Below are 57671 nucleotides of genomic sequence, written 5' to 3'. Positions count from 1 at the left end.
AACATCGTTCCCATCCGGTCTGTCTTTCCGGTCCGGTCTGCTTTCTGCACAATCTCCCTTTTTTATTCAATCTGGTTAGCGTCGGTGTACAAGGGGGAAAACGGTCGACCCTTGTACATTGACGCTAGACATTCTTTACACGTAAAAGACTGAATTGAATATATCTTGTATCGTAGAACTCCCGATCCAGCATGACCAGTTTGTTCTCCTGATTGTAATTCTTTCCCCGAAAAACCAGAACACTGTCACATTCCATCTCTTTTCCGGAAACTACGCTTTTTTCCATCTCCTCGCGGTTCATCGTCTCCATGCTTATCTTATCTCTCGCAATAAAACAACCGCCATATTGATGAAGCACTTCAAAAATCGATCGACCTGCCATAAACTCACATGTCAGATCAATTCCTATCAGATCACACGCAAAACAATCCACACTGATAATCGCAGGATGTCCATCTGCAAAATATACTTTTTCTACTTCGTATATTTCTTCTCCTGGTTCCAGTCCCAAAAGTTTTCCTGTCTCCAAATCCGCTTCTTTACGCCGAACCGCTTTCACCTCTACCGATGCATGATACCCGCAATTCTCGATCAAACGTGAAAATTCTTCACCCGGCATTAAATTTACCTGAATAGTCAGCGCTTCCGGATTCACGAAAGTTCCTCTGCCTTGTATGCGCAATATGATGCCTTCGTTTTCCAGTTCATCCAATGCGCGGCGTACCGTCACTCTGCTCACACCCAGTTTTAACGAAAGTTCACTTTCCGGCGGAAGCTTCATATTACCGGTCTGTTCAAGACTGCGGATATATTGATACAGGTAGTTTTTCACGGAACTGCTTAGATTCACTTTAGACATCGGACAAATATCCATACTCATGAGCTCGATCCATACCTTTCTAAAAGTATTACCATATTATGATAGTAACAATACATTTTTATTTTGTCAATAAAATTTTGAAGCCTGTTCAGTGCGTTTTAAGATAGTTTTTGGATTGAGTGCTTTTTACGAAAGATACCACTTAGGTATTAAGGGTGTCTTTTTAATGCTACTTTATGTCATATCAAGGCTCATTCAATCGTAGTAAATCCGTGGTAAAACGAATGGTTTTCTATACTTCAAAATGCTTGAAAATATAGTGTCTATGCGGATAATCGAAAATTGAATATAAAATTTACACTGAAATATATTTTTTAATTGTTCTTTCCTAAAAATGATCTTTATCCGACGGCTTAGAATCCTTTCATAATTTAACGACTGGAATACTGATATTCTCCATGTATACATATTCATAATAATACTCATCATCTGCATTTTTTACAAGAGCCCACGTATTGGTCGCATCAGTCCCATCATATTCCACTATCAAAACCACAAGATGACCACTTTCTGAAATATAACTCCATTTTCCGGCATTGTTATCTCCGCTAACGGAAGATGACCAACTATTATCAGCATTTATAGATAAGGAAGCAGCAAATTGTTTTTCTTCCCCCGACTTATAAGTATAAACAGTAGCCCCTTGCCAATCACCTAACATTTGATCCTTAGATTCTTTCTCCATCTTTGTCATTTCAATCGGTATAGTTTCCAAGAATACATAATCGTAATAAAATTTCCCATCTGCTTTCTTTTCAAATGACCATGTATTAGTTACACCACTCCCTTCATATTCAACAGTCAAGGCAATACGCTTCTTTGATTCAGTTACAATCTCCCAGGTCCCTTGATTCACATCTCCATTAACACAGGATGCCCACCGTCCATCAGAATTAATTGATAATACAGCTTCAAAAAGTCCATCATTATATTCAGAATGAACTTCTGCCACTCCATACCAGTCACCTACAATATCTATCTCTTTACTTTCATCCTTAATTTCACTCGTTTCATTGCTGATATCTGTATTACTTCCATTTGATCCACAACCAGCTAATAGTAAAGTCATTATCCCCAACAGTAAAAAAAATCTCTTTTTTATCATATTATAGTCCCCATTCAACTTATTCTATTTCCAATAATTTCTCATTGATGCGTGTCTGAACTTCCAAATAGTATGCCATTTCCGCTGTATTCATTTCTTCGTTCCCCAAAGCCTCAAAATCTCCCATTACATCTGTGTATTTACTCATATACTCAGTGTAATCAGCAAGTAAATCTAAATCTGTTCCATTTGATTCTGCATATTTCTTCATGAAATCACAATATTCATTCATAAACATCTCATAGCTGTCCATTGCTTCCTTAAATTCTGGATGCATGCCATCTATTAATTGTGTCTCCGTACTTAATTTTTCCTCCCCCTCTTCCTGCTTCGGTTCTGCAGACGTTTCTGTACCTGCATTTGTTTCTTCTACTTCAGTTTCTTCGATTTTTCTAATCTGAACAATCATTACATTATTTCCCTGATAAGACAGCGAAAGTTGATTTCCATTCTCATCTTCTGCATTGTAGAATTTATCTCCTCTTTCATAATCGACAGAAAAACCAATTTGGGAACATTCATCCGCATAAATATTAAAATCATCTATTGACGTTTCCCCAACATAGATACAACATCCCTCGGCAGTATCAGTAGAAATTTTTCCAACTGTAGATTTGGGCATTGGCAACAAGCCTGCAATTTCGCTCTTCGGCCAATTCAAGGTTCCCATTTCTGTCGGTGCTTCCAGTTCAATATACATTGTTCCCCCAATATAATCCAAAGACAAAGCATACCCATCAACATCAAAAGCATCATAGCATTCTCCATCATTTTCACTTTCAACAGTATATCCCATAAATTTACACTCTTCTACATATGCTTTATAGTCACTTTTGGATGTTTTCTCTACCTGTATGCTTAATGTATCATTATCGTTGCTGTATATTGTTCCAACATTTGATTTTGGTTTTGGCAACCTCTCACAAAATTCCACTTCATTCCAATCAAATTTTTCCCTTTTATTTTTTCCGATAAAACTGATTACTCCAATTACTAATATAATCATAAGCAAAATAAACCCTGTTCTCTTATAGAATGGTTTTTTATTTTTTGCTCCGCATGACGGACAATTTTTTGCATCCTTTGCTATTTGAGCATTACAGTTCCTACATATTGTCGTTTTTGATTTCATTAACATCTTCTCTCCTCCTTTTTCTCATCATATCATTTATTGCATTCTCGTGCAATTATTTTTTCTAAAATCAACATAAAATATTGCATGGAGGTGCAATATAATGAAGAACTGCGAGAGCATTGACCGTATTATCCAAGTAAATAATATAGATATAGGAAAAAACATCGCAAAACTGCGTAAGTCTATGAATATAAAGCAAACAGACATGGTCGCAAGACTGCAGATTAACGGAATAGAGATCTCTATTTACTCATACAACCGTATCGAAAAAGGCACGCAAAACCCTACCGTATCTTTTTTATTTACCTGTTGTCATATTCTCGAATGTGACATGAATACAATATTTAATTTCAAAACAATAAAATAATTTTACGGAATAGTCGGGAATACACTTTCCCGCCTATTCCTCTTACCTCAATTTATAAATAAATCATTACTCTTTCCACAAAGCTCAGCAAGCCTGCTTTTATATGTACCCTCGGAGTTTTTATCCGGCATTTGCGGCAATCCTTTCTCTATAATTAAAGAAATAAATTTTTTATGGCTCTTTAATTTTTTAATTTTTTCTTCGATCAGTTCTATATACGCTCTATAGAATTCTTTCTTTTCGTTTTCATTCATCTCTAACAATTGTTTGATTTCTCCGATTTTCATCCCCATTTCCTTGTAGATTATAATTTCCCATAAAGTTTCTAAGGTTCTTTCGTCATATAATCGATAGTTGTTTTCAGATCTTTCCACTTTAATCATCCCCTCATCGTCATAAAATTGCAATGTACGTTTGCTTATGCCCACAATTTTACTTATCTCGCTTGTTTTCATCACACGGTCTTCCCTTTCCCCGTATAAAGAGTATAATCTATCACGTTAACGTGATAGCAATACTCTTTTTTCGGAAATATTGATAATTTGTTTCATAAAAGACCATGCAAATTTCGCGAGTTTTCCCAATAAAAAAGGTCTTGCTGTTCATTCAGCAAGACCTTTTTCTTTTCATTTATAACGATATGTCATTTAAAAAGTGCAAAAACATTTTCCTTATTTGACAAGCAGGGATGTTCCCGTCATCTCTTTCGGCTGTTCCATTCCCATCAGTTCGATCAGAGTCGGAGCGATATCTGCAAGGCAGCCGCCCTCTCTCAATTTGTAAGCCGGATCTGCATTGACAAGGATAAACGGAACCGGATTAGTCGTATGTGCGGTAAATGCATCTCCGGTCACATCGTCGATCAGCTGTTCCGCATTTCCATGGTCCGCACAGATGAACATCTGTCCGTCCACTTCTTTGATCGCTTCCACGGTCTTTCCGACACACTCGTCCACCGCCTCGATTGCTTTGATCGCTGCCGCTTCCACACCGGTATGTCCTACCATGTCCGGATTTGCAAAGTTGATGATGATCACATCATATTTACCGGAACGGATCGCATCTGTCAGTTTGTCACATACTTCGTAAGCGCTCATCTCCGGTTTCAGATCGTATGTTGCAACTTTCGGAGATTTCACAAGGATTCTGTCTTCCCCCTCATTCGGCTCTTCCACGCCGCCGTTGAAGAAGAATGTTACATGCGCATATTTCTCTGTCTCGGCAATACGAGCCTGTTTCAGTCCGTTTGCTGCGAGGAACTCTCCGAATGTGTTGGTGATCTCCTCTTTTACAAATGCAACCTGTTTGTTCGGAATCGTCACGTCATACTCTGTGAAGCAGACAAATGTAGTTTTTACACGCTCTCCTCTTTCAAACCCGTCAAATGCGTCGTCACAGAATGTTCTTGTGATCTCTCTTGCACGGTCCGGGCGGAAGTTAAAGAAGATCACAGAGTCGTCATCTTTGATCGTTGCAACCGGAGCTCCGTCTTTCACTACAACTGTCGGAAGAACAAATTCGTCCGTTGTATCCGCATCGTAAGAAGCCTGGATTCCCGCCGGTCCGGATTCTGCCGTTTCTCCGACTCCGTTCACAAGCGCCTGATATGCTTTCTCCACACGATCCCAACGATTGTCACGATCCATTGCATAATAACGCCCCATCACGCTTGCTACTTCGCCGACGCCAAGTTCTTTCATCTTCGCTTCCAGCTTCTCCACATATTCTTTTCCGGATGCCGGAGGTGTGTCACGTCCGTCCAGGAAGCAGTGTACATATACTTTTGTAAGTCCCTGTTTTTTTGCCAGTTCCAGAAGTCCGAAAATATGCTCGATATGACTGTGCACGCCGCCGTCGGAAACAAGTCCGAACATATGAAGTGCGGAATCATTCGCTTTTGCATTTTCACACGCTGCAAGAAGCGCTTTATTTTCAAAAAAGTCGCCGTCTTGGATCGCTTTCGTGATCTTTGTCAGATCCTGATATACAATTCTTCCGGCTCCCATATTCAAATGTCCGACTTCAGAGTTTCCCATCTGTCCGTCCGGAAGACCGACTGCCATTCCGCTCGCGTTTCCTTTTACAAACGGACACTCAGCCATCAGCTTGTCCATAACCGGAGTCTTTCCCTCTAAAACGGCGTTGCCCTCTTTATGATCATTCAATCCATATCCATCTAAAATCATTAAAACGGTTGGTTTTTTGCTCATCTTTTTTCTCCTTTTATTTCGCTTTTTTCATGTAATCCTACATGAACTATATCCGTTCCTATTGTACTCGTTTTGATGGGATTTTGCAAGATTCCATTGGAAAGTCCCCTCAAAATTCCGCCGGATACTCCAATAAAAATTTCCAAAAGTCCGAAATGCCACGGCAGGTCATTGCATAATCGCCGGACACACAATACACAAAAGGAATCCGGAAAATTCCGGATTCCCCTATATCTGCTTCATGATCCCGTCGGATTATTTGTAGTTTACGATCTTTCCGAAATCAGCTTTCAAAGATGCGCCTCCTACGAGTCCTCCGTCAATGTCCGGCTGCGCAAACAATTCTGCTGCATTTCCCGCATTGACAGATCCGCCGTACTGGATACGGATTGCTTCCGCTGTTGCTTCATCGTATACTTCAGCGATGCATGCACGGATTCCCGCACAAACTTCTTCTGCCTGTTCTGTGGTAGCTGTCTTTCCTGTTCCGATCGCCCAGATCGGCTCATAAGCGATCACTGCTGTTTTTGCCTGATCTGCCGTTACGTTCTGGAATCCGACTTTTACCTGCTGACGGATAAAGTCCATTGTCACGCCCTGTTCTCTCTGCTCCAGAGTTTCTCCGCAGCACATGATCGGTGTGATTCCGTGCTCGAATGCTTTCAGCACTTTTTTATTTACGTCTTCATTTGTCTCGCCAAAGTAATCTCTTCTCTCAGAATGTCCGAGAACCACATATTTTACGCCTGCATCAACAAGCATGTTCGGAGCGATCTCTCCTGTGTATGCTCCGCTCTCTTCAAAATACATATTCTCAGCGCCAACCTGGATATTGCTTCCTTTGACTGCTTCTACTACCGGCACGATGTCGATTGCAGGAACACAGAATACAACGTCTACCTCTTCATTTGCTACGAGCGGTTTCAGTTCTTCCACAAGAGCTACTGCCTCGCTCGGAGTTTTGTTCATTTTCCAGTTACCTGCGATAATTTTCTTTCTTGCCATGATTTTGTTCTCCCTTTACCCTATTTGTCTCTGTGCATATTCAGTTCAATACTGCCTCGCCAAGCTTTTTACTTATCGTTTGCCGCTGCAACACCCGGCAGTTCTTTTCCCTCCAGAAATTCCAGAGAAGCTCCGCCGCCTGTGGAAATATGTGTCATCTTATCACCGTATCCAAGCTGGTTTACTGCTGCTGCGGAATCTCCGCCTCCGATGATCGTAACAGCATCTGTCTCAGCCAGTGCTTTTGCAACTGCCTCTGTACCTGCTGCGAACTTCGGCATCTCGAATGCACCCATCGGTCCGTTCCATACAACTGTTTTCGCTTCTTTTACAGCTTTTGAGAAAATCTCTGCTGTTTCCGGTCCGATATCCAGACCTTCCCAACCGTCCGGAATCTCTCCACGTTTTACAACCTTTGTATTTGCATCGTTAGAGAAATCATCTGCAATTACGTTATCTACCGGAAGAAGCAGTTTCACACCTTTCTCTTCCGCTTTCTTAAGCATATCCAGCGCGTACTGGCAGTAATCTTCTTCCAGAAGAGAAACGCCAACACTTCCGCCCAACGCTTTGCTGAATGTGTAGGACATTCCACCGCCGATGATCAGTGTGTCTACTTTGTCAAGCAGGTTCTCGATTACAGAAATCTTACTGGATACTTTTGCTCCTCCGAGGATTGCCACAAACGGTCTCTCCGGATTGTTTACTGCGTTTCCGAGGAAATCGATTTCTTTCTGCATCAGGTATCCTACAACTGCAGTATCGACAAACTGTGTTACTCCTACGTTGGAGCAGTGTGCTCTATGTGCTGTACCAAATGCGTCGTTTACAAATACGTCGCAGAGAGATGCAAGGTCTTTGCTGAATGCCTCGCCGTTCTTTGTCTCTTCTGCTCTGTAACGTGTGTTCTCAAGTAAGATGATCTCACCGTCATTCATTGCCTCAACAGCTGCCTTTGCGTTCGGTCCTACTACTTCCGGATCCGCTGCAAATTTCACTTCCTGTCCGAGCAGTTCGGAAAGTCTTACTGCTACCGGTGCCAGTGACAATTCCGGTTTCGGCTCTCCTTTCGGTTTGCCAAGGTGAGAACAAAGAATGATCTTTCCGCCGTCAGCTACCAGTTTTTTAATCGTCGGAAGCGCTGCAACAAGACGGTTCTCGTCTGTGATCTTTCCATCGATCAACGGAACGTTGAAATCACATCTTACAAGTACGCGTTTTCCTTTTACATTAATATCATCAACAGATTTTTTATTCAGCATATCTACTTATCTCCTTTTTATATACCCCGCTTAAAATATAATATTTTCAGTGGGACAAGATGAAAAAAGAGCCCGGTCCACATAAGACCGGACCCTTTCCTGAGTCTATTTCAGAATGTAATTGTCTGTCTAAGACTTCGATTTACAGTAATGTTCCGAAGTATTTGATCGTTCTTACCATCTGGCTTGTGTAAGAATTCTCATTGTCATACCAAGATACAACCTGTACCTGTGTTGTTCCATTATCAAGCGGAAGAACCATTGTCTGTGTTGCATCGAACAGAGAACCGAATCTCATTCCTACGATATCGCTGGATACGATCTCGTCTGTGTTGTATCCGAAGGACTCGTTGGAAGCAGCTTTCATAGCTTCGTTGATCTGATCAACTGTTACGTTTCCTTCAACAACTGCTGTCAGGATTGTTGTAGATCCAGTCGGGGTAGGAACACGCTGAGCAGCTCCGATCAGTTTTCCGTTCAGTTCCGGAATAACAAGACCGATCGCTTTCGCTGCACCTGTGCTGTTCGGTACGATATTAACTGCTGCTGCACGAGATCTTCTCAGATCGCCTTTTCTCTGCGGTCCGTCCAGAGTCATCTGATCTCCTGTGTAAGCGTGGATCGTGCACATGATACCTGTCTTGATCGGTGCCAGGTCGTTCAGAGCCTTAGCCATCGGTGCCAGACAGTTTGTTGTACAGGAAGCTGCGGAGATGATGTGATCATCTTTTGTCAGTTTCTCGTGGTTTACATTGTATACGATTGTCGGCAGATCGTTTCCAGCCGGTGCGGAAATAACAACGTATTTAGCGCCTGCATCGATATGAGCCTGTGCTTTCTCTTTGGATGTGTAGAATCCTGTACACTCCAGAACTACGTCTACACCGATCTCTCCCCATGGAAGCTCAGCTGCATTCGCCTTTGCGTAAATTTTGATTTCCTTTCCGTCTACAATAATGGAATCCTCTCCAGCTTCTACTTTATCAGCCAGTTCATATTTTCCCTGTGAAGAGTCATACTTCAGCAGGTGAGCCAGCATCTTCGGAGATGTAAGGTCGTTGATCGCTACGATCTCAAATCCCTCTGCTCCGAACATCTGTCTGAATGCAAGACGTCCAATACGTCCAAATCCATTAATCGCTACTTTTACTGCCATGATTAATTCCTCCTAAAAGTTTAATTGTGAAACTGCTGTGCAGTTTACATGGTGAATTTCCCACAAAACACATGGTTTGTTAAAGATTCATCAACTAGAAATTATTGTACTAAATCAAGAACAAAAATTCAAGTACTAAATACATTTTTTCCGTCTTCCCGACGCATTTTTGGCAAAAACTGTCTATTTTACAGAATCGGATAAAATTCAGGATGACGATTCCGGTATTCTGCATAATATCGGAACCCGCATTCCTGCAGGATCTCCGCTATTTTTGCAAATTCATAAGCAATATGTTCCGGACGATGCGCGTCAGATCCGACCGTAATGATCTCCCCGCCCAGCTCCCGGTAACGCTTCAGTATATCCGGATGCGGATGTGCAAACGGCAGTCCGTATTTTAACCCCGCCGTATTGACTTCCAGACCTTTTCCCCTTTCGATCAGAATCTTTAGGATCTCATCGATCTCATCCGCAAATTTCCGGTAAGAATATTCCTTTTCCTGCTCTATCCCATAGCGTACGACATAATCCAGATGTCCCAGCACATCAAAATCCCCGATCTGCCGGACATTCTGAACGGTCTGTCTCCAAGTCTCCCGGTATCCCTCTTCGTCACCAAGTTCCCGGAACAGTTCTCCAAAATAAGGATCGCTTCCATTTACAAGATGTACGGATCCGATCACAAAATCAAACGGATACCGTTTTACGAACTCTTTGTAAAATGTTCCGAGATGCGGCTGAAGTCCGATTTCCACTCCAATCCTGAGATCCAGTTTATCCCGGTATTCATCCCGGAGCTTTTCCAGTGTCTTCCCATACGCATCCAGATCAAACCGAAACGGTATCCCCGGAGTTTCTTCCAGCCCTTTCGGATAATCTTCATCCCAGTGATCCGTAATGCAAAGAGTCTTCAAACCACATTCTGCTGCCTGTTCGATCATCTCCCGCACCGGAGTTTCGCTGTCTGTGGAAAAACAAGTATGTGTATGAAAATCTGCCCTGATCATAGGATCGTTCCGCCTCCCAGTACATAATCGCCGTCATAGAATACAACTGCCTGTCCCGGCGTCACTGCACGCTGTGGTTCCTCAAACGTACAAAGTACCTCGTCTTCTCCCACCTTTTCAACAGTCGCCCAGACACCTTTATGATTATATCTGATCTTCGTAAAAACCCGTTTCGGCTCCGTCAGCTCTTCCACCGACATAAAGTTCAGATGGTTTGCACGCAGGGAATCCGCCATAGATTCGGCATGCGTTCCGATCACGACCTCATTTGTATCCGGTCGGATCTCCAACACAAACGCCGGATAGCCGAGCGCCAGTCCCAGCCCTTTTCTCTGTCCGACCGTATAATGCGTGATCCCTTTATGTCTTCCGATCACGGTCCCGTCTGTCAGAACAAAATTCCCCTCAGGCATATGCACTCCCGCCGTTTCTTCTATATAAGAAGCATAATCCCCGTCCGGTACAAAACAGATATCCTGACTGTCCGGCTTCGACGCCACCATAAGCCCGATCTTTTCCGCGATTCCACGAATTTCTTCTTTGGAATACGCGCCTACCGGCATCAACGTTCTCTTCAGTTGTTCCTGTGTCAGATTATAAAGTGCATACGTCTGGTCTTTTGCAAGATTTGCAGAGCGCTGCAATGTATAACGCCCATTTTCCAGACAGACGATCCTTGCATAATGTCCGGTCGCGATATAGTCCGCTCCAATCGCCAGGCTCCGGTTCAAAAGAGATTCCCATTTTACATATCTGTTGCATGCGATACATGGATTCGGTGTTCTTCCCTGACGGTACTCTTCCACAAAATAGTCGATCACATGATGTTTAAATTCCTCTTTAAAATTCATAACATAATAAGGGATCTCAAGCTGTGCCGCAACGCGCCGCGCGTCATCCACCGCGCTCAATCCGCAGCATCCGCCGTTTTCTTCCTGTACCGCCTGCTCTTCATCCTGCCAGATCTGCATGGTGACTCCGATCACTTCATATCCCTGCTCTTTCAGAAGATATGCCGCAACCGAAGAATCCACGCCGCCGGACATTCCGACCACTACTTTCTTCATCAATATTCCTCTTCTTCCTCTTCTTCATCCTCATGAATATCTGATTTCGGTTTCTCCAGCCCCTCGATCGTAATTCCATGCTTCTCCGCATAATCCCAGAGCGCCGCATGGATCGCCTCTTCTGCAAGCAGGGAACAATGTACCTTTACCGGCGGAAGTCCATCCAGCGCTTCCATTACCGCTTTATTGGTCACCTGCATCGCTTCCCGGATATTCTTTCCTTTCACAAGCTCGGTCGCCATGCTGCTTGTAGCAACTGCCGCGCCGCATCCAAATGTCTTAAACTTCACATCCCGGATGATCTCATTTTCATCGATATCCAGATAAATCCTCATGATATCGCCGCACTTCGCGTTTCCCACTGTGCCGACTCCGCTGGCGTTCTCGATTTCTCCTACGTTTCTCGGATGCTGAAAATGATCCATAACTTTCTCTGTATACATAACTGTAACCTCCAACTCTTTTTGATATTTCCGTTTCGTATTTCTATTTTTTATTTCTGTTTTTTTACAAAATCCTCATACAACGGCGACATGCTCCGCAGATTGCTCACAATTTCTTTTAAATTCTCTACTACATAATCCAGATCCTCTTTTGTCGTCTCTTCGCTCAATGTCATCCGCAGAGATCCGTGTGCGATCTCATGCGGCAGGCCGATCGCCAAAAGCACATGGGACGGATCCAAAGAACCTGACGTACAGGCCGATCCGCTTGACGCGCAGATTCCTTTCATATCCAGCATAATCAGCAACGATTCTCCCTCGATAAAACGGAAACTGAAATTCACATTGTTCGGAAGACGTTTTGTCCGATCGCCGTTCAATCTGCAATATGGGATTTCTTTTTCGATCCGTTCGATCAGATAATCCCGCAGTTCACGTTCTTTCTTTGTGCGTGCTTCCATTGTGGAAACCGCACGTTCCACAGCCTTTCCGAATCCAACGATCCCCGGTACATTTTCCGTACCCGCCCGTCTTCTTCTCTCCTGCGCTCCTCCGTGGATAAACGAACGGATTTTCACGCCTTTGCGGATATAAAGAAATCCGATCCCTTTCGGTCCGTTCAGCTTATGTCCGCTCGCGCTGAGCATATCGATCTGATCCTCGTCTACGTTGATCGGGACCTGTCCAAACGCCTGCACCGCATCGGTATGGAACAAAATGCCATGTTCATGCGCGATCGCTCCAATTTCCCGGATCGGCTGGATTGTTCCGATCTCATTGTTCGCATACATAATGGAAATCAAGATCGTATCCTCCCGGATCGCAGATTTCAGCTGTTCCAGATCGACGATCCCGTTTTCGTCCACATCCAGATAAGTGACCTCAAAACCTTTCTTTTCCAGATATTCGCATGTATGCAGGATCGCATGATGCTCGATCTTACTTGTGATCAGATGTTTCCCCTTGGATGCATATGCCTCCGCTGTCGCGATCAGCGCCCAGTTATCCGACTCACTTCCTCCTGCCGTAAAATAAATCTCATTGCTTTTCGCGCCAAGCGTATCTGCAATGATCTCTCTCTGTCTTGTGATCACTTCCTTGTTTGCCGCTGCAAATCCATACACACTGGATGGATTTCCAAAATGCTCCGTAAAATATGGAAGCATCGCCTCCACCACTTCCGGTGCGGTCTTTGTCGTCGCCGCATTGTCAAGATATATCAATCTTTCCATCTTCTAATCCTCCTTTAACAAGCTGATCCAGCCTGATCTCATCTACGGTCCTGTTGATACTGTCATTGATCCGTTTCCAGACATATTTCGTCACACAACTGTCCGCCGATTTGCATCCCTCTTCTAAAAGTCCCGGACAATCCACCGGATCCAGACTGCCCTCCAACGCACGCAGTATATCTCCCACTGAAATTTCTTCCATCGGTCTGGCAAGAATATAGCCGCCGGCAGCTCCCCTGATACTCTTCACAATCCCGCTCTTTTTCAATTTGGACATCAGTTGTTCCAAATACCGTTCGGAAATTTCCTGCCGTTCTGCAATACTCGTGATCGAAACCGGCTCTTCTGTACTGTTCTGTGCCAGATCGATCAAAGCGCGCAGACCATATCTGCCTTTTGTCGATAGTTTCAAATTATCACCTTCTTAATCCCTATTATTTTACTAGGATTTATCCGTTTGTAGAATAGCATTCTTATCCGTGTTCTGTCAAGTCTATTTTCAGAATATGTTATAAAAATCCTTTCTTTCAGGAGCAGTCTATGGCAAAAAAATCTTCCATCATCCGCGGTACACTGATCCTTACCATGACCGGTTTTTTAAGCCGGTTTATGGGATTTTTTTATCGTATTTTTATGAGTCATTCTTTCGGGGAAGAGGGTGTCGGGCTGTATCAGCTTATATTCCCTGTCTATGCACTTTGTTATTCTCTCACAACGGCCGGCATTGAAACTGCCATTTCACGGACAGTAGCCTGCAAGGTTTCACTTGGGAAAGAGCAGGAAGCCCATCACGTTCTTTATACAGGTCTTCTCTTCTCGTTTTTCCTTTCCTGTATCAGCACGATCTTTCTTCAAGACCATGCGGCATATATTGCCAATCAATTATTAGGAGATGCACGCTGTCAACAGCTTCTTGTAATCCTCTCATACACCATGCCATTCTCCGCAGTCCACAGCTGCATCTGCGGATACAGTTTCGGAAAGAAGCAGACAAAAATCCCGGCGCTCTCACAATTGATCGAGCAGACCGCCCGGATCACCTCGGTATTTTTCTTCTGTTTCATGATCCAAAAACAAGGCGGTACCGCCTCGATTGCCGTTGCGGTCGGCGGACTCGTACTTGGTGAAATGGTTTCCGCCCTCTACACACTGCATACATTTTTCCGCCCTTTTTCCCGCCCCGAAAAAAAGAACGCTACACGCTCACACCTTTCGCTCTCCGGGCTCTTCTGCGGACTCAAAGAACTGCTGCCGCTTTCCCTGCCTTTAACTGCAAACCGGGTACTGCTCAATCTTCTCCAAAGTATTGAAGCGATCTCGATCCCCGGAAAGCTCCGGCAATATCATCTCAGCACTTCCGAAGCTTTGAGCCTCTACGGAGTTTTAAACGGAATGGCGCTTCCCTGTATTTTATTTCCATCCGCCATTACCAATTCCCTCTCCGTCATGCTCATGCCGACCATCGCTGAAATACAGACGTCAAAAACGAAAAAAGAGCTCGCAGACCTGATCAAAAAAGTCACTGCCGCTTGTTTTATTCTCGGTCTCTCGTGCTGCCTGTTTTTCCTGCTTACGGGTTCTTTCATCGGCATGACGCTTTTCAACAGCCGGACAGCCGGAAAGTTCATCGTAACTTTAGCATGGATGTGCCCGTTTTTGTACACCAACAGCGCTCTGCTCAGCGTGATCAACGGTTTCGGAAAGACCGGCTCCACATTCCTGATCAACGCCGCCGGTCTCGCGCTACGGATCGGAAGTGTTTTTTATGGGATCCCGCGATTCGGTATCCGCGGCTATTTATGGGGTCTGCTTCTCAGCCAGTTTACCGTCACTCTGTTTGCCGTGTTCGTCATATCCGCTTCCGTTTCACATTGCAAAACAAAATAAATAGCAGAATGCCGGTAAAGTCCCGGGATTTTATCCCGCTTCTTTCTCCGGCACTCTGCCGCTTTCCGCTCTCTTTATGAAAAAATCATCTTTACAAACACCGGGTTCACGTATGCTTCCAAAATCAGTCCCGTCAACATCATTCCGATCACAAATATCGTTTTCTGGTGATTCCACCGACTCTGGGGATAAGTCATCCCGTACCACAGCACGACCACATATGCCGGAATATAAAACAAAAACTGCGGAAAGATCCCAGCTATACAAAAAACAATCCCTTTCAAACCCATATAGAATACTGCCATCGTCAGCAGAGTCCCTAAAGAAAAGCCCGTCCATGCAAGAAATACAAACGAGATGATCCTGCGCATACGCGTCAGCACCAGTCCGGTCAGTATTCCAAATGGAAGCAGCCGGATTCCCGTCAGATATAGTAAATATTCTTTTGCCACAAACTCTGTCCCTGTATACTGTTCCAGAAATTGCAGGTTAAAGATTCCCATATCGGTCATATATTGTTTTAATGCAAAATTCACATATAAGATCCCACACAGAAAGCCCGGCATAAAAAGAGCAAACATCTGCTTTCTCGTTCGAAATGTCTTCACCGGCATTCCTCCCCTCTGATAGTTCAATATATGCCGGCTTACTCCTATTTATACGGAATCAGCAGCCGTATTTCACGGCATATGCCATCAATGCCGCAACAGTCTTGGAATCCTCGATTTCCTTTGAGAAAATTTTCTGTTTTAATTCCTCCATCGTATATGCTTTCAGCTCAATAAACTCATCTTCATCCAGATGCTGTTTGGACGGTGTCAGATTTCTCGCCACAAACACTTCGATCCGCTCGTCGCAGAACGCCACCGTCGTACGCAAAGTGATCAGATGTTCCAATGTGTCGTCACGGTATCCCGTTTCCTCTTCCAGCTCCCGCATCGCACAGACAATCCCCGGCTCGTCCGCCGCATCCAGCGCTCCGGCCGGTATTTCTAACGTCTCGCGCTCCAGTGCATTGCGGTACTGACGCACCATCAGGATCCGCCCGTCTTCCAGTACCGGAACTACCGCTGCAGCCCCCTTGTGATGGATAAAATCCCATACTGCGGTGTGATCCCCGTTGATTTCCATCGTATCCTGATAAAATTCCAAAATAGAGCCTTTAAATTTCAGCTCACGGTTGATCCGCTTTATATTTTCACTCATGTCTCTTCTCCTTTTTCTCATTTTTCCACAGAAAAACCCTTGTCCGAAACGGACAAGGGTCATACATTTAAAAACCGGTCTGATCTACTTACTTGGCATAATCTGAAACTCGTGATTCACGAATCACATTGACTTTGATCTGTCCTGGATATTCCAACTCAAATTCGATCTGCTTTGCAATATTTCTCGCCATAAGTACCATATCATCATCAGATACCTGTTCCGGAACTACCATTACTCGAATCTCTCTACCTGCCTGAATAGCAAAAGACTTATCAACGCCCTTAAACTGGTTGCTGATCTCTTCTAACTGTTTTAATCTGTTTGTATATGTTTCGATGGTCTCTCTTCTCGCACCCGGACGCGCTGCCGAAATCGTGTCAGCTGCCTGTACAACACAGGCGATCAATGTCTCCGGCTCCACGTCGCCGTGATGCGACTCTACTGCATTGATCACGATCGGGGATTCTTTGTATTTTCTGCAAAGATCCGATCCGATCTGAATATGGGATCCCTCTACATCATGATCGATGGATTTTCCAATATCATGGAGAAGTCCCGCACGTTTCGCCATACGGACATCCAGCCCGATCTCTCCGGCAAGCAAACCGGAAAGCTGCGCCACTTCCACAGAATGCTTCAATGCATTCTGCCCATAGCTTGTTCTGAATTTCATACGTCCAAGCAGACGGATCAACTCCGGATGGATTCCCGGAACACCAACTTCAAGTGCTGCCGCTTCTCCCTCTTCCCGGATCATCGTCTCGACTTCTTTCTGCGCTTTCTCAACCATCTCCTCGATTCTGGCCGGATGGATTCTTCCATCTACGATCAGACGCTCGAGGGCAATCCTAGCAACTTCCCTGCGGATCGGATCAAATCCGGAAAGTACAACTGCTTCCGGCGTATCGTCAATGATCAACTCTACACCTGTCAGTGTCTCCAGGGTCCGGATATTCCGTCCCTCTCTTCCGATGATTCTTCCTTTCATCTCGTCGCTCGGAAGCTGTACTACGGAAATCGTAGTCTCTGCCACATGGTCGGCAGCACATCTCTGGATTGCGTTCACGACGTATTCTTTCGCTTTTTTGTCCGCTTCTTCCTTTGCCTGTGCTTCCAGTTCTCTTACCATCTTGGCTGTGTCATGCTTCACATCATCTTCAACAGTTTTCAACAGATATTCTTTTGCCTGTTCGGAGGTAAGACCTGAGATTCGTTCCAGTTCCTGTAACCTTTTTTGACTGAGCTCTTCCACTTTTTCTTCGCGATGTCTCAGTTGCTCTTCCTTTGCTGTGAACTTAGCTTCACGCTGCTCGATCGCCTCAGACCGTTTATCAACAGTCTCTTCTTTCGCCAGCACTCTTTTTTCATAGCGTTGCAATTCCGAACGACGTTCTCTGGATTCCCGCTCAAGTTCATTCTTCGTCTTGATCGACTCTTCTTTCACTTCCAGCAGAGCTTCCTTTTTCGTCGTCTCAGCAGTCTTTACGGCATCATCAATAATCTCTCTTGCCTTTGCTTCCGCATTCCCGATCTTTGATTCCGCATTCTTCTTCAAATTGGAAATCGTAACAAAGCGAGTAACAACACCAACGATCAACGCGAGGGCCACAGCAATAACGATGTACATTATCGGCACAGGAGCACCTCCTTATTCAATTTTCATTGTACATTCTTACATAAATACAACAGTTAAATTTTATACTGTTTTCACAACGATGTCAAGCATTCTCATTATAATTTTGTATTACTTGACGGACGTCCTCAAAACGGAATCCTTTGCGCCCGAAAAAGCCGTATAAACGCTGTATTTCCAGGTCTGACGCCTGTGAAAGATCCACTCTTTTTTTACGGATCAGTGCACGGATCGCCTCTGTCGAATCCTCTTCCTGCCAGCATTTTTCCAGTGCCTGATCGATTTTCTCTGCGCAAATGCCTTTTTGAAGCAGAAGCGCACGGATCTCTTTTTTACTTTTGGTTCCTTTTCTTGACTCGACAAACTGTTCCGCATAACAGTCGTCATCCAGATATCCAAAGGACTTCACATAGTCGATCGCCGCATCGATCAGATCCTCCGGATACATCCCCTGCTTCAGCTTTTCGCGCAGTCCCCGCTCTGTCCGCGCCATATCAGTCAAAAGGTGCATTGCACGAAGCTTGGCACGTTTCAGGATCACTTCAGTCCGGATCTTCTCGTACTGTTCTTCCGGTATTTCTTCCATTTCCCGAATGCTAAATTTCGCCAATTCCCCTTTATAGAGAACGAATGCAAACTGCTGATCCAGTTCCACGCGGTACTTTGTCTTTGTCACTGGCTCCACTTTTGTCACAAGCATCTTATGCCTGCTCCGTCTTATCTGCCGTTTTTCCATTCTGTGCGTCTGCCTTATCCGATGATTTGTCGGCTGATTTCGAATCTGCTTTTGCTGTCAGTTTCAGATCATCTGCACTTTCTTTTTCCCGGTACTCTTCTCCGAGATGATAATGTGCGCGAACTTTCTGCTCGATCTCATCCATCATCTCCGGATGGGATTCGAGGTAGCTCTTTGCATTCTCCCGTCCCTGTCCGATCTTTTCTCCCTCATATGCGTACCAGGAACCACTCTTCTTTACTACATCGATCCCTGATGCAAGATCCAGGATATCTCCGGATTTTGAAACGCCTTTTCCGAACATGATATCAAATTCCGCCTCTTTAAACGGCGGCGCGATCTTGTTCTTTACGATCTTGATCCTTGTACGGTTTCCAACCATCTCGCCACTCTGTTTCAATGTCTCGATCCTGCGCACATCCATACGCACGGAAGCGTAGAACTTCAGCGCGCGTCCTCCGGTCGTCGTCTCCGGACTTCCGAACATTACGCCGACTTTCTCCCGAAGCTGGTTGATAAAGATCACAATACAATTAGACTTGCTGATGACCGGCGTCAGTTTACGGAGCGCCTGCGACATCAGTCTTGCCTGCAGACCCACATGGCTGTCTCCCATATCCCCCTCGATCTCCTGCTTTGGCACAAGCGCTGCAACGGAGTCGATCACGATGATATCGATCGCGCCGGAGCGCACCATCGTCTCTGCAATCTCAAGCGCCTGATCCCCACTGTCCGGCTGTGAGATATAAAGTTCGTCGATATCCACACCGATATTCTTCGCATATACAGGATCCAACGCATGCTCTGCATCCACAAATCCCGCAATACCGCCGCGCTTCTGTACCTCCGCGATCATATGCAGGGCGATCGTCGTCTTACCACTGGATTCCGGTCCGTATACTTCGATCACACGTCCTTTCGGAACACCGCCCAATCCCAGCGCAAGATCCAGACTCAGACATCCGGTCGGCACAGTCTCCACATTCACATGTGCTCCCGACTCCCCGAGCTTCATCACGGCTCCCTTTCCGAAGTCTTTCTCTAATTTTGCGATCGCTGCATCCAGCGCTTTCTTCTTCTCTTCACTTGTATTCGCTACACCCAGCGTTTTCTTCTTTTCTTCACTTGTATTCGCCATAATTGCTCTCCTTTTACACGAACAGTTGTTCGTTTCCTGAATGTAATAGTATTATACTTCACTGCAAATGTCAACCTTATTTTCTTTCATTCTGGAATGTTCCGGAACCCGGACAAACAGGAATCTTAAGAAACTTTGACTTGTTATGCTGGCGGAACCGCCATGCCGACCCCGCCGGATCCTTGCGGGTTATGTATATCATATCATAACCTCCTCCGGCTCCGCAAGAAAAAAGCATCACAGAACCGATCAAAATCATTCCAGATCGATCTTCTGCGATGCTGTTTCCCTGTCTGCTATTTCATCTGTTCCACACGGTCGTTCACCGTCTTGTTAAAATTCTGGATCCGTCTGCTGTATTCCTCGGACATAAATCTTGAATTCAGCATAAAATCTGCAGTTGCAAGATTATTTGCGATCGGAATGTCATAAACAACTGCGATCCGAAGCAGTGCTTTTACATCGGGGTCGTGCGGCTGCGCTTCCAACGGATCCCACAAAAAGATCATAAAATCAATCTGTCCCTCCACGATCTTCGCACCAATCTGCTGATCTCCGCCAAGCGGACCGCTGCAGTATCCTTTGACCGGAAGTCCGGTCTTCTCTGAGATCAACCGCGCTGTCGTTCCTGTTCCGCAGAGGAAGTGACTTTTCAGTATCTCTTTATTCCGGTCACACCACTCTACCAGTTCTTTTTTCTTCCCGTCATGTGCTACCAGTGCAATATGTTTTGCTTTTCCTATTTCAACGGTTACATAATCTTCATTCAGCATTGTCTTCTACCTCCTCGGATTGTCTCTGGTGAAATATATTTTACACCATCTGTTCCATCGAGTCAAATCGGATTGCCGCAAGAAGCCCGACCAGAGTTGTCACGATCAGACTATATATAAGAAGAATCGGAAAGACCAGATCCGGATCGATCAAAAGTCCGACAAGCACCGCGATTCCTGCTCCCAGACCAAGGATCACCATCTGCATCAGACCGCGGATCAGTTCCTGTCCGGTTTTCCCGAGCAGTTCGCCAACCATCCACTGTGCGATCACTTTCAGATACAGTTTGTTCGCCTGAAGCACCGTATAGATCAGAATACACTGCACGACATAGACCGGCCGGATCCCCCACACGAATCCCACCGGCACACAGATCAGGATCCCATCCGCCAGCGCTTTCACATGTTCCATCAACGTCGCATACCAGATTTTCTTAAACGGGCTGTCCGGGATCAGGAAAAGATATGGATTTTTCAATTCCGTCTCCCATTTTCCGAGATACCCGGTCATACACAGCGTCACATAAGCAAGTACTCCAAGCAAAAACAATTCCGGATGACCGGTCTTTTGTGCAGCGCTCCGCATCACAAAAGACATGATCGCCGCCAGAAATAAACTGGTCAGTGTCATCTTCGAGAAAATAAAATACTTTTCTTTTTTATATTCCAAAAGCTGGCGGTAAAATACGGCTCTTGCCCCATGAGCCGAAAATTCACCCTCTACTTTTCGGAATTTCCGTTTTTTCTTTCCAATTCCCATGACCATTTCGCCGTTTTTGCTGCGCTTGCGCATCTCGGCATAATCATCGGCAAATTTCGCCGCTTCCTCATAATAACCGCCGCCGCATTTCATACGAAATGCCGCCGCGAATAAAATTACCGCGCATCCGATATAAAGCACGGAGCAGATCGCATTCAGCATAGTCGGTCCTAAAAGAAGCAGTCGGTACAATGCGATATTCCATCCAACGACCGGAATGATCTGAAGAATCTTCCAGTCAAAAAATGCAAACACCGTCTCCAGAGTGATCCCATTTTTCCAAAAATAATATACGATCAGCAGAGTGATCCCGATCAAAAACACTTTGATCCCTATACAGATTCCCTTTAATACTTTCGCCGGAATCTGTTCGTTTGTGTAAAGGATCACCATCGTACTGCATTCCAGAACGATCTCAAGTCCGCACCCCAGGAAGAAAAACAGTACCATTTTCCACCATGCCACACCAAATACCGTCGCGCCCGCGATCGCAAACAGCAAGTTCACTCCAACGGAAAAAATATAGTTCATCCAGGCACTGTATACGAGAACCAGTTTCGGACTGATCGGAGCCGGGAAGACAAAATGTGTCTGTCCTTTTTTAAACAAAACCCCTTTTTTCGATGCATAACTTAAAAAATCGGCAAAAAATACATAAAGAGCCCAGATCGTCACAAGAACAACCAATCCTTTTGCTGAATCAAACCGCAGTTTTCTCGCCGCCGTGATTCCGATCTGGATCAGAAAAATCGCATATCCGATACAAAACAGGATCAGAAATAATGTTGCCGGTTTTCTCACCGCACGCTTCAGGTTATTCATCAGACTTCGTTTTGTCACATACAACAATGCTTTCATTTCTCATCACCGCCTGTCATCTCAAAGAACAGATCATCGAGATCTTTCTCGCCTGCTTCTGATTTGCGGTAGGAACCGATGATCTTCCCCTTTTCCATCACAAACATCACATCCCACAGATCTTCCACCATCTCCAGCATATGGGTACTGATCAGCACAGTCACTCCCTGATCCCGCAATTCGCGCACGGTCTCTTTTAATTCCTTGATCGCACGCGGATCCAGACCGACCATCGGTTCATCCAGCAGGATCACTTTCGGTCGGATCGCCAGCGCGCAGCAGATACTGACTTTCTGCATCATTCCTTTGGAAAGTTCATTTCCGAGCTTGTCCTGCTTGTCTTTAAGTTCAAAACGTTCCAGAAGCGCTTCCACTTCCTCGTCTGTGATCGAACTGGCATATGCTTTCCGGATATACTCGATATGTTCCCGCACCGTCAGTGCTTCAAACATTGCCGGAATCTCCGGCACATATCCGAAAATCCGCTTTGCCTCCAACTGTCTTGCCGGAATCTCCTGGATCCCGATCTGCCCCTGATAACGGAGCAGTCCTGCAATACTCTTGATGATCGTCGACTTCCCGGCTCCGTTCGGTCCCAACAGGATTCCGATCTGTCCGTCAGGCACAAAAAAACTGACTTCATCCACTGCCAGATTCCTGCCATATGATTTTCTCAGATTTCTTATCTCTAACATAAATGCCCCTCCATTACTGTACTATTCTTTTAGTACAATAATATAAGAGGGGCATCTGTTTGTCAACTGATTTTTAATGGATTCTATCCAGATCCGTCATTCCAAATATATATTTCAGTACCGGCATCAAGATCAGCTGCAGCACTGTCACACCGTTACATACAATGAAAAATAAAAGGAACTGCATAAAAACCGGATGTTTTTCCCTGAGTTCTTTCAGAACCGTATGACCGGCTCTCCCTTTTTCTGCCATCTCCTGCATCCTCCGTTTCTATCTCTCCTCAAACTTCCATTCCAAAAAATCAAGCGCCCCCTCCCCGATATACTCAAAATATACCGGATGTATCCCTTGTTCTATGTTTTTCCGTCCCGAATACCACCGGTAATCGGAAGTACAGTTCAGAGGAATACAGTCGGCAGCCTGCTTCCTGTCTGCATCCTGATATACACGCATCATCCCGTTTGCAGTCCCCCGTACTTTGACACTGATTTTCACATCCCTGTCTATTCTGAAATACTTAAATCCTGCCACGCTTCCGTCCTGCATATTTGCAATATACTGTCTTGCTCCGCCATCCCCTTTTGCTTCCTGTGTAAAATACGGGTGACTTTTATACCGTTGTTTTGGCCGCTGACAGTCGTAACGACCGGTTCCCTCCCTGGACCATAGATTGCAGGCAATCCTTGCGCCATAGACTCCGCGTCCCTCCAGCGGTCCGCCGTTCAATCCGCAGCTCGTCATCTCCGCCTGCAGAAACGTTCCGTTTTCGTCAACCGGGATACGCTCCGCGCAAACCTGTCTGGAATAAGAACTCCGGTTGGTTTGTCTGTGATAAAAGATATAATATTCATTTTTTAGTTTCAACAGACCTCCATGATTGTTCCCGATATAATTTGCCGCGTGTTCTTCATCCGTATTGCCATTCAGGAACAGATCGCCGTTGCTGATCAACGTTCCCGCAAACCGAAATCCCTCCATCGGACGATCGCTTACCGCCAGGCACAATTCATGATTGTGCCTGGAAGAATAAACGAAATAATATGTCCCGTCGTATTTTCTGATCGAACTTGCCTCAAAAAACTCATGTTCCTGAAAAGAATCTTCCCCATGATTCGGAAAAAGCAATTTGGGTTCTCCTTTTATCGTGAGCATATCTTCTTCCAGTTCCATAGCATATCCGCCTTGAAACTCCAGTTTTTTCCCTCCTGTCACGATCGCAGGAACCGCAGTTCCGAATCCCGCGTAAAGATAGATCCTTTTGTCATCGTCTACAAGAACCGCCGGATCAAATGGGAAGCCGTCTCCTTTTTTCCGCCCGTAAAGGGTTCCGTCCGCATGGCGGATGTGTCCGAGAAACCGGAACACACCGCACGGACTTTCGCAGACTGCCACTCCCATGATCCCCATAAAATCAAATGCATAATACAGATAATAACGTCCGTCTGTTCCTCTGACCACATCAGGTGCAAACAACAATCTCAATCCCAGACGGTTTTTCGGATCCTGATTTTTCCGGTATATCACACCTTCATATTTCCAGTTTCCAAGATCATCCAGCGGCGCAGACCAACAGACATAATCATTCATGCAGAACATCGGTGCGCCGAATCTGTCATGAGAGCCGTACAAATATACCCGGTTTCCAAAAATATATGGTTCCACATCTGGTATATATTCATTTTCCGGCAGGCATGGGTTCAACACCTGTTGTCTCACTTACATCCTCTCCTTTTCACCAAATCTCACAACTGACAAAAATACACAGATACATCAGCGCCATCGCCGGAATCCACAATTCTACCGACCAGATGCCGATCCCCGTCTGGAGCATACAGAAAGCGAGTAAAAAACCCGCCAGGATCCCTGCCGTTTTTCCACGAGAAAATCTGTTTTTCAATACGACAGCGAAGACCACGCATGAACTCCACTCCGCAACCACGGTAAATAATTTCGATATCTCCTGCATCTTATTTGCCTCCCAGATAATTCGTCAGCGCTTCCATCAGACCTTTTCTTCTTGATCTGCTGATCTGAAGCTGTTCTCCCCCTACACTCACCGTATTTTTCTCTTTCATCGTCTTCCGGAATCTGTACTCTCCCTCCGGTGTATGTACGATGATATTGTGTCCCTGACTTTCAAGGAACCGGATATTTCTTGTATCCATCCGCTTCACGCCCTGATCCTGACATGTTTTTTCGTCTTCTACGATTCCGATATGCAGCATAACCCAATCCCATCCTTTTATTTAATCCACCGTCCATGCGCGGACCGCTTCTTTATAATACACCCGGTTCTCAAATACGATCTCCGGCTTTTTATTCTCCACTTCCACCAGTGTCACCGCGCAGTTCGGCGGCACGCCCTCTTTCCAGAAATCTGCCGTCTCCAGATTCCCTTTGACATGGTTGACCAGAGCCGTCATCGCAGCGCCGTGTGTGGACAGCAAGATCGTCTTCTCCTTATTCTCTTCGGAGGCGCACAATTCCTGTAAAAATGCGCCTGTACGCGCCAGAAGTCCCTCCACGCTCTCTCCGCCTCTGGCAGGTATAAAATGTGCAGTGTCGGTAAAAAATTTATTAAATTCTGCGCTCTCCCGCGCTTTCGCTTCCCCACTGATACACATTCCCTCATAAACGCCAAATCCCATCTCTTTGATCGCGGCGTCTTCTATAAGCGGCGTTTCCCTGCTGCCCAGGATCACTTCCGCCGTCTTTTTCGCCCGGATCAACGGACTTGTATAAGCGAGGTCAAACGCAACGTCCCGAAGCCCTTTTGCAGTTTCCCCGGCCAGATAGATGCCGTAGTCATTCAGCGGAATATCGGAAAATCCCTGCACCCGCCTTGATTTATTCCAGTCAGTCTCCCCATGCCGTACGATATATAATTTCATCTGTTCTCTCCTCCCGTTTCTATTCCAAACAAAAATTCGTTCTTTCGTATATCCAGTATAAGCATTCTCTCTGTCGTCGTCAACACTTCTCCTCCCCAGGATCTTTGCTTTCTCTCCGCTTGCCATTTGACCCGATTTCCGCTATAATAAGAGACATTCTACGACAGGAAAGGACGATTTTTATGGAAAAGATCACAAGTTTCACCATTGACCACAACAAACTTGTTCCGGGAATCTATGTTTCCCGAAAAGACAATGCCGGAGATACCGTCGTCACCACCTTTGACATCCGTATCACCAATCCGAATGAGGAGCCGGTCATGAATACCGCCGAGATCCACACCATCGAACATTTGGGCGCTACCTTTTTAAGAAATCATGACGATTACAAACAGAATGTCCTGTATTTCGGACCGATGGGATGCCGCACCGGTTTCTATCTTCTTCTGACCGGCGATCATTCTTCCCGCGAGATCCTCCCGCTGATCAAAGAAATGTTCACATTTATCGCCGGGTATACCGGAGATATTCCCGGTGCAAGCGCGCGCGACTGCGGCAACTATCTGGATATGAACCTGCCGATGGCGAACTATATCGCCAAAAAGTTCATAAAAGAAGTGCTCACCGACACACAGGACCATCAGCTCTATTATCCGGACTAAACAACAGACAAAAACAGCAGCCAGAATCCCTTTTCTCTGACCTCCGTCAGTATTTCGGAATTCTGACCGCTGTTTATTTTTCCTTTAAAACATACGCCCGGATATAATCATATGTCTTCTCTTCGCCCTCTTCCTCCAGCATCACAAGAAGCTGTTCCAAAAGCGCCTTTGTCTCCGGGTGCATCACATAATTTTCCCTGCCGCCTTTTAAGAAATATTGGAGCGGATCACTGTCCGTATAAGCCTTGCCCCGGTATATTTTGCTTGCCGCCATCCGGTCAAGGAACATCTCCACCACATACCGTACCGGCATCTTCATCCCGATCATCCGGTTCGTTCCATTCAGACCATAATCGATCCAGTATTCATAATGGTGCTTATTTCTCCCTTTGTGGTGCAGCCATGCAAGGGAAACGCCTGTCGTCTCACGTTCTGCATTATTCGGACTTCGGTCTCCCTGATAATACTTACAGCCGACTTTGAATTCCGTCCAGCTATATTTGGAAAGATCATGCAGAAGCCCTTGCCTATAAAGTCCCACGCGGAAACAATGTTTCATTACGAGCAGTTTATGCCGCGTGATCGTGCAAAAATGTCCTATCGCTTTCATATCTTTGCAACCTGTTTCTTTCTGCCGTTTTCCGCCTTGCCGTTTTCCACCGTTTGCTTTTCTTCCAAAATCGCCGGTATCCTGCCGATCAGAAACGCGATGCTTCTCTCATCCAATTCGATCTGTCTCTGGTTTTCAATCTCGATCTCGGCAAATCCGTCTTCCTGACCGGTATCGGTCACAAGATACCAGATTCCGTTCTTCGGAAGCGTCGGTAGTGCATACACATGCTTCAGCCAGTGCATATTGCATGCCACAAAGCAGGCATCGTCATCGACTTCCGCCCCGCTGTACAGCACACCGAGCTGTCTGCTCCATACTTCTGCCTGTGCCTGCCATGCATATTCGCCATGAAACGATACATCCGGCATTCCGCACCCAGCCTTATCCTGTCCCAGCAGCGCTGCCGCCTTATGAAGCGCCGGATGCTTTTTGCGAAAAGCGATCAGCTGACGTACAAATTGAAGCAGTCTGCCGCCGTTTTTCCCATAATTCCAGTTCAGCCATGCAGTCTCATTGTCCTGACAATACACATTGTTATTTCCATTCTGTGTGTTGCCGAACTCATCCCCCGCAAGAATGCACGGAGTCCCCTGTGAAAACATCAGCAGGAAGAACGCATTTTTTATCTGACGCCGCCGCAGTTCCAGAACCGCCTTTTTCCGTGTCGCCCCCTCCGCACCGCAGTTCCAGCTGTAATTATAATCCGGACCGTCATGATTCTGTTCCCCATTCTCTTCATTGTGCTTCCCATCGTAAGATACGAGGTCATTCAGTGTAAATCCGGTATGATCCGTAATATAATTGCATTTTCCGTCTTCTTGGGAATGATGCTGCATCGCCCACATCACATCGCCCACCATGCCCTCATCTCCCTTTAAGAAACGGCGCATCGTATTCTGAAAACGGTCGTCTGTCTGCATCAGCTTGACGCCTTTCAAAAGCGGATCCTGCATCAGCATTTCCATCGGAACGTTATATGGATTTACGATAAATCCGTCCACATGGTATTCCAGCATATAATACCGCAGACATTCGATCGAAATCTGTGGTTTCAGCTCCGGCACGAACGGCATTCGCAGAACGACCTCGATCCCCGCTTTATGACAGGCTTTCACCATATCTTTCAATTCCCGCCGGGCGTGTCCACTCACGCTGTAAGCGGCTTTCGGCGCAAAATAATATCCTTTTCCATATCCCCAATAATTTACTTTCGCGCCGATCTTTTCCTCAAATTCATAGACCGGCATACACTGGATCTGATTGATCCCAAGTTCCTGAAGATAGGGGATTTTTTCAGCCACTCCGGCAAATGTGCCTTTATGTTTTACTTTGGATGAACTATGTTTTGTAAACCCGCGTACATGAAGACTATATGCGATCACCTCATGATACGGGATCTTCGGAAATGTATCGCCCTCCCAATCATAGTCTTCCTCCGAAAAACGCCCCCGCACTTCGTCTTTTTCCGGCTTTGGTTTCTCTCCGAACTTCCGGGTACGGGACAATTCTTTCACATACGGATCCACACAGATCCGCCCGTCGATCCGGTAATTATACTCATAGTTTTCCCCAGTCATCCCCTCGACCGCCAGAAAACGGACTTCCCCAAGTCCCTCTTCCTCCGGCATCTCGAAGACTGCCTCCGGTTTTACCGCGCCTGTCCGGTAGAGCAAAAGCTCACAACTCTTCCCCACCGGCACAGCGACCGCAAAATTCGTCCGCTCTCCCATTCTCACCGCCCCCAGCGGCTGCGGACATCCCTTTGTTTTCTTCATACTCCCAGTCAACCTCCTACTGCCAGCCGTCAGTTCCATACAACTCTACATTTTCACTTGTGATCAAAAATGTTTCTTCCAAAGTCTCTTCTTTATATTTTTTATCTTCCAGGATCGCGATCGCAGTCTTAACAGCGGTCTTTCCGATGTTGATCGGAGACTGTGCTCCGGTTCCGACAAACTGACTTCCTGCTTTTGCTATCTCGGCTTTTGCCGCCGGCGAACCGTCCACGCCGTAAACAAGGATATCGGTCCGATCCGCCTCCCGGATCGCCTGAAGCGCACCCAGAGCGATCGGATCATTTCCGCACATCACCGCATCGATTTCCGGATGTTCCTGCAAAAAAGCCTGCATCGAGATTTTTGCTTTTTCCGAATCCGCCTCCACATCCACTCGTTCCAGCACTTCAAATCCACTGTTTGCGATCGCTTCCTCGAACCCGGTAATCCGTTCATTGACAGAATTCGTCGCCGGACTCTCAAGGATCACAACTTTTCCTCCCTCCGGACAGCGCTCTTTTAAATCTTTTCCACACACATATCCTGCATTTTTGTTATCCGATCCCACAAACGCATCCACCAGATCTACCGCTTTCACTCTGGTATCCACATTCACTACCGGGATGCCCGCCTCCTGAAGTTCTTCCAGCGCTGGAGTGATCTCCTCCTGATCCACCGGACTTAAAAATACGGCATCCACATCCGCTTCGATCAGTTCCCGGATCTGCTCATTTTGGAGCGCTGCATCTGCCCCCGGATTCTTTGTCATGATCCGATGCCCTTTTTCCTCCAACGTCGTTTTGATCGAAAGTTCCAGTGTTTCAAAATAAGGGTTGTCCATGTCGATCCCGCTGTATCCAAACAGATATCCGCTTTCTTCCTCTTCTTCAGCGCCCTCTTCCGTCTCAACCACCGCGTTGTCTTCCGGCGTTCCTACATTTTTCTTACATCCTGCCAGCACCATGCATGCCAATGCCGCTGTAAGCAGGATACTTAATATCCTTTTTTTCATCTTCTGCTTTCTCCTGTTTTGTTCTTTTCATTCATTCTATCGTTTTCCGTCTCAGAATGTCAATAGTGCCATTCTAAATTGCTTTTTCGCTTTTTCATTACCTTTTTTACTTGCTTTTTTTCTCTAAATTTGATAGCGTTAGTATACAAGAATTTATGATTCTGGAAAGGAGACGCCATGAACGAACAAGCAATGGACACTGTAACACTTCTTCTTGACAACGATGAATCTGTGGAATGCGCGATCCTGTGCATCCTCCCTGTTCAGGGAAAAGATTACATCGCACTGCTTCCTCTCGACGATGAGGGTGACACCGACGAGGAAAGCCGTGTATTCCTCTACCGCTATCTTGAGACAGAGGGAGAAGAACCTCAGTTGGAAAATATCGACGATGACGAAGAATTCGAGATTGTTGCCGACGCCTATGATGAATGGCTCGACGCGCAGGAATACGAGGCGCTGGATCTTGACGCACTCGGATTAGACTCCCTCGAATAATTCATCGACAAAACGGGAAGGCTTTGCGTCCTTTCCGTTTTTTATTTTTACATATGTGATCTTCAGCACGTCTTTCGCACGGGTCATCGCCACATAAAACAATCGGCGCTCTTCCTCTTCGCCCATTTCTTTCAATGATTTCTTGTAAGGGATCCGCCCCTCGTTCGCCTGTACGATAAAAACCGTATCAAATTCCAGCCCTTTTGCCGCGTGCATCGTCATCAGCCGTACTCCCGGAGCATCCATTTCCCGTTTTTGCTGCCGCATTTTCAATGCGTTCGTATATTCCTCGATATGCGCAAACCATTCCGCAAATGTCTGAAATGGTTTTGCGGCTTCCTCGATCTCCGAAAGTGCCTCGAACAAATCGCTTGCGGGCATCCGTTTTCCGGCTGCATATTCTCTTAAAAATTCATCATAACCGATCTTTCTTCTCACATACTGGATCGCCGCATACGGCGCCATCTTTTTCAGCATACGGATATCCCACTCGAACTGATCGATCCGATCCTGCATCCATTCTTTCTCTTCATAAAAAATCCGGATCTGCTCAAACGAAATCTTCCGGCTTCCCGATACGCTTTCTCGGCTGATATACCGTTTCGGCCGGTTCATGATCTGGAGAAAATCACTCCTTGAAAATTCGCCGTCCGCCATCCGGAAATATGCCTGTAAATCTTTTGCGATAAAATGATCATAGAGATTCGCCATATGTTCCCGCATCTGAAACGGGATCTTCTTCTCCAGCAATCCCTCCACAACACTTCTGGCGTCGGTATGGATCCGATACAAAACGGCAATGTCCTCCGCTTTTACGCCCTCCCGGATCCTTTTTTCGATCTCATCCGCCACATACTGCCCCTCTTCCTGGGAATCTTTCAGTTCCTGTACATGAAGACTTGCCCCCGCCGGGCGATTGGCTTTGATCTCTTTTTCAAAACGGATCTCATTATGACCGATCACACGCAGTGCATTTCTCACGATGTTGGATGTAGACCGGTAATTCACATCCAGAAGAATCTGATCTGCCTGCGGATAATCCTCCTTGAAGCGGAACATTAACTTAGAATCCGCTCCGCGGAATCCATAGATTGCCTGATCGTCATCCCCGACCGCAAACAGGTTGTCTTCCGGAGCCGCCAGCATCCGGATCACATCATACTGTACCTGATTGATGTCCTGAAACTCATCGATCAAAATATATCGGAATTTCTGCTGCCACATTTTCAAAACATCCGGACGTTTCAAAAACAGATCCCGGCACAATACGAGCATATCGTCAAAGTCGATCTTTCTCGCCTGCTTCCGCATCCGTTCGTATTCACAGTAGATCCGCCGAAACGCATCCGGCGCACATTTTTTACTCTGATACGTCTGAATATCCAGTCCGTTATTCTTCACCAGTCCGATCTCCGCCGTCAGATCCTGCAAAAATTCTTCCACGTCAAAAATCTCCAGTTCCTCATGGCTCGCGATATGGCGGATCAGACGATATTTCTCTTCTTCCGAGAGCAGATTTTCCGGTCCGAACCGATATGCCCATTTCAAGATGCCATAATAAATGCCGTGAAACGTCCCCATCGTCACCGGAAGCTTTTTCCCGCCGCATAACTTGAGCAGCCTCGCTTTCATCTCCGCCGCCGCATATTTAGTAAAAGTAATGACCAGAATCTCTTCTGGTCTTACTTTACATTCCTCGATGAGGTGCCTGATTCGATTTACAATGGTCAGTGTCTTTCCTGACCCAGGTCCCGCCAGCACTAGACACGGACCCTCTCTGTGCAAAACAGCACGCTTTTGTGCCTGGTTAAACCCCATACCTTCCTCTTTCTTATGCCTGTTCGCTTAACTTTTCCACACCGGCGCGGATCCGCTTCAAAGATTCCTCTTTTCCGAGAACTTCCATGATCTCTGTTGCTCCTCCCGGTGTATTCTGCTTTCCGGAAACCGCAGTACGGATCGGCCACATCACATATCCGATCTTATAACCTTTTTCTCCGGCAAATGCTTTCAGCGTCTCAAACAATGCATCGTTGCTGAAATCCCCCTGATTTTCCAGAATCGGAAGCAACTCTTTCAACACTTCCAGCGCTTTCTGCGGATCTGTCTTCATCTTCTTGTGCGTATACATCGCAACATCATATTCCGGTACCGCCTCAAAGAAATCGATCTGCTCGCGGATATCCGGCAGGATCTCGATCCTCGTCTTCACCAGAGCTGCAATCTTCTTTGTATCACAGTCACGGGTTACAACCTCTTCAATGTACGGTCTTGCCATCTCATAAAAACGGTCAAAATCCATCGCTTTCAAGTATTCCCCGTTCATCCATTTCAGTTTCACTGTATCAAATACAGCCGGAGATTTGCTCATATGTGTATAATCAAAGGCTTCTACCAGTTCTTCCAACGAGAAGATCTCGCGATTGTCAGTCGGACACCATCCAAGCAGCGCCACATAGTTGACTACCGCTTCCGACACAAATCCCTGCTCGATCAGATCTTCATAGGAAGCATGCCCGCACCGCTTGCTCAATTTCTTATGATTCTCATCTGTGATCAGCGGACAATGTACATAAACCGGGATTTCCCAGCCAAATGCCTCATACAGACGATTGTACTTCGGCGCGGATGCAAGGTATTCATTCCCGCGCACAACATGTGTGATCTCCATCAGATGATCGTCGATCACATTGGCAAAGTTATAGGTCGGGAATCCATCCGACTTGATCAGGATCATATCGTCCAGCTCATTATTCGGAACTGTGATATCTCCGTAAATCTCGTCATGGAATGTGGTCGTTCCCTCTCTCGGGATATTCAGGCGGATCACCCACGGTTTGCCTGCCGCTAAGTTTGCTTCCACCTCTTCTTTGCTCAGTCCCAGACAATGCTTGTCGTATACCACAATATCGGTTCCGTCTTCCGACACGGATGTCCGAAGAGAATTCAGTCGCTCTTTGTCACAGAAACAGTAATACGCATCTCCCTGCTCTACAAGCTGCTTCGCATACTTCAGATACAGTCCCTGCGCATTCCGCTCGCTCTGTACATACGGTCCGTATCCTTTGTCTTTATCCGGACCCTCATCGTGGATCAGACCGGTTTTCTCCATCGTCCGGTAAATGATATCCAGCGCACCCTCTACAAACCGCTCCTGATCGGTATCTTCTACACGGAGGATAAAGTCTCCGCCCTCATGCTTCGCAATCAAATATGCATAAAGCGCTGTCCGCAGATTTCCCACATGCATCCGTCCGGTCGGACTTGGCGCAAATCTTGTTCTGATCTTTTTCATCTTATTCGTCTCCAATTCTATTTCTTCTCATTCTTTCAAATGCCCTTTTATTATAGACCAACTCGTAAAAATGTTCAACAAACAATTACAGCCAGGACCCGATCCTTCTTGATTTGGTCAGCTTTACAGTCTTTGCAGTTCCGGTCGGTCGGCTTAGATCAGCTGGACGTCGCATCCGGCAAAAATCGGTTCATAATGTGCCAGGCTGCCTCCCGGAACCGCGATCGTCATTCCGTTTCCGTCTCCTGCCCCGAACATTCCCGAATCCATCTCCACCATTTTGCACTCCCAAAGATCCAGCCGTTCCAATCTGCTGTTCTCAAACGCGCCTGCGGCAATGCGCTGCACCGTAGGCGGCACAATATATGCGCCGGTCTTCCCACTTGGAAATGCAAGGATTTCTTTCATTTCCGCGTCAAACAACACGCCGTCTTCACTTGCAAATACCGGACTTCCTCCTGCCTCGATCCATTCCAGATCTGTCAGTTTTGCCAATGCGCCTTTCTCGATCACGGTCAATGCGGACGGGAGCACGATCTCGTAAACACCTCCGGAAAGACCGGAAAACGCATCTTTCCGTATTCCTGTAAAAATCCCCTCCGGAAGATATAAAACGCCATCGTCGATTTCCAGCAATTCCGGAGTGATCTTGCATAACATACCGCTTTCATCCACGACCCATGGCGACGCGGGAACAGCAGGATTCTCTGCACCGCCATCCGCTGTATCTCCATCTGCTGTATCTCCATCTGCTGTTCCGTCGCCCGGTGTTTCCGAAGTATCTCCGTCTGTATTTCCATCTTGAACACCGGAATCGGAACTTCCGCCTTCTCCCAGATCCGTATCTTCCTCTGTGTCTCCGGATATGGAACCGTCATTTTCGTCTGCTGTCGGGCGATCCGCTGCCGGGTCATCTGTCGTCGGACGGTCCACTGCCGGATTGTCGGTCAGCGGCGGATCCACGGTCGGATGATCGGTCAACGGAATATCCGTTGTCGGCAGATTCTCTGTTCCCGTCGGAATTTTGTCCGGTATCAGCGGATCCGGAACGACAATGACCTCCTCTGTCTTTGTATCTTCTCCGGCCTCGTCCGGACCGGACATCCCGCCTGTCTCTCCTGTCGGGAAAGAATCCCAATCGATACTTGTCTCCAACAAAAATGCGGCTTCGGAATCTTCCGAAACTTCCATTGGTATTTTTACCGTTGATGTTTCTGACAGACTCACACACTTCCCGACCGGCTCTTCCATATCGAACAGATGTTTTAACGTTCTATTCGCTTTCACTTTCTCTTCGGCTACCGTATGCTCTCTTCGAAACAAGTCAGGCTTTCTCAAAGCGTTCATCCCCTGATCCGCCGCCACGATCACCAGACTTCCCGCAAACAGCAACGGCAATATCCCTTTTATTTTTCTTCTTTTCACCGGCACCGCAGTCTCGGCGTACTCCAGTTTCACACATTCTTCCATCCCTCTTCATCCTCCGGGTCTTCTCTTTTGTATAATTCAGCTAGGATTGTACAAAAGAAAAAGGAACGCCGCAATCAGATGCAACATTCCTTTGCATTTCCCGGATAAAAGCATGGAAATCAGACGTTGATTTCCGCTTTCACACCAAGTAATTCTTTATTCTTTTCAAGCAGCGGACGGATCACATTGTTCAGATATGCGTCTACCTGCACTGCCGCACGCCCTACATAGCGGGACGGATCCATTGTCTTTTTCAGATCTTCCAAAGTCAGGTTGAATGCCGGATCTTCCGCGATCAGTTCCAGAAGATTGTTGTCGAGACCTTTCTCTTTTACATTTCTTCCTGCTTCCATAGAGAGTTCCCGGATTCGCTCATGCAGTTCCTGACGGTCTCCGCCGGCTTTCACGGCATCCATCATAATATTCTCCGTCGCCATAAACGGCAGTTCGGACATCAGACGTTTTTCGATGACTTTCGGATATACGACCAGACCGTCCACTACGTTCAGACAGAGGTCTAAAATACTGTCGATCGCAAGGAATCCCTCCGGAACGCTCAAACGCTTGTTGGCGGAATCATCCAATGTACGCTCGAACCACTGTGTTGCCGACGTGATCGCCGGATTCAGCGCATCGATCATCACATAACGGGACAGGGAAGCGATCCGCTCGCTCCGCATCGGATTTCTCTTATATGCCATCGCAGAAGATCCGATCTGACTCTTCTCAAACGGCTCCTCGATCTCTTTTAAATGCTGCAGCAGACGGATGTCATTGGAGAACTTATGCGCGCTCGCCGCGATCCCGGCAAGTACGTTCAGCACACGGGTATCTACCTTTCTCGAATACGTCTGTCCGGACACCGGATAACATGCTTTGAATCCCATCTTTTCTGCGATCATCGGATCGATCTTATCGATCGTCTCCTGATCTCCGTCGAATAATTCCAGGAAACTTGCCTGTGTTCCTGTTGTTCCTTTGGATCCAAGCAGTTTCAGACTTCCAAGCACATATTCCAGATCTTCCAGATCCATCTCAAATTCCTGCATCCACAGTGTGGCACGTTTTCCGACAGTTGTCGGCTGTGCCGGCTGAAAATGCGTAAATGCCAATGTCGGCTGTTCTTTATAGGTATCGGCAAATTTTGCCAGTTCCGCGATCACATTGATCAGTTTCTTGCGAACCAATTTCAATGCTTCTGCCATCACGATCACATCGGTATTGTCCCCCACATAACAGGACGTCGCTCCGAGATGGATGATCCCTTTTGCTTTCGGACACTGTACGCCATAAGCATATACATGGGACATAACGTCATGGCGCACGACTTTTTCACGTTCTTTCGCCACATCGTAGTTGATATCCTCCGCATGTGCCTTTAACTCTTCAATCTGCTCGTCTGTAATATTGAGTCCCAACTCTTTCTCGGTCTCTGCCAGCGCGATCCACAGCTTTCTCCATGTCTTAAATTTCTTATCCGGCGAGAAAATATACTGCATTTCCTTGCTCGCATAACGCTCTGAGAGCGGACTTACATAACGGTCTGTACTCATAAAATTGTTTCTCCTGTTTTTCTTCCTGGATTTTTTCCGAATTTCCTATCGGATCCCGATTCGTTTAAACACTTCCTGATAAGCGTCTTCCACATTGCCCATATCCCGGCGGAAACGGTCTTTATCCAATTTCTCGTGTGTCTCTTTATCCCACAGGCGGCAGGTATCCGGTGAAATCTCATCTGCAAGAATGATTTCTCCGTGGTAACGTCCGAACTCGATCTTAAAGTCGATCAGGTCGATTCCCGCCTCGTCAAAAAATTTCTTCAACACATCATTTACTTTAAAGGTGTATTCCGTAATCTTGTCGATCTCTTCTCTTGTAGCCGCTCCGATCGCGATCGCAAAATAGTCGTTGATCATCGGGTCTCCGAGATCGTCGTCTTTGTAGCTGAATTCCAGAGTCGGAGCCAGAAGCTTTCTTCCCTCTTCGATCCCGAGTCTTTTAGAAAAACTTCCTGCTGCCACATTACGCACGATCACTTCCAGCGGTACGATCTCCACTTTCTTTACCGCGGTTTCACGATCGCTCAGTTCTTCTACGAAATGAGTCGGAACGCCCTCTTTTTCCAATACCTGGAACACATAGTTAGTCATGCGGTTATTGATCACACCTTTTCCTACGATTGTTCCTTTCTTCTCTCCGTTAAATGCTGTCGCATCATCTTTATAATCTACAATCACGATATCCGGGTCTTCCGTTGCAAAAACCTTTTTCGCTTTTCCTTCGTAAAGCTGTTCCAATTTTTTCATACGTTTACACCTGTCCTTTTCTTTTTCTTTTCCGATTTCTTTTTTACTTCTGTCCTTTGCCGGACAAGAGGATCTTTTCGCGTCAATGCATCAGAAACGATCACACCACTGTGCGCCGACGCTGTTCAAAGAATATCCGCACGATGATTATAATACAAGGCAGTTGGAAAATCAATATTGCCAACTGCCTTGTATGCACTGTCACTCATTATTTATTTCGACGCATATGTATTAGTATCTCTTATAATTCTATACTTATTTATTATTTTAATCATTTTCCAGCTTACCGAGGAACTCTTTCATCCGGGCATTTCCCGAAGAGAACACTTCCTTTGGCGTTCCCTGTTCCGCGATCACACCTTTATCCATGAAAATGATCTTATCCGCTACATTTTTCGCAAAATTCATCTCATGCGTCACGATCACCATCGTCATATGCTCCGCCGCCAGATTTTTGATCACTTTTAAAATCTCGCCGGTCAGTTCCGGATCCAATGCGGACGTCGGCTCGTCGAAAAAGAGCATCTGCGGTTTCATCGCAAGCGCACGGGCGATCGACACTCTCTGCTGCTGCCCGCCGGAGAGCTGATACGGATAAGCGTCCGCACGGTCGGAAAGTCCCATTTTTTCAAGCAGCACTTTCGCCTCCGCATACACTTCTTCTTTCTTTCTCTTCTGCACTTTGATCGGCGCATCCGTAATATTTTTCATCACCGAAAAATGTGGGAACAGATTGAAGTTCTGGAATACAAGCCCGAAACAGGACTGGATCTCCCGCAGTTCCTGCTTTTTCGGAAAGACCGGCTTCCCGTCTTCCATCCACGCCGCCCTTTTCCCGAGATACCGGATCTCGCCTCCTCCGATCGTCTCAAGCATCGTCGCGCACCGAAGCAGCGTCGATTTCCCGGAACCGGACGGACCGATGATCGCCAGGATCTCTCCTTTTTCCACGGAAAGAGAAATGTCTTTGATCACTTCCACCCCGTCAAACGATTTTCTGATATGATTCATTTCCAACAGACTCATCCCATCCGCCTCCTATCGATAATAATCCAGTTTCTTTTCCAACAGCTCCATTCCCCATGCCACTGCATAATTGAAAATGTAGTAAAATACGCCGGCGATGAAAAACGGAACGACCGTCGTCTGGGACGCCGCGATCTGTTTCGCCACCGCAAACATTTCAATGTAAGAAAGAGAATATACAAGCGACGTATCTTTTACGAGCGTGATCACCTCATTTGTCACGGATGGAAGCACGATCTTCACAACCTGCGGCAGGACGATCTTAAAAAAAGTCTGACCTTTTGAATAGCCCAGAAGCGCCGCCGCCTCATACTGCCCTTTCGAAATGGATTCGATTCCGGAGCGGTAGATTTCCGCAAAATATGCCGCATAGTTTAACGAACATCCCAGGAGGATCGCAGTCAGTTTATATCCGCCGATATTCATCCCCCACAAATAATACGGACCAAAATACCATACGAGGAGCTGCAGCATCAGCGGCGTTCCGCGCATGATCGATATGTAGATTTTCACAAGCCAGCTGACCGGCTTGATCCGGCACACCCTGCCGAAGTATACGACCATCCCCAAAGGCAACGAAAAAATCAACGTCAGAAAGAAAATCAGACAAGTCTGTCCGAATCCGACTGTCAGTTGTCTCAGCATTACTTCAAAACTCATTTATCCTGCTCCCTCCATACACAAGCGTGCCCCCCGAAATCTGTTTCCGAGGGGTACTTGTTCTTGTCTCTTGTGTTTATTCTGCCGGTTTCAGTGTGACCATATCGGCAATCTCATATTTCTCTGCCAATTCGGCAACCGTACCGTCATCTGTCAGTTTCTGCAGATCCGCATTGATCTTATCGCAAAGTTCCTGATTTCCCTTTTTAAATGCGACTGCATATTGTTCCGTATTGAGTGTCTCATCCACGATCTTGTATCCGTCTCCTCTGGATTTGATCTGGTATTTTGCCACGCCGATGTCGATCGCAAGCGCATCCAGCGCTCCTGCCTGCAGCTCGGTAAATGCGGTATTGTAATCAGCAAATTCATTCAGCGATCCGAATGTATCCGCCAACGCTTTCTGACCGCCCTCCTCTTCACTCTGCAAAAGTTCCAGCGCCGCCGACGCCGCCTGTACGCCGACAACCTTTCCTGCCAGTGCATCCAGCGTATCGATTCCGGAGTCTTCCGCAACGACGATCACCTGGCTGTTATCCACATAGGAATCGGAAAATGTATAATCATCTTCGCGCCCGTTCATCGTAAATCCATTCCAGATACAGTCGATGGATCCGGAATTCAGTTCCATGTCTTTGGAATCCCAGTTGATCGGTTTTTTCACCAGTTCCCAGCCCTCCAGATCACAGACTGCCTGTGCAAGCTCCAAGTCAAATCCGGTATATTCTCCGTTTTCATCCATATAACCGTATGGCGGATATTCCGCATCAAATCCAACGGTAAAGACGGTTCCGCCCTCGGAAACCGAATCCCCCGATGCGTTTTCCTCTTTCGCATCTTCCGCAGTCACATCGGATTGCTTATCTGCGTTCTCCTCGTTTCCTCCGCCGCATCCGGTCAAAATTGTTGTCATCGTAAGTGCCGCCGCAAGCAGCAATGCCATTTTCTTTTTCATCGTCATTCTCCTCCCTGCCGTGGCACGTCATTCTTTTACTAATTGACCACTTTACCACGCTAAATTACTTGGATATAATAACACACATTATGGCTGATGTCAACTCGCAGATAATAATCTCGCACTTCTTCACCGATAAAACGTCCACCGCCTGCTAAATATGGCTTCGGCGGTACTGACGTTTCCATTTCTCCAGCATCACATCATTCAATTCCAGCTGCAGATTCTCTTTGATGTCTTCCATTTCCTGACGCATCTGTGCATTGATCTCCACATACTCGTCATGTTTCGTCAACAGGATATGATATTCCTCCAACGACATATATTTATAGGAAGCATAGAGATACGGCTTTAACAGCGCGCGGTCCTCGCAGATCTGATACGCCCGGTCATACATCTTTGCCGATTCCTGATACAAGAACTGCTTGCCGTATGCAGCGCCGAGCCCGGCATAGATCCGTCCGTAAAATTTTGCATCCACCGTCTCGTCTTTTTCCTGATTTAAGATCGCCTGATAGACGAGGATCGCTTCCTCGATCTCGCCGCTCTCAAGAAGATTGTCCGCCTTATATTTCTGCCGCTCAATGTCTTTCTGGTTTTTCAGACGTTCCAATACGTTCTGGATCCGGATCATCTCCGGATCACGATAGATCTTCGAATATTTTAAGATCGTCAGAACGAATTTCTCCACTGTTCCGTGCATCCGGATCACATCCCGGAGCATTCCCGCCAGATCGTGCATCCCCAGCTCTTCATCGAGCCATGCGCAGAGCTGCTCATTCATGATCGTATAATCGATCAGATAGAGATTGTTGCACAGATAATAACATAATTCTTCTATTGTAAAGATCTTGCAGTGGATCCTTGTGATCTCGTAGGGATGCGCCGCATGTTTGTCATGACAAAGAACCAAACTTCCCATCGTTGCCTCCTAAATGTATAATCTTCTCCTCCTGAAAATCCGTTGCAAGGAAAAACTCTCCGAATCCCACATCCCGCACGGTTATCTTACAGGTCTTCTCATCCAAGAATAATGTCTCGATCTGCAGACGCATCGAATATTCGCCGCGCCGCGGAAATTTATCCAGTGAGATCACTTCGGTGCGAAGTGTCCCCTGGATCAGCGATTCCACATGCAATTCGATATCCTGCACATCCTCCAGAAGAACTTCCCACTGATTGTTCGACTCATACCACTGCGCCCCCCATGACACGATCGGATACCACATCTCCTGTCCGCCGACCCGCATATTGACCGTGATCTGATCGGTCAGTTTACTTTCCGATAAATAGACCGGATCCTCAATGTGCATAAACATCTTCCGGTATGCCGTATAACATGCGCCCTTGCTGTACAGATTGTTTCCGATAAACGCTCTCCGCCCGTTGCAAAGCACGCGCAGCGACTTCGGATACCAGTTATTCTCAAATCCCTCTCCGGTCAGAAAGACCGAAGAGACGATCCGCTTATCGAACACGCCCTCGATAAACTTACAGAAACGCGCGTCCGCATCTTTCGCCTTGTCTTCATTCAGGACCGGATATACCGCCGCCAGCTCTTTCATATGCGCGCTCGCCACTTCATCCACCGTCACAAACGTCGTCCTGCCGCCGCCAAGCCCCGGTTTCAGCCGTCGGAGCATATACGCCTTGATCTCATTTCGGTCACAGCAAAATAACGCCGCGTCATACTGCCACAATTCTTTCGGCTGGTAAAACAAGTAGTTGCAGAAACTTTCCTTGTAATCCTGAATAAAAATATGCTGTTTGTCGATATTCATCCGCACGGCGATCCCGCGCAGAAGCTGTGCCAGTTCTTCCGTCAGCTCCGGCACAGTGAACACGATCCCGTCGATCTGCGGAAACGAGAGCAGCGACATCTGCACAAACTTGGAAAGAAGCCAGACTGCATCATATGTCTCCTCCCCAAATTCGATCTTTTCCCCGTTCAGACTCCTCTCGAGAAGTCTGGTCACGGCAAATCCCTCTTTGATCGTCGCCAGACGTTTCGCTTCTTTTCCATACGCCCAGGTATCCCTGAGTTTCCCGATGATCAGCGGGATCTGGTAATTGTCCGCATCGACTTCCAGCGTCTCCGGTTCCAGCTGCTGTTCATTATAAAAGCTGATCTGGCATGTCTTCTCGTTGATCTCATATCCTATTATATTGCCCTGTCCCATCGCAGCCAGCCTCCTTTTTCTCCTTGTTACTGTTCAAACATATGCGCGGCGATCATATCTTCCTGCGCATACGCTTTCATTCGCGTCTCTTTCTCCATATCCGAAGAAAGCAAAATATCGTTCAGCCGACCGTAACGTCCGTCCTCGCCTTTCTGTACCTCTTTGATACAGCTTTGCTTGTCGCTCCGGTAAGAGTTTCCGTCGATCGTCTCTTTAAAGTAATATTTCAGTTTTTCATTCGCAAACAAAACAAATTTCTTCACATAAATATTCTCATACATCGGCGTCAGCACTTCCGTTGAGTAGTCCACGCTCTCGGTGCTTCCTTTTTGAAGCTGATAGTAGAGCATCACACGGCTTCCTTTCTGCCCTTTATAAGAAATGATCGTCTTGTCCCACAACTGCAGTTCGATCAGCCAGTCTTTCTCGTACGATAAGAAAAACGGGAAGTAGATCTGCCGTCCGCAGAGATTCTGCAAAAACTGCTTCAAAGTCTTCCGAAGCGTCGTGTTGTACGGTCTCGTCGAATAATATTTGAGCACCGCGATCTTACAGATGTCGATTACTTCCTCACCTTTTTCAAACTCCCTGCAGATGATGTCGATCACACTTTTACTGATCTTCCGGTTCTCGGTCACATACTCTCTGGACATATATGCCAGATATGCCTGCTGCAGCCGGAAATAAGCTCCCTCCGCATAATAATCTTCAAAAATTGCCGCCTCGGCAAACACTTCCTCCGCAAACAGCATCTGTGTCAGAATCCGCTCACCTAATTTATGGGTGTGCACCTCATACTCTTTTGCCTCTCTCCAGAGCTGTTTCATGTCGGTCGTCGCACCGCAGTAATATTTGGCAAGATATGTAAGGATCACTTTATCGTACTGTTTTTTCTTAAACAATTCAAAGCAGACATACGTCAGGAAATCATCGTTCTCATAATTATTTTCGCGGATCGTCTTGCTGCAAAGCGCCAGCATCTCGCTTTCGTTATATTTTTCCAGTCCGGTTTCCTGCACGACTTCCAACGTCAGTTCCACATCCTCGTCTTCCTGCCGGTTCAGGCGCAGGCTGTTCAGATATTTCCGGCATATATCCATATACCGCAGTTCATAAAACAGACGCTTGCTCTCATATGGGATGGAATCCGTGTAATGACGTCCATCCTTTCCCTCCCATACAAGCCGCGCAGTCTTGGAATATAAAAATACCTGTGCGCGGTTATCGGTACACGGAACTTTCTGTGAGATCGTCCCGTCGTCTTCGATCACATGGATATATTTCATTCCCGGAACTTTCGTCGTTATGTCATACGCGTGACAAATATCATACAACGCTTTCACCCGTTCCGGATTCAGCTGTTCTTCGGATAAAAACCGCTTGTAAATCACACGCAAATATTCATCGATATGTCTGCGGTCAAGCTGATTCCATGCAAACGCCTCCATCTCGTCCCGGTAATGTGCATAGATCTCGCTGCTTTCATCCACATACAAGATCAGGTTGGAATACAGAAACGAACATTTCCTATATTCCAGATTATTTCCGTGCATAAAATACAGATACACCGAACGCGGCAATGCTTTGTGGAATTTTGTCACATCCAGAGCCGCCATATAATATTCGTAAAGCTGCGCGATCTTCAGTTCCGACTCCACTGCCTTTTCATACCATGCAAAGCAGCTGCTGTCGATCACATTCCCCTTGATCAGAAGCGTGCAGATCGCAGTCAGGATCATGGACTCCGGATACATTTCATATGCCAGCACAAGTGTATCGTACAAATGCTGGTCATAATGTTTCAGCTGGCTTGCCAGGTTCGCCGTGTAAAGCGCCAATTCTTTTGTCATCAGTTTATATTTCGCAGCAAAAGAAAGTACGCGCACTTCAAACATCCCAAGCTTTTTCAGCGAAGAGCTCTTCTCCCTGTAGCACTTAAATGCTTCCAGATAAAAGATCAGGCTGTGTACTTTTTCCTCATCGAACAGCTTCTCCAGCACGCGGAGCCGTTCGCTTAAGATCTTGTATTCCGAATCCACATTGATCAGCATGCAGAGAATCTTCCAACTCTCCGGATGCTTCATGTAAGACTTGGACAATTCTTCCGCCACCCTGCGCTGTCCGATCGAATCGTTGCTCAAAAGCGTGGTCAGATACAGATAATAAGAACTCAGTTCCACATTTTTTCCGATTGCAAACCGATTATAGTTATAGGACTCCAGAAGCGTCTTCGCCTCATCCGTCTGCCCTCCGATCAGACAGATATGGGCATGCACAAGCAGATACATCTCATTGCGCTCGTCAACTTTCCGGAGATGTTCGATCCGTTTGAGCGCCTCGCCCGTCCAGGTCGTAAGATCTTTTTTCCCTGCTTCATACTGCAGATATCCTTTCAGGATGCTTGCAAATTCCAGATCCTCCGCTCTCCGGTCTTCGTCCCGGCAAATGTCTTTCTCCACGATGATCTCATAGCGCATCGTCTCATACGGCGTTTCCAGAATGATCTGCCCGAAATTGCTTCCCCGATGCAGTTTCTCCGTATCGATAAAATATTCCAATCGGTAGGAATTGCCGATAAACTCTTCGGTGATGATCTTCGTATGCTCTACGTTTAAGAACTCCCCCTCGGTATGTACGTCGATCGCAAGATATCCCCAGGTATTCTTCTTAATCGTAAAAATCTCTTTCCGCGGCTCCGTCAGAGATGTGAACGCCCGGCTTTCCTCCTCAAGTGTAAGGAAGATTTTTTCTTTCTGCTTGCATCCCACAAGAAATTCTTCCAATGCCTGCTGATCCAGTTCCCACTTTCTCATATTGTCGTAAAGCGCCTGGATCCGCTTGTCCTCATACTTCAGGATTTCATAAAAATCCCGTGACCGGAATAACTTCTCCGCCTCCGCCGGATCACGAAACGCCAGTTTTTTGAAATCTTCCAGACTCTGGATCTTGCCGTACCGTGTCATCACATATGGCTTCTCGATGATCGCGGTAAATGCAATGTCATACTCTCCGCCGTTGCAGACGATCGTAAATTTACCGTGTTCCACATGTCCCGGTACTAATCCGGTTCCGTCATATGTATAATAGATATTGACAGGGTTTCCGTCAAATCCCTGTTCCTCGCAGTGCACACGAAAAGAAGAAGGGTACACCAGTCCACGGATGGTTCCCTCCCCCTGATTCTGCAGTGAAAAGCTACCCTCGTATTTCTCGCCTTCCCCTACGCGCATTGTAATATGTGTCTCCGGAAATATGATCTCCGGCTGTGGAATATGAAAATCTCCTTTTGACAGACGCTTAATCTTATTTTTCAACTTCGTCACCTACTCCAAATCAATCCTGTGTCTGATCCATCGTTTTCGTACAGCGCACAATACCCGGTACAGATGATGGACATGATATAAGAGATTATAACATCTTTCCATAGCGTCTTGCAATGGGGAATCCAAGTTTTTGTTTTCCGATTGTATACATGTATCCATATTATTTTTTTATCCGTTTTCCGGATCTCTGCCGCGCAGTCTCAGATCATAAAACCGGAGTTTTTCCTCCGGCACCGTCAGGCTTTTAATGTTTCCCACTCTTTTTCTTTGAATCCGACAAGTACCTGCTCATCTGAAATCAAAATCGGTCGCTTCACAAGCATGCCGTCTGTTGAAAGAAGCGTAAGCTGTTCGTCTTCCGTCATCTCAGGCAGACGGTCTTTCAATTTCATCTCTTTATATAAGATGCCGCTCGTATTAAAGAAACGTTTCAGCGGCAGCCCGCTTTTTTTATACCATGCCTCAAGCTCCTCTTTCGTCGGATTTTCCGTTTTGATATCACGCTCCTCAAATGAAATTCCTTTTTCTGTCAGCCATTTCTTTGCTTTCTGGCAAGTCGTACATTTTGGATAACATACAAATAACATGATCCATTCCTCTCTTTCTTCTATTATATAGTACCTGTAATATTCCCGGTGCTTCCATCATAACAAAATCTTGTATAAAAATCGATACTTGCTTTTCACTTTACCGCTTTTGTGTTAAAATAGCATCATACTTGAAATTTCTAGCCGTTTTTTGTTTTTTTACACAAATTCCAAGAAAAAAGGCTATCATGAAAGGAAGGATTTCAACGATGCATTGCTTTAGAAAAGTAACAAATGACCTTTACTGGGTAGGAGGCAGCGATCGCCGTCTGGAACTGTTTGAGAACCTGTTCCCGATCCCGCGCGGTGTTTCTTATAATTCCTATCTTCTGCTGGATGAAAAAACTGTCCTGTTTGACACGGTGGACAATTCCATCGGAAGACAGTTTCTCGACAATATTACCGCACTTTTAAACGGCCGGGCACTGGATTACCTTGTTGTCAACCATATGGAACCGGATCACTGTTCCATGATCGCCGACCTTATGCTCCGCTATCCCGATATGCAGATCATCGGCAACGCCAAGACATTTCCGATGATCCGCCAGTTTTATGCCCTTAATCTGGATAGCAAGACGATCGCAGTCAAGGAGGGGGATACATTCTCTTCCGGCACACATACTTTTCGGTTCCTCATGGCTCCGATGGTACACTGGCCGGAAGTGATGCTGACCTATGATGAGACGGACAAAGTCCTCTTCTCCGCTGATGCTTTCGGAACATTCGGAGCTTTAAACGGCGCGATCTTCAATGACGAAATAGATTTTGACCGCGACTGGCTGGATGACGCCCGCCGTTATTACACAAACATCGTCGGCAAATACGGCATGCAGGTGCAGAACGTCCTCAAAAAAGCTTCTGCGTTGGATATCCGGTTTATCTGCCCGCTCCACGGACCGATCTGGAGAAACAATCTTGCTTATCTGTTGGAGAAATATGACATCTGGAGTTCTTACCGTCCGGAAGTCAAAGGCGTGATGATCGCCTACGCTTCCATGTACGGCAATACGGAAAATCTTGCCAATGTTCTCGCTTGTAAACTTGCCGATGCGGGGATCACAAATCTGACGGTTCATGATGTATCCAGATCCGATGTTTCCGAACTGATCGCGGACAGTTTCAAATACAGCCATATCGTACTGGCTTCCCCGACTTACAACGGCGGCGTCTACCCTGCAATGTCCAATCTTCTGGAAGATATGAACGCTCTCGGTATCAAGAACCGCACCGTTGCAGTTCTCGGAAACGGCACATGGGCTCCGACATCCGCCAAACTGATCGAAGCCCGTCTCGCAGAGATGAAAGGCATGACGCTTCTCACAGAAAACTTTGCCGTCAAATCAGCTCTGCAGGATGATCAGCTTGAGGATCTGGACGAGCTTTGCGCTAAGATCGCAGAAACACTTGCCGATTAATTTTTGATGCTATCCAAGCCGGACGGTCCGTCTGCTTTTGCCGCATCGTGATCGTCCGGTCGGCGTCCCACAAAAGATAGGAGGGTTTGAAGATGAAATTAGTAATCACAATGAGCCGTCGTTTTGGAACCGGAGCCAGTGTCATTGCAAACGAACTTTCAAAACGACTGGATATTCCGGTATATGACAAAGCATATATTGAACAGAAACTCGGAGAAAACGCTTACGATAACGAAGCGGAAGCGATCCGCAAACTTGCTGAATCTCCCTGTATCATCCTCGGACGGTGCGCTTCCGATATTTTAAAAGACCGCATGAATGTCCTTAATATTTTTGTATGTGCCGACAAAGAAGACCGGATCAAACGTATCATGGAACTGGAATCACTCGACCGCGAGGCAGCGCAGAAAAAGGTCGAAGATACCGACAAAGAACGTGCCGCATATTATTATGAGAACACCGGAAAAACCTGGGGCGATGTGAACGACTATCACATGATCCTCGACACCTCCGAACTGGGCGTTGATAACTGCGCAAATATCCTTATGCAGTATTTTGAACGTCTTGAATATATTTAATAGGGTAGAGGGAGATCACACAAAATCAATCTGTGTATCTCCCCTTTTTATTCAATCATTTATTTCTTTTATGATCTTAGCCGGTACGCCGCCTACAATTACATTTTCCGGCACATCTTTTGTAACGACCGCACCCGCGGCAATAATCGCTCCATTCCCAACAGTTACCCCCGGAACAATGGTGGCATTTGCTCCAATCCAGACCTTTTCCCCGATCACAATAGGCGCGGGATGCAATGTACTTCGCTTTTGGGGTGCAAAATCATGATTCAATGTAGCCAGAACAACATTATGTCCGATCAATGCGCCATCACCGATCGTAATGCCGCCTTGATCCTGAAAGTGACACCCGGAATTGATAAAAACATTTTTACCAACCGTAATGTTTTTGCCACAATCCGAGTAGAACGGCGGAAATAATCCAAAAGAATCGTCAACCGGTTTTCCAATCAATTCTGAAAATAAATCTCTGATTTCTTCCGGTGTATGGTACCCCTCGTTTAATATGGCGGTTATCTTCATAGCTTCATTACTGACCTTGTGCATGAACTGATGTAGTTCCGAACCGCCCGTCACTGCTTCTCCACTGTTTAAATGTGCTAAAAAATCGTTTAGTTCCATTTACATTTCTCTCCTTACTTCTCTTGATCCATTTCCAGTATATCGTTTATTCATAGGAGTATCAAATACCTATACAAAATAGATTTATATGCTTGACAGGCATATAGTTTGGGCATATTATTTTTACTGACAAAGATAATAAAGGGGAACATATCTATGGAAATTCGTGTTTTACGATACTTTCTTGCTGTAGCAAGAGAAGAAAGTATATCTAATGCTGCTGAATATTTACACATCACACAACCTACACTTTCAAGGCAGATCATGGAATTAGAATAGCAGTTGGGAAGAAAATTATTGAACCGTGGAAAGAGAAATCACAAAATCACTCTGACCAATGAGGGAATATTGCTTCGCAATCGAGCAGAAGAAATCATTACTTTAGTTGATAAGACCAAAGCAGAATTTACAATGCATGATGAAGTGATCAGCGGTAATGTATATATCGGCGGCGGTGAAACAGATGCGATGCGTTTCATTGCAAGAACCGCTCAAAAGCTGCAAGCCGATCATCCCAACATCCGCTATCATCTTTTTAGTGGAAATGCCTATGATGTAACTGAAAAACTGGATAAGGGACTGCTTGATTTCGGAATTTTGATCGAGCCTGCCAATATCGAAAAATATAATTATATCAAATTGCCTGTAACAGACCAATTGGGACTTCTTATGCGAAAAGACAGTCCACTTGCAAAAAAGGAAAAAATATCTCCAAACGATATAAAAACTATCCCGCTTATTACTTCTCAACAGGTATTAGTCCGTAACGAAATATCTGGCTGGAGTGGGCTTGATTTTGACAAACTGAATATTGTCGCTACTTACAATCTGGTATATAATGCTTCCCTCATGGTTGACGAAGGCTTTGGATATGCACTATGTCTTGATAAATTAGTAAACACTTCCGAAAGCAGCACCCTATGCTTTAAACCCCTTGCTCCAAAATTAGAATCTCATCTGGATATTGTCTGGAAAAAGAATCAAGTATTTTCTAAGGCTGCAGAAAAATTCCTGCAAATATTGAAAGACGAAATAACAATTACGGAATCGGGCGTGGCGATCCCTTTTTATCCTTTGCCCCCCCAACCTCTAATCACCGGAAGTGCCAAAAGGCACATTCTGGGATTGTAAGCAGTCGCCAAGGTCTCGGGCACCCCCGGACTTGCACCGGCAAGTGTGGTCCAGCTTCGCTGGACACACCCTATACAAAAAGAAAAAAGCCCGATCAAGAGCCTTACACCCTCGGCGGTGTTTTGCACTCTTGATCGGTCTTTTCTTTATACTGTTTCTTCTCTTTTTTCCACAACTTCGCCTTGTTTCTTATAAATGCTTCCTCCCGGAATATAACCGCGCACAGAAGAAAGCGGATAAATATTGCTGTGGCTTCCCACCACGGTTCCCGGATTCAGAACGCTTCCGCATCCGACTTCCACTTCATCTCCAAGCATCGCTCCGAATTTCTTCATTCCAGTTTCGAGCATCCCCTCCGGTGTTTTCACTACGACAAGCTTTTTATCGGATTTTACGTTGGAAGTGATAGAGCCTGCTCCCATGTGGGACTTAAATCCAAGAACAGAATCCCCCACATAATTGTAATGCGGAACCTGTACTTTGTTAAACAAAATGACATTCTTTAATTCCGTAGAATTTCCGACTACCGCTCCCTCGCCGACGATCGCATTGCCGCGGATAAATGCACAATGACGCACTTCGGCATTTTTTCCGATGATCGCAGGTCCGTTGATGTAAGCAGTCGGCGCAACAGATGCCGACTTCGCGATCCAGATATTCTCTCCGCGTTTTTCGTATTCGTCTTCACTTAACGTCTTGCCCAATTCCATGATAAAGCTCCCGATCTTCGGCAACACTTCCCACGGATAAGTGACTCCGTCAAAAATATCTTTCGCGATCGTCTCGTCCAATGTATAAAGTTCCTTTACTGTAAGTCCTTTCATGATCCAGCTCTCCTTTTACTTCTTTTTGTCGCTCTTGCCTCGTTTTGCTCCGCTTGTTCCGTTTTTATAAAATCCGGCTACGCGCTCATAACATGCCCGCAGCTGGTATTGATTGTTCAGTCCCTTGACTCCGTTCGTCCGGCTGATGATAAAATGATCCAGCTTCCGCATATATTCTTCCGGTGTGATGTCGCCCTCGGCCACATAGGTCAGTCCTTTTTCCCAGCTTGCCGTCAATTCCGGGTTCAGCAATGACTTGATCGAGTTTTCCACCACGTCAAATACCATCTCCCCCTGCAACGTCGGGGTAATGATCTGCGTCTTTTTATTCAGCGCCAGATATTTGATATGGATCAGCTTCTTTAAAATTTCTGCTCTCGTCGCACTCGTTCCGATCCCGCTTCCTTTGATCTGCGCGCGCAGTTCTTCAGCTTCGATCAGTTGTCCTGCATTTTCCATCGCCAGGATCATCGATCCCGAATTATACCGTTTTGGCGGAGACGTCTCGCCCTCTTTGATCTCCAGCGTCTTGACCGGAAGAGTCATCCCCTTTTTCAAGCCTTGGATCACCTGAAAGAATCCGGTGTCCAGATCCTGATCATTGTCTGTATTATCTGTACTGTCCGCATTGTCTGCATTTCCTGAACGATCGGCGCGCTCTGTACTCTCCCCGTTTCCGGCGTTCTGCGTCGCTTTTTTATTTGAAGGAATCCCGACGACTTTCAAATATCCCTCTTCCGCCAAAACTTTGAAACCGGAAAAGAAGCTCTCCCCCCGGATCTGTGTTGTCAGCGCAACTTTCTGGTAGACTGCCGGAGGATAAAAGATACTCAAAAATCGTCGCACGATACAGTCATAGACATGCTTTGCCGTCGCTGAAACCGAATTCAGCGCCGGTAATCCCTGCCCGGTCGGTATGATCGCATAATGGTCGGTAATCTGCTTGTCATTGACATACCGTGTCTTTGCCAGCCCTTTATAGCTTCCAAACTGCAGAATATCCTGCAGATACGGCGCCGCCATCGGATATTTCGACAGACCGTTCAGATTTTTGCTGATCTCCTTTGCCACTGCCGTAGACAAAACACGGGCATCTGTTCTCGGGTACGTCACCAGTTTCTTCTCATACAATTCCTGCACGATCCGAAGCGTCTCATCCGGACTGATCTTAAACCGCTTGGAACAGTCATTCTGTAATTCCGCAAGATTGTATAAAAGCGGAGGATTCTTCTTTTCTTTCTTTTTTTCGATCGCAGTGATCTGGCAGATTAACGGTGTTTCCTCTTTCAAATATGCAATCAGTTCTTCAGCTTTTTTCCGTTCTTTAAATCCGTTTTCTTTATAAAGATCAAAAGATTCAAACCATCTGGAGCCTTTAACCGCCCGCCACTCTCCCTCGAATGTCTTTCCGCCTGCATCGATCCCTGCAAGCACCCGGTAAAACGGCGTCTTTACGAACTCCCGGATTTCCCGCTCCCGGCGCACGACCATGCCGAGCACGCAGGTCATCACCCTGCCAACCGAAATCACGGCATATTTTGTATGTAAAAAATTTGAAATACTGTTTCCATATTTTAAAGTTAAAAGACGGGAAAAATTAATTCCCATCAGATAATCTTCTTTTGCACGCAGATAAGCCGATGCGCTTAAATTGTCGTACTCCGAAAGATCTTTCGCCTCGCGGATCCCCCGAAGAATCTCTTCCTCCGTCTGAGAATCGATCCACACTCTCCGACGTTCTTTTCCGGTCACATGTGCCTGCTGTTCAACGAGACGGTAAATATATTCTCCCTCCCGCCCGGAGTCGGTGCACACATAGATTCGTTCCACATCCTCCCGGTTCAAAATATCGCTGACGATCCGGAACTGTTTCGCCACCGCCGGGATCACCTCGTATTTGAACTCCTCAGGAATGAAAGGCAGCGTATTCAGACTCCACCTTTTCAATGCCGGATCGTATTCTTCGGGATAACTCATCGTGACCAAATGCCCGACGCACCAGGTCACGATCGCTTCCTCCGATTCCAGAAATCCGTCTCCTCTTCTTGTCTTCAATTTTAATGCCTTAGCAAATTCCTGAGCTACGCTCGGCTTCTCTGCTATATATACTGATTTTCCCATAAATATTTCTGATCCGTTCTCTTTCACTTAAGCCGTCCGGAAGCGATAAGATGTCACTGTATGGTAACAGGTATCCGCTTTACAGATCGGGCTTTCAAAATTCACATGATGTACAGCGTCCGGGAAATACTGTGTTTCAAAACATACCGCAGAACGGCATCCGTAAACCGCGCCGTCTTTTCCGGCTTCCTTATCAAGGAAATTCGCCGTATACATCTGCATTCCCGGAAGATCGGTCCATACTTCCATCACGATCCCGCTCTTCTCCCCCGCTGCCTGTGCTACTTTAGCAAACTTTCTGTCATTTTTCAAGACCCAGTTATGATCATACCCGTTTCCGAGACGGAGCGCTTCATAGTCTCCTCCGATCTCTTCCCCGATCGTTTTTCCCGCGCGGAAGTCCATCGGCGTACCTGTCACATCGACCAGTTCCCCGGTTGGGATCGACTCTGCGTCCGCACGCGTATAAAAATCTGCATCCAACACAACCGTGTGTCCGAGCACATCCCCGCTGTCATGTCCGTTGAGATTGAAATAACTGTGGTTCGTCAGATTCAGGATCGTATCCTGATCCGGCGTTCCGTCATAAGTGATCCGAAGTTCATTGTCTTCCGTCAGTTCATACGTCACACGGACAGCCACATTTCCCGGATAGCCCTGATCCCCATCCGGACTTTCCAGAAGAAATGTGATTTTTCCGTCCTCCTGTTCTTCGGCTTCCCACATACGATGGTTGTAAAAATCCATTCCGCTGTGCAGGTTATTCTTTTCATTATCATTTTTATCTAACTCATACCGGGTTCCGTTGATCTCAAACGCGGCTCCTCCGATCCGGTTGGCATTTCTTCCGACGGTAGCTCCAAGCGACTGTGTTCCGGCTTCATAGTCTGCCGCCTCATCATAGCCAAGCACCACGTCGGTCAGTATTCCGTCTTTATCCTTTACCAAAAGATTCACGAGCGCCGCTCCGAAATCCGTCACGGCTGCCTTTGTACCGGCTTCATTTTCCATGATAAACAATCTGCCCATCTCTTCGTTTTTAACCGTGCCAAAGTCACGGATCTGTAATGCTTTCATTGTCTTTCCCTCCTGTTTTCTGATCATGATCCCAAACTGTCCGCTCTGCTGTTAATCTGTCATTGGATTATCGGAACCATCTCCGTACCCTGGACAACAGATTCTTCTTTTCCTTTGTTCTCACCGGACGCTCTGCATCCAATGCCTCTTTCATAAAATATTCCTGGGCACAGATCGTGCGCTCCCCGCCCGTCTTTTTCTGATACGTTCCGTCCGGCAACATCTTCCGTGCTTTCACATTGTCTGCAAGCATGATATTCAAATAGCGGACGAGCCGTTTTTTGATCGCCGCATCATAAATCGGACACGCTACTTCCACACGTTTTTCCGTATTTCTCGTCATCATATCCGCAGATCCGAGATACACTTTCTGTTCGTCTCCCGTTCCGAAAACGAATACCCGCGGATGTTCCAGATAGCGTCCCACAATACTTGTAACTTTCAGATTCTCGGTCTCCCCCGGAATCCCCGGCAGGATGCAGCAGATTCCCCGGACGATCAAGTCTACTTTCACACCGGCTCTCGACGCCTCCGCCGCTTTCCGGATGAAATCCATATCGGTCACGGAATTCATTTTCATAATGATCCTGCCCGCACTGCCTTTTCGGATCTCTTCGTCCATCAGCTTTAACACTTTCTGCTTTAGGCTGGTCGGAGACACGATCAGATTCTGATAAACGCCGTTCAGATTGCCGATCGCCATATTTTTGAAAAATATAACCGCATCTTCTCCGATTCCCTGATCTCCGGTCATCAATGAGTAATCGGTGTACATCTTCGCCGTCTTTTCATTGTAATTTCCGGTCCCGATCTGCGTAATGTAACGGATCTCATTTCTGCTGCGGTATGTAATCAGACAGATTTTTGAGTGAACCTTATATCCCTCGATTCCATAGATCACCCGACATCCCGCTTCTTCCATCCGCTCGGACCAGTCGATATTGTTCTGCTCATCAAACCGCGCTCTCAGTTCGATCAGCACCGTAACTTCTTTTCCGTTCTCCGCCGCGGCACAGAGATATTCCACAAGACGGCTCTTTTTTGCCAGACGGTAGATCGTGATCTTGATCGTCATCACATCCGGATCTTTCGACGCCTCTTTGATCAACTGTAAAAACGGTTCCATACTCTCATATGGATACGAAAGTAAAATATCACGTTTTTTCACCTGTGCCATCACACTGCCATCCGCCACCGAAGCTGACGGCTGCGGGGTAAACGGTTCATCCATCAGCGGACGCTTCATCGATGCCGGGATCTTATCGATCACTGAAAAGATAAAATCCAGCTTCATCGGCATTTTTGTGCGGAAAATACATTTCTGACCGATGCCCAGCTTCTCACAGAGATATTTTTCCATCTCCTTTGTCAGCGGATTTGCCACTTCCAGACGCACTGCTGCCAACCGCCGTCTCTTATGCAGCGTCTCGCGCATAATGAAACGAAAATCCTCTTCATCCGCGTAAGCTTCATCTTCCGGCGAAACATCTGCGTTCCTTGTGACGCAGATATAATTTTTGTCAGATACCTCATATTGACTGAAAATCAGTTCCAGAAACTCCATGATCACTTTTTCCATTCTGATATAGCGCACGTCCTGCCCCGGAAGATACACGATATCAGAGATAAACTGCGGTACCGGAACGATTCCGATCGTAGTTCCCGTACTGTTCTCCTGCTTCAATGTGGCGATCACATAGATTTCCTTATTCAATAGATGTGGAAACGGATGGTTCGCATCGACGATCTGCGGAGAAAGCAGCGGAAAAATCTGTTCTTTGAAATATTTTTTTACATATTTTTTCTCCTGCGTCTCCAGTTCTTTAAAACTCGTTCCGCAGATTCCGTACTGTGCCAGATGCTTCTTGATCTCCGCATAAGTCTTATCCCGTTCTTTATAAAGCGGCGCCACCGCGTCATAGATCGCATCCAGCTGCTCCCGCGGCGTCATCCCGGAACGGCTGTCAGTCTGCTTATTGTCCACCGCAGCCATATCGTACAGACTTCCCACGCGGATCATAAAGAACTCATCCAGATTGCTTGTAAAAATAGATACAAATTTCATCCGCTCCAAAAGCGGCACACTCTGATCCTGCGCTTCTTCCAGCACTCTCTGATCAAAACGAAGCCAGGATAACTCCCTGTTCTGTGTATAGCGAAGCGCTTCTTTTTTTATATTGTCTCTCTCTTTCATCTGTCCGGAATCTCCTCTTCTACTTTTCAAGATATGCCTGCAGACGTTCAAAATCCTGCTCCATCAAGTCATATCCATGCTGATAAAATCTCTGCAGTGTCTCCGCATCCCGCTCCAGTCTTGCCACCGGTTTTACTTTCGGACGTAGTACGAAGATCTTCCCCTCCCTTTCCATCCGTTCGATCTTGTTCATCGTCCGGTTGTACTGAAAACTCCGCGTCAAGATCGCCTGAACCAGTCTTGGATAAGATCGGTATGCCTTTCTGTACACCTCCGCCATGCCGCGGCTCATCGTCTTTTTCCGGTATCCTTTGTTGCGTGTCAATATCACAACGATCTTCTCATTACCGATCTCAAGAGCATGTTCGATCGGAACCGAATCCGCCAGACCGCCGTCCAGATACGGTACTCCGTCAATATTGACGATCGGTGTGATCAGCGGCATACTGCTCGAAGCTCTGCAAAGCCGCATCAAACGTTCCCTGTCTCTGTGCTCCTGCATATACTCCGCCTGCCCGTTCTGACAGTTCGTCGTTACAATTTCACATGTAATCTCGGATTCAAAAAATGTATCAAAATCAAACGGATAAATACGATTTGGGTATTCATCAAAGATCAGATCCATGTTCATCAGGCTCTTTTCTTTTACAAATTTCCGAAATCCGTATATATATTTTCCATTCTTATCCGTTGGGATCATACAGTCTCTCGTACGTCCCGGCTGCTTCGACACATAATCCACTGCATTGCAGGATCCTGCCGAGACACCGATCACATGGGATGGATACCATTCTTTTTCCATAAGAAAGTCCAGAACACCGGAAGTAAATACTCCTCTTGTAGCCCCGCCCTCTAATATCATTGTTACGTTCTGCATTATTCGTCCCACCTTTCTTCGTCCTATTATATACTGTTTTTCCCAATACATAAACCTCCAAAACAAGATTTTTACGAATACTTAACAACTCCTTGCTATTTTCCCTCTACTCATGGTAAGATAATCGTTAGAGTCAAAATGGATTTGATTGAATACAAAATACAAGGAGAATGACTATGATTAGTGCAAACAACATCACGCTGCGCGTCGGAAAAAAGGCGCTGTTTGAAGATGTCAATATTAAGTTTACCGAAGGAAACTGCTACGGTCTGATCGGTGCCAACGGCGCCGGAAAATCTACATTTTTAAAAATCTTATCCGGTCAGTTAGAACCAACCAACGGCGAAGTCGTCATCACTCCGGGCGAACGGCTTTCTTTCCTGCAGCAGGATCATTTCAAATATGACGAGTTCCTTGTTCTGGACACTGTCATCATGGGAAATGCCCGTCTCTATGAGATCATGAAAGAAAAAGAAGTTATTTACGCAAAAGAAGATTTCACCGATGAAGACGGGATCCGCGCCAGTGAACTGGAAGCAGAATTTGCCGCTATGGACGGCTGGAACGCAGAATCCGATGCCGCCAACCTGTTGAACGGTCTTGGTATCGCGACCGATCTTCATTACAAATACTTAAAAGATTTGACCGGTGCGGAAAAGGTCAAAGTCCTGCTCGCACAGGCATTGTTCGGTAATCCGGATATTCTGCTTTTAGACGAGCCGACCAACCATTTGGATCTGGACGCGATCGCATGGCTGGAAGAATTCTTGATCAACTTTGAGAATACGGTCATCGTTGTATCCCATGACCGTTACTTCCTGAACAAAGTCTGCACGCAGATCGCAGACATTGACTATGGCAAGATCCAGCTCTATGCCGGAAACTACGACTTCTGGTACGAATCCAGTCAGCTTCTGATCCGTCAGATGAAAGAAGCCAACAAAAAGAAAGAAGAAAAGATCAAAGAGCTGCAGGAATTTATTTCCCGGTTCAGCGCAAATGCTTCCAAGTCCAAACA

53 protein-coding genes and 1 pseudogene (1 of these 54 only partly in view) are annotated in these 57671 nt (G+C 46.3%); 7 read left to right on the top strand and 47 right to left on the bottom strand.

The genetic code is table 11. From position 1 onward, the window contains the following. Window positions 1–124: 124 nt before the first annotated feature. From I2H87_RS04425 to I2H87_RS04360, 13 genes are all read right to left on the bottom strand, one after another. The gene (locus I2H87_RS04425) at window positions 125–859 is read right to left on the bottom strand and encodes a GntR family transcriptional regulator (RefSeq protein WP_243273875.1); all 735 of its coding nucleotides are present in this window, start codon (window positions 857–859) and stop codon (window positions 125–127) included. Between the two features lie 385 nt (window positions 860–1244). Continuing rightward, on the bottom strand, window positions 1245–1985 hold the full coding sequence (locus I2H87_RS04420) for a hypothetical protein (protein WP_117549322.1): 741 nt from the start codon (window positions 1983–1985) through the stop codon (window positions 1245–1247). Between the two features lie 19 nt (window positions 1986–2004). Then, entirely contained in the window at window positions 2005–3123 is a 1119-nt protein-coding gene (locus I2H87_RS04415) for a DUF6591 domain-containing protein (RefSeq protein ID WP_195609411.1), read from the bottom strand. 411 nt (window positions 3124–3534) lie between these two features. Further along, complete coding sequence (locus tag I2H87_RS04405) at window positions 3535–3942, bottom strand: MerR family transcriptional regulator (protein WP_009268304.1); 408 nt, start codon at window positions 3940–3942, stop codon at window positions 3535–3537. A 216-nt stretch (window positions 3943–4158) separates the two neighbouring features. Further along, window positions 4159–5697 (bottom strand): 2,3-bisphosphoglycerate-independent phosphoglycerate mutase, encoded by a 1539-nt coding sequence (gene gpmI / locus I2H87_RS04400; protein WP_009268305.1) that lies wholly within the window; start codon window positions 5695–5697, stop codon window positions 4159–4161. A gap of 255 nt (window positions 5698–5952) precedes the next feature. Next, window positions 5953–6702: a triose-phosphate isomerase gene (tpiA, locus tag I2H87_RS04395; protein ID WP_009268306.1), complete on the bottom strand. Its 750-nt coding sequence runs from the start codon at window positions 6700–6702 to the stop codon at window positions 5953–5955. Between the two features lie 68 nt (window positions 6703–6770). Beyond that, complete coding sequence (locus tag I2H87_RS04390; protein ID WP_009268307.1) at window positions 6771–7964, bottom strand: phosphoglycerate kinase; 1194 nt, start codon at window positions 7962–7964, stop codon at window positions 6771–6773. A 142-nt stretch (window positions 7965–8106) separates the two neighbouring features. Continuing rightward, window positions 8107–9120 (bottom strand): type I glyceraldehyde-3-phosphate dehydrogenase, encoded by a 1014-nt coding sequence (gene gap, locus I2H87_RS04385; RefSeq protein ID WP_009268308.1) that lies wholly within the window; start codon window positions 9118–9120, stop codon window positions 8107–8109. Between the two features lie 188 nt (window positions 9121–9308). Next, entirely contained in the window at window positions 9309–10130 is an 822-nt protein-coding gene (locus I2H87_RS04380; RefSeq protein WP_009268309.1) for a histidinol-phosphatase HisJ family protein, read from the bottom strand. Further along, on the bottom strand, window positions 10127–11197 hold the full coding sequence (gene mnmA, locus I2H87_RS04375; RefSeq protein ID WP_009268310.1) for a tRNA 2-thiouridine(34) synthase MnmA: 1071 nt from the start codon (window positions 11195–11197) through the stop codon (window positions 10127–10129). Before mnmA ends, I2H87_RS04380 begins: the two co-directional genes overlap by 4 nt. Next, window positions 11197–11640 carry a Fe-S cluster assembly scaffold protein NifU gene (nifU, locus tag I2H87_RS04370; RefSeq protein ID WP_009268311.1) on the bottom strand — a complete coding sequence of 148 codons (444 nt, stop codon included), beginning with the start codon at window positions 11638–11640 and terminating at the stop codon, window positions 11197–11199. The genes mnmA and nifU overlap by 1 nt, the downstream gene beginning before the upstream one ends. 50 nt (window positions 11641–11690) lie before the next feature. Beyond that, the gene (gene nifS, locus I2H87_RS04365; protein ID WP_022152567.1) at window positions 11691–12872 is read right to left on the bottom strand and encodes a cysteine desulfurase NifS; all 1182 of its coding nucleotides are present in this window, start codon (window positions 12870–12872) and stop codon (window positions 11691–11693) included. After that, window positions 12850–13284 (bottom strand): RrF2 family transcriptional regulator, encoded by a 435-nt coding sequence (locus I2H87_RS04360; RefSeq protein ID WP_009268313.1) that lies wholly within the window; start codon window positions 13282–13284, stop codon window positions 12850–12852. The genes nifS and I2H87_RS04360 overlap by 23 nt, the downstream gene beginning before the upstream one ends. Window positions 13285–13412: 128 nt before the next feature. Here I2H87_RS04360 and I2H87_RS04355 point away from each other — a divergent pair, with 128 nt between their 5' ends. Beyond that, window positions 13413–14759: a polysaccharide biosynthesis protein gene (locus tag I2H87_RS04355; RefSeq protein WP_117549318.1), complete on the top strand. Its 1347-nt coding sequence runs from the start codon at window positions 13413–13415 to the stop codon at window positions 14757–14759. Window positions 14760–14833: 74 nt separating this feature from the next. Here I2H87_RS04355 and I2H87_RS04350 read toward each other — a convergent pair whose 3' ends face one another. The 13 genes from I2H87_RS04350 to I2H87_RS04290 form a co-directional block, all read right to left on the bottom strand. Beyond that, entirely contained in the window at window positions 14834–15373 is a 540-nt protein-coding gene (locus I2H87_RS04350; RefSeq protein WP_009268315.1) for a stage II sporulation protein M, read from the bottom strand. 52 nt (window positions 15374–15425) lie between these two features. Further along, window positions 15426–15965: an NUDIX hydrolase gene (locus I2H87_RS04345; protein ID WP_009268316.1), complete on the bottom strand. Its 540-nt coding sequence runs from the start codon at window positions 15963–15965 to the stop codon at window positions 15426–15428. 88 nt (window positions 15966–16053) lie between these two features. Further along, window positions 16054–17595 carry a ribonuclease Y gene (rny, locus tag I2H87_RS04340; protein ID WP_044955018.1) on the bottom strand — a complete coding sequence of 514 codons (1542 nt, stop codon included), beginning with the start codon at window positions 17593–17595 and terminating at the stop codon, window positions 16054–16056. Between the two features lie 91 nt (window positions 17596–17686). Next, on the bottom strand, window positions 17687–18301 hold the full coding sequence (locus I2H87_RS04335; protein ID WP_009268318.1) for a regulatory protein RecX: 615 nt from the start codon (window positions 18299–18301) through the stop codon (window positions 17687–17689). A gap of 1 nt (window position 18302) precedes the next feature. Next, entirely contained in the window at window positions 18303–19475 is a 1173-nt protein-coding gene (recA, locus tag I2H87_RS04330; RefSeq protein ID WP_009268319.1) for a recombinase RecA, read from the bottom strand. 296 nt (window positions 19476–19771) lie between these two features. Next, window positions 19772–20248: a methylglyoxal synthase gene (locus I2H87_RS04325; protein ID WP_009268320.1), complete on the bottom strand. Its 477-nt coding sequence runs from the start codon at window positions 20246–20248 to the stop codon at window positions 19772–19774. 40 nt (window positions 20249–20288) lie between these two features. Further along, window positions 20289–21866, bottom strand: coding sequence for a putative ABC exporter domain-containing protein (locus I2H87_RS04320; protein ID WP_117549316.1), 1578 nt, complete (start codon window positions 21864–21866; stop codon window positions 20289–20291). After that, window positions 21863–22561, bottom strand: a complete 699-nt coding sequence (locus I2H87_RS04315; protein WP_009268322.1) for an ABC transporter ATP-binding protein — start codon at window positions 22559–22561, stop codon at window positions 21863–21865. Before I2H87_RS04315 ends, I2H87_RS04320 begins: the two co-directional genes overlap by 4 nt. A gap of 73 nt (window positions 22562–22634) precedes the next feature. Continuing rightward, the gene (locus I2H87_RS04310; protein WP_009268323.1) at window positions 22635–22814 is read right to left on the bottom strand and encodes a hypothetical protein; all 180 of its coding nucleotides are present in this window, start codon (window positions 22812–22814) and stop codon (window positions 22635–22637) included. Window positions 22815–22832: 18 nt separating this feature from the next. Next, window positions 22833–24278 carry a family 43 glycosylhydrolase gene (locus I2H87_RS04305; protein WP_195609410.1) on the bottom strand — a complete coding sequence of 482 codons (1446 nt, stop codon included), beginning with the start codon at window positions 24276–24278 and terminating at the stop codon, window positions 22833–22835. A 16-nt stretch (window positions 24279–24294) separates the two neighbouring features. Further along, the gene (locus I2H87_RS04300; protein ID WP_195609409.1) at window positions 24295–24528 is read right to left on the bottom strand and encodes a hypothetical protein; all 234 of its coding nucleotides are present in this window, start codon (window positions 24526–24528) and stop codon (window positions 24295–24297) included. 1 nt (window position 24529) lies between these two features. Then, on the bottom strand, window positions 24530–24787 hold the full coding sequence (locus I2H87_RS04295) for a LytTR family DNA-binding domain-containing protein (RefSeq protein WP_009268326.1): 258 nt from the start codon (window positions 24785–24787) through the stop codon (window positions 24530–24532). 21 nt (window positions 24788–24808) lie between these two features. After that, window positions 24809–25453, bottom strand: a complete 645-nt coding sequence (locus I2H87_RS04290; RefSeq protein ID WP_009268327.1) for a histidine phosphatase family protein — start codon at window positions 25451–25453, stop codon at window positions 24809–24811. A 182-nt stretch (window positions 25454–25635) separates the two neighbouring features. On the opposite strand from I2H87_RS04290, the gene I2H87_RS04285 reads away from it, so the two are divergent. Next, window positions 25636–26115 carry an S-ribosylhomocysteine lyase gene (locus I2H87_RS04285; protein WP_009268328.1) on the top strand — a complete coding sequence of 160 codons (480 nt, stop codon included), beginning with the start codon at window positions 25636–25638 and terminating at the stop codon, window positions 26113–26115. A gap of 73 nt (window positions 26116–26188) precedes the next feature. Here the strand turns inward: I2H87_RS04285 and I2H87_RS04280 are convergent, their stop codons facing one another. From I2H87_RS04280 to I2H87_RS04270, 3 genes are read right to left on the bottom strand one after another with little or no spacing between them, the layout of a single operon-like run. Continuing rightward, window positions 26189–26725 carry a DUF5662 family protein gene (locus I2H87_RS04280; protein ID WP_009268329.1) on the bottom strand — a complete coding sequence of 179 codons (537 nt, stop codon included), beginning with the start codon at window positions 26723–26725 and terminating at the stop codon, window positions 26189–26191. After that, window positions 26722–28503, bottom strand: coding sequence for an alpha-amylase family glycosyl hydrolase (locus I2H87_RS04275; protein WP_117549314.1), 1782 nt, complete (start codon window positions 28501–28503; stop codon window positions 26722–26724). Before I2H87_RS04275 ends, I2H87_RS04280 begins: the two co-directional genes overlap by 4 nt. Window positions 28504–28519: 16 nt before the next feature. Continuing rightward, the gene (locus I2H87_RS04270) at window positions 28520–29515 is read right to left on the bottom strand and encodes a sugar ABC transporter substrate-binding protein (RefSeq protein ID WP_022151517.1); all 996 of its coding nucleotides are present in this window, start codon (window positions 29513–29515) and stop codon (window positions 28520–28522) included. 177 nt (window positions 29516–29692) lie between these two features. Here I2H87_RS04270 and I2H87_RS04265 point away from each other — a divergent pair, with 177 nt between their 5' ends. Beyond that, a complete protein-coding gene (locus tag I2H87_RS04265; RefSeq protein WP_009268332.1) occupies window positions 29693–30013 on the top strand; it encodes a DUF1292 domain-containing protein in 321 nt (106 codons plus the stop codon). Here the strand turns inward: I2H87_RS04265 and I2H87_RS04260 are convergent. From I2H87_RS04260 to I2H87_RS04205, 12 genes are all read right to left on the bottom strand, one after another. After that, window positions 29996–31831, bottom strand: a complete 1836-nt coding sequence (locus I2H87_RS04260; RefSeq protein WP_117549310.1) for an ATP-dependent helicase — start codon at window positions 31829–31831, stop codon at window positions 29996–29998. The genes I2H87_RS04265 and I2H87_RS04260 overlap by 18 nt on opposite strands. Before the next feature lie 13 nt (window positions 31832–31844). Then, window positions 31845–33308: a glutamate--tRNA ligase gene (gene gltX / locus I2H87_RS04255; protein ID WP_009268334.1), complete on the bottom strand. Its 1464-nt coding sequence runs from the start codon at window positions 33306–33308 to the stop codon at window positions 31845–31847. A 153-nt stretch (window positions 33309–33461) separates the two neighbouring features. Further along, window positions 33462–34778, bottom strand: coding sequence for a hypothetical protein (locus tag I2H87_RS04250; protein ID WP_195609408.1), 1317 nt, complete (start codon window positions 34776–34778; stop codon window positions 33462–33464). A gap of 119 nt (window positions 34779–34897) precedes the next feature. Further along, window positions 34898–36331 carry an adenylosuccinate lyase gene (purB, locus tag I2H87_RS04245; RefSeq protein WP_195609407.1) on the bottom strand — a complete coding sequence of 478 codons (1434 nt, stop codon included), beginning with the start codon at window positions 36329–36331 and terminating at the stop codon, window positions 34898–34900. Between the two features lie 45 nt (window positions 36332–36376). Next, entirely contained in the window at window positions 36377–37084 is a 708-nt protein-coding gene (purC, locus tag I2H87_RS04240; protein ID WP_009268337.1) for a phosphoribosylaminoimidazolesuccinocarboxamide synthase, read from the bottom strand. Between the two features lie 267 nt (window positions 37085–37351). After that, a complete protein-coding gene (locus I2H87_RS04235; protein ID WP_009268338.1) occupies window positions 37352–38110 on the bottom strand; it encodes an amino acid ABC transporter ATP-binding protein in 759 nt (252 codons plus the stop codon). 12 nt (window positions 38111–38122) lie between these two features. Beyond that, the gene (locus I2H87_RS04230) at window positions 38123–38770 is read right to left on the bottom strand and encodes an amino acid ABC transporter permease (protein WP_195609406.1); all 648 of its coding nucleotides are present in this window, start codon (window positions 38768–38770) and stop codon (window positions 38123–38125) included. Window positions 38771–38846: 76 nt separating this feature from the next. Further along, complete coding sequence (locus I2H87_RS04225; RefSeq protein WP_009268340.1) at window positions 38847–39725, bottom strand: amino acid ABC transporter substrate-binding protein; 879 nt, start codon at window positions 39723–39725, stop codon at window positions 38847–38849. Between the two features lie 154 nt (window positions 39726–39879). Continuing rightward, window positions 39880–40647: a hypothetical protein gene (locus I2H87_RS04220; RefSeq protein ID WP_009268341.1), complete on the bottom strand. Its 768-nt coding sequence runs from the start codon at window positions 40645–40647 to the stop codon at window positions 39880–39882. Further along, on the bottom strand, window positions 40622–41905 hold the full coding sequence (locus I2H87_RS04215) for a DUF5716 family protein (protein WP_009268342.1): 1284 nt from the start codon (window positions 41903–41905) through the stop codon (window positions 40622–40624). The genes I2H87_RS04220 and I2H87_RS04215 overlap by 26 nt, the downstream gene beginning before the upstream one ends. A gap of 26 nt (window positions 41906–41931) precedes the next feature. Continuing rightward, entirely contained in the window at window positions 41932–45219 is a 3288-nt protein-coding gene (locus I2H87_RS04210) for a DUF5717 family protein (RefSeq protein WP_009268343.1), read from the bottom strand. Window positions 45220–45464: 245 nt separating this feature from the next. Further along, window positions 45465–45815 carry an arsenate reductase family protein gene (locus I2H87_RS04205; protein ID WP_009268344.1) on the bottom strand — a complete coding sequence of 117 codons (351 nt, stop codon included), beginning with the start codon at window positions 45813–45815 and terminating at the stop codon, window positions 45465–45467. A gap of 209 nt (window positions 45816–46024) precedes the next feature. Here I2H87_RS04205 and I2H87_RS04200 point away from each other — a divergent pair, with 209 nt between their 5' ends. Together I2H87_RS04200 and I2H87_RS04195 are read left to right on the top strand one after the other, a co-directional pair. Then, entirely contained in the window at window positions 46025–47230 is a 1206-nt protein-coding gene (locus I2H87_RS04200; RefSeq protein WP_195609405.1) for an FprA family A-type flavoprotein, read from the top strand. Between the two features lie 92 nt (window positions 47231–47322). Further along, on the top strand, window positions 47323–47808 hold the full coding sequence (locus I2H87_RS04195; RefSeq protein ID WP_195609404.1) for a cytidylate kinase-like family protein: 486 nt from the start codon (window positions 47323–47325) through the stop codon (window positions 47806–47808). A gap of 51 nt (window positions 47809–47859) precedes the next feature. Here I2H87_RS04195 and I2H87_RS04190 read toward each other — a convergent pair whose 3' ends face one another. Beyond that, window positions 47860–48429 (bottom strand): DapH/DapD/GlmU-related protein, encoded by a 570-nt coding sequence (locus I2H87_RS04190; protein ID WP_117549304.1) that lies wholly within the window; start codon window positions 48427–48429, stop codon window positions 47860–47862. 156 nt (window positions 48430–48585) lie between these two features. On the opposite strand from I2H87_RS04190, the pseudogene I2H87_RS04185 reads away from it, so the two are divergent. Then, window positions 48586–49560: pseudogene (locus tag I2H87_RS04185) on the top strand (LysR family transcriptional regulator). 146 nt (window positions 49561–49706) lie between these two features. On the opposite strand, the gene I2H87_RS04180 reads toward I2H87_RS04185, so the two are convergent. From I2H87_RS04180 to I2H87_RS04160, 5 genes are all read right to left on the bottom strand, one after another. Beyond that, a complete protein-coding gene (locus tag I2H87_RS04180; RefSeq protein WP_195609403.1) occupies window positions 49707–50384 on the bottom strand; it encodes an LbetaH domain-containing protein in 678 nt (225 codons plus the stop codon). 15 nt (window positions 50385–50399) lie between these two features. Continuing rightward, window positions 50400–52505: a DNA topoisomerase gene (locus I2H87_RS04175; RefSeq protein WP_195609402.1), complete on the bottom strand. Its 2106-nt coding sequence runs from the start codon at window positions 52503–52505 to the stop codon at window positions 50400–50402. Window positions 52506–52532: 27 nt separating this feature from the next. Next, the gene (locus I2H87_RS04170; protein ID WP_009268351.1) at window positions 52533–53582 is read right to left on the bottom strand and encodes an aldose epimerase family protein; all 1050 of its coding nucleotides are present in this window, start codon (window positions 53580–53582) and stop codon (window positions 52533–52535) included. Window positions 53583–53649: 67 nt separating this feature from the next. Then, window positions 53650–55776: a polyphosphate kinase 1 gene (gene ppk1 / locus I2H87_RS04165; RefSeq protein ID WP_009268352.1), complete on the bottom strand. Its 2127-nt coding sequence runs from the start codon at window positions 55774–55776 to the stop codon at window positions 53650–53652. A gap of 19 nt (window positions 55777–55795) precedes the next feature. After that, the gene (locus I2H87_RS04160) at window positions 55796–56653 is read right to left on the bottom strand and encodes a patatin-like phospholipase family protein (RefSeq protein WP_009268353.1); all 858 of its coding nucleotides are present in this window, start codon (window positions 56651–56653) and stop codon (window positions 55796–55798) included. 176 nt (window positions 56654–56829) lie between these two features. Here I2H87_RS04160 and I2H87_RS04155 point away from each other — a divergent pair, with 176 nt between their 5' ends. Then, window positions 56830–57671, top strand: the 5' portion of a protein-coding gene (locus I2H87_RS04155; RefSeq protein WP_009268354.1) for an ABC-F family ATP-binding cassette domain-containing protein. Its footprint extends 793 nt past the window's final position; 842 of the gene's 1635 nt are visible here — the first part of the coding sequence; its start codon is at window positions 56830–56832; the stop codon falls past the right edge of the window.

It is taken from the genome of Mediterraneibacter glycyrrhizinilyticus (assembly GCF_015560805.1).
Taxonomy (GTDB): Bacteria; Bacillota; Clostridia; order Lachnospirales; family Lachnospiraceae; genus Schaedlerella; species Schaedlerella glycyrrhizinilytica_A.
The sequence above is the reverse complement of the archived record's forward strand: the minus strand, read 5'-3'. Positions and strand labels throughout refer to the sequence as shown.

Coding starts and splice junctions, on each gene's coding strand:
- I2H87_RS04425 (WP_243273875.1), bottom strand. CDS start 859: ATGTCTAAAGTGAATCTAAGCAGTTCCGTGAAAAACTACCTGTATCAA.
- I2H87_RS04420 (WP_117549322.1), bottom strand. CDS start 1,985: ATGATAAAAAAGAGATTTTTTTTACTGTTGGGGATAATGACTTTACTA.
- I2H87_RS04415 (WP_195609411.1), bottom strand. CDS start 3,123: ATGTTAATGAAATCAAAAACGACAATATGTAGGAACTGTAATGCTCAA.
- I2H87_RS04405 (WP_009268304.1), bottom strand. CDS start 3,942: ATGAAAACAAGCGAGATAAGTAAAATTGTGGGCATAAGCAAACGTACA.
- gpmI (WP_009268305.1), bottom strand. CDS start 5,697: ATGAGCAAAAAACCAACCGTTTTAATGATTTTAGATGGATATGGATTG.
- tpiA (WP_009268306.1), bottom strand. CDS start 6,702: ATGGCAAGAAAGAAAATTATCGCAGGTAACTGGAAAATGAACAAAACT.
- I2H87_RS04390 (WP_009268307.1), bottom strand. CDS start 7,964: ATGCTGAATAAAAAATCTGTTGATGATATTAATGTAAAAGGAAAACGC.
- gap (WP_009268308.1), bottom strand. CDS start 9,120: ATGGCAGTAAAAGTAGCGATTAATGGATTTGGACGTATTGGACGTCTT.
- I2H87_RS04380 (WP_009268309.1), bottom strand. CDS start 10,130: ATGATCAGGGCAGATTTTCATACACATACTTGTTTTTCCACAGACAGC.
- mnmA (WP_009268310.1), bottom strand. CDS start 11,197: ATGAAGAAAGTAGTGGTCGGAATGTCCGGCGGCGTGGATTCTTCGGTT.
- nifU (WP_009268311.1), bottom strand. CDS start 11,640: ATGTATACAGAGAAAGTTATGGATCATTTTCAGCATCCGAGAAACGTA.
- nifS (WP_022152567.1), bottom strand. CDS start 12,872: ATGGAAAGATTGATATATCTTGACAATGCGGCGACGACAAAGACCGCA.
- I2H87_RS04355 (WP_117549318.1), top strand. CDS start 13,413: ATGGCAAAAAAATCTTCCATCATCCGCGGTACACTGATCCTTACCATG.
- I2H87_RS04350 (WP_009268315.1), bottom strand. CDS start 15,373: ATGCCGGTGAAGACATTTCGAACGAGAAAGCAGATGTTTGCTCTTTTT.
- I2H87_RS04345 (WP_009268316.1), bottom strand. CDS start 15,965: ATGAGTGAAAATATAAAGCGGATCAACCGTGAGCTGAAATTTAAAGGC.
- rny (WP_044955018.1), bottom strand. CDS start 17,595: ATGTACATCGTTATTGCTGTGGCCCTCGCGTTGATCGTTGGTGTTGTT.
- I2H87_RS04335 (WP_009268318.1), bottom strand. CDS start 18,301: ATGCTTGTGACAAAAGTGGAGCCAGTGACAAAGACAAAGTACCGCGTG.
- recA (WP_009268319.1), bottom strand. CDS start 19,475: ATGGCGAATACAAGTGAAGAAAAGAAGAAAACGCTGGGTGTAGCGAAT.
- I2H87_RS04325 (WP_009268320.1), bottom strand. CDS start 20,248: ATGCTGAATGAAGATTATGTAACCGTTGAAATAGGAAAAGCAAAACAT.
- I2H87_RS04320 (WP_117549316.1), bottom strand. CDS start 21,866: ATGAAAGCATTGTTGTATGTGACAAAACGAAGTCTGATGAATAACCTG.
- I2H87_RS04315 (WP_009268322.1), bottom strand. CDS start 22,561: ATGTTAGAGATAAGAAATCTGAGAAAATCATATGGCAGGAATCTGGCA.
- I2H87_RS04310 (WP_009268323.1), bottom strand. CDS start 22,814: ATGGCAGAAAAAGGGAGAGCCGGTCATACGGTTCTGAAAGAACTCAGG.
- I2H87_RS04300 (WP_195609409.1), bottom strand. CDS start 24,528: ATGCAGGAGATATCGAAATTATTTACCGTGGTTGCGGAGTGGAGTTCA.
- I2H87_RS04295 (WP_009268326.1), bottom strand. CDS start 24,787: ATGCTGCATATCGGAATCGTAGAAGACGAAAAAACATGTCAGGATCAG.
- I2H87_RS04290 (WP_009268327.1), bottom strand. CDS start 25,453: ATGAAATTATATATCGTACGGCATGGGGAGACTGACTGGAATAAATCA.
- I2H87_RS04285 (WP_009268328.1), top strand. CDS start 25,636: ATGGAAAAGATCACAAGTTTCACCATTGACCACAACAAACTTGTTCCG.
- I2H87_RS04280 (WP_009268329.1), bottom strand. CDS start 26,725: ATGAAAGCGATAGGACATTTTTGCACGATCACGCGGCATAAACTGCTC.
- I2H87_RS04275 (WP_117549314.1), bottom strand. CDS start 28,503: ATGAAGAAAACAAAGGGATGTCCGCAGCCGCTGGGGGCGGTGAGAATG.
- I2H87_RS04270 (WP_022151517.1), bottom strand. CDS start 29,515: ATGAAAAAAAGGATATTAAGTATCCTGCTTACAGCGGCATTGGCATGC.
- I2H87_RS04265 (WP_009268332.1), top strand. CDS start 29,693: ATGAACGAACAAGCAATGGACACTGTAACACTTCTTCTTGACAACGAT.
- I2H87_RS04260 (WP_117549310.1), bottom strand. CDS start 31,831: ATGGGGTTTAACCAGGCACAAAAGCGTGCTGTTTTGCACAGAGAGGGT.
- gltX (WP_009268334.1), bottom strand. CDS start 33,308: ATGAAAAAGATCAGAACAAGATTTGCGCCAAGTCCGACCGGACGGATG.
- I2H87_RS04250 (WP_195609408.1), bottom strand. CDS start 34,778: ATGGAAGAATGTGTGAAACTGGAGTACGCCGAGACTGCGGTGCCGGTG.
- purB (WP_195609407.1), bottom strand. CDS start 36,331: ATGAGTACAGACCGTTATGTAAGTCCGCTCTCAGAGCGTTATGCGAGC.
- purC (WP_009268337.1), bottom strand. CDS start 37,084: ATGAAAAAATTGGAACAGCTTTACGAAGGAAAAGCGAAAAAGGTTTTT.
- I2H87_RS04235 (WP_009268338.1), bottom strand. CDS start 38,110: ATGAGTCTGTTGGAAATGAATCATATCAGAAAATCGTTTGACGGGGTG.
- I2H87_RS04230 (WP_195609406.1), bottom strand. CDS start 38,770: ATGAGTTTTGAAGTAATGCTGAGACAACTGACAGTCGGATTCGGACAG.
- I2H87_RS04225 (WP_009268340.1), bottom strand. CDS start 39,725: ATGAAAAAGAAAATGGCATTGCTGCTTGCGGCGGCACTTACGATGACA.
- I2H87_RS04220 (WP_009268341.1), bottom strand. CDS start 40,647: ATGGGAAGTTTGGTTCTTTGTCATGACAAACATGCGGCGCATCCCTAC.
- I2H87_RS04215 (WP_009268342.1), bottom strand. CDS start 41,905: ATGGGACAGGGCAATATAATAGGATATGAGATCAACGAGAAGACATGC.
- I2H87_RS04205 (WP_009268344.1), bottom strand. CDS start 45,815: ATGTTATTTGTATGTTATCCAAAATGTACGACTTGCCAGAAAGCAAAG.
- I2H87_RS04200 (WP_195609405.1), top strand. CDS start 46,025: ATGCATTGCTTTAGAAAAGTAACAAATGACCTTTACTGGGTAGGAGGC.
- I2H87_RS04195 (WP_195609404.1), top strand. CDS start 47,323: ATGAAATTAGTAATCACAATGAGCCGTCGTTTTGGAACCGGAGCCAGT.
- I2H87_RS04190 (WP_117549304.1), bottom strand. CDS start 48,429: ATGGAACTAAACGATTTTTTAGCACATTTAAACAGTGGAGAAGCAGTG.
- I2H87_RS04180 (WP_195609403.1), bottom strand. CDS start 50,384: ATGAAAGGACTTACAGTAAAGGAACTTTATACATTGGACGAGACGATC.
- I2H87_RS04175 (WP_195609402.1), bottom strand. CDS start 52,505: ATGGGAAAATCAGTATATATAGCAGAGAAGCCGAGCGTAGCTCAGGAA.
- I2H87_RS04170 (WP_009268351.1), bottom strand. CDS start 53,582: ATGAAAGCATTACAGATCCGTGACTTTGGCACGGTTAAAAACGAAGAG.
- ppk1 (WP_009268352.1), bottom strand. CDS start 55,776: ATGAAAGAGAGAGACAATATAAAAAAAGAAGCGCTTCGCTATACACAG.
- I2H87_RS04160 (WP_009268353.1), bottom strand. CDS start 56,653: ATGCAGAACGTAACAATGATATTAGAGGGCGGGGCTACAAGAGGAGTA.